The 55,576-nt window shown below is 62.0% G+C and carries 63 protein-coding genes, 2 tRNA genes and 1 pseudogene (2 of these 66 only partly in view); 38 read left to right on the forward strand and 28 right to left on the reverse strand.

The window, feature by feature from the left end; genetic code table 11:
* The 7 genes from ACOGXH_RS00330 to ACOGXH_RS00360 all read left to right on the forward strand — a co-directional run.
* Window positions 1-530, forward strand: partial view of a type II secretion system F family protein gene (locus tag ACOGXH_RS00330; RefSeq protein WP_419927129.1) — the 3' portion only. It extends 358 nt beyond the left edge of the window; only the last 530 of its 888 coding nucleotides appear in the window; its start codon lies off the left edge, out of view; it ends in the stop codon at window positions 528-530.
* A 269-nt stretch (window positions 531-799) separates the two neighbouring features.
* A complete protein-coding gene (locus ACOGXH_RS00335; RefSeq protein ID WP_419927130.1) occupies window positions 800-1,405 on the forward strand; it encodes a type II secretion system F family protein in 606 nt (201 codons plus the stop codon).
* An 81-nt stretch (window positions 1,406-1,486) separates the two neighbouring features.
* Window positions 1,487-1,687 (forward strand): hypothetical protein, encoded by a 201-nt coding sequence (locus ACOGXH_RS00340; protein ID WP_419927131.1) that lies wholly within the window; start codon window positions 1,487-1,489, stop codon window positions 1,685-1,687.
* A 26-nt stretch (window positions 1,688-1,713) separates the two neighbouring features.
* Entirely contained in the window at window positions 1,714-2,091 is a 378-nt protein-coding gene (locus ACOGXH_RS00345) for a TadE/TadG family type IV pilus assembly protein (RefSeq protein ID WP_419927132.1), read from the forward strand.
* Window positions 2,088-2,537, forward strand: a complete 450-nt coding sequence (locus tag ACOGXH_RS00350) for a TadE/TadG family type IV pilus assembly protein (protein WP_419927133.1) — start codon at window positions 2,088-2,090, stop codon at window positions 2,535-2,537. The genes ACOGXH_RS00345 and ACOGXH_RS00350 overlap by 4 nt, the downstream gene beginning before the upstream one ends.
* 71 nt (window positions 2,538-2,608) lie before the next feature.
* Window positions 2,609-3,001, forward strand: a complete 393-nt coding sequence (locus ACOGXH_RS00355) for a hypothetical protein (protein ID WP_419927134.1) — start codon at window positions 2,609-2,611, stop codon at window positions 2,999-3,001.
* Window positions 3,002-3,672: 671 nt separating this feature from the next.
* Window positions 3,673-5,988 carry a LysM peptidoglycan-binding domain-containing protein gene (locus ACOGXH_RS00360; protein WP_419927135.1) on the forward strand — a complete coding sequence of 772 codons (2,316 nt, stop codon included), beginning with the start codon at window positions 3,673-3,675 and terminating at the stop codon, window positions 5,986-5,988.
* Here the strand turns inward: ACOGXH_RS00360 and ACOGXH_RS00365 are convergent.
* On the reverse strand, window positions 5,981-6,427 hold the full coding sequence (locus ACOGXH_RS00365) for a hypothetical protein (RefSeq protein WP_419927136.1): 447 nt from the start codon (window positions 6,425-6,427) through the stop codon (window positions 5,981-5,983). The genes ACOGXH_RS00360 and ACOGXH_RS00365 overlap by 8 nt on opposite strands.
* Window positions 6,428-7,133: 706 nt before the next feature.
* On the opposite strand from ACOGXH_RS00365, the gene ACOGXH_RS00370 reads away from it, so the two are divergent.
* A complete protein-coding gene (locus ACOGXH_RS00370; RefSeq protein WP_419927137.1) occupies window positions 7,134-7,727 on the forward strand; it encodes a hypothetical protein in 594 nt (197 codons plus the stop codon).
* Window positions 7,718-8,116, forward strand: a complete 399-nt coding sequence (locus ACOGXH_RS00375) for a hypothetical protein (protein WP_419927138.1) — start codon at window positions 7,718-7,720, stop codon at window positions 8,114-8,116. Before ACOGXH_RS00370 ends, ACOGXH_RS00375 begins: the two co-directional genes overlap by 10 nt.
* Before the next feature lie 98 nt (window positions 8,117-8,214).
* On the opposite strand, the gene ACOGXH_RS00380 is transcribed toward ACOGXH_RS00375, so the two are convergent.
* A complete protein-coding gene (locus ACOGXH_RS00380; RefSeq protein ID WP_419927139.1) occupies window positions 8,215-9,624 on the reverse strand; it encodes a DUF4349 domain-containing protein in 1,410 nt (469 codons plus the stop codon).
* A 134-nt stretch (window positions 9,625-9,758) separates the two neighbouring features.
* Here ACOGXH_RS00380 and ACOGXH_RS00385 point away from each other — a divergent pair, with 134 nt between their 5' ends.
* From ACOGXH_RS00385 to ACOGXH_RS00410, 6 genes are all read left to right on the forward strand, one after another.
* On the forward strand, window positions 9,759-10,304 hold the full coding sequence (locus ACOGXH_RS00385; RefSeq protein WP_419927140.1) for an RNA polymerase sigma factor: 546 nt from the start codon (window positions 9,759-9,761) through the stop codon (window positions 10,302-10,304).
* Complete coding sequence (locus ACOGXH_RS00390; protein ID WP_419927141.1) at window positions 10,301-11,302, forward strand: anti-sigma factor family protein; 1,002 nt, start codon at window positions 10,301-10,303, stop codon at window positions 11,300-11,302. The genes ACOGXH_RS00385 and ACOGXH_RS00390 overlap by 4 nt, the downstream gene beginning before the upstream one ends.
* A gap of 59 nt (window positions 11,303-11,361) precedes the next feature.
* Complete coding sequence (locus ACOGXH_RS00395; protein ID WP_419927142.1) at window positions 11,362-11,691, forward strand: hypothetical protein; 330 nt, start codon at window positions 11,362-11,364, stop codon at window positions 11,689-11,691.
* Window positions 11,688-12,659, forward strand: coding sequence for a thioredoxin-disulfide reductase (trxB, locus tag ACOGXH_RS00400; RefSeq protein ID WP_419927143.1), 972 nt, complete (start codon window positions 11,688-11,690; stop codon window positions 12,657-12,659). The genes ACOGXH_RS00395 and trxB overlap by 4 nt, the downstream gene beginning before the upstream one ends.
* A gap of 62 nt (window positions 12,660-12,721) precedes the next feature.
* Window positions 12,722-13,051 (forward strand): thioredoxin, encoded by a 330-nt coding sequence (gene trxA / locus ACOGXH_RS00405; protein WP_419849513.1) that lies wholly within the window; start codon window positions 12,722-12,724, stop codon window positions 13,049-13,051.
* Between the two features lie 50 nt (window positions 13,052-13,101).
* Window positions 13,102-14,082, forward strand: a complete 981-nt coding sequence (locus tag ACOGXH_RS00410) for a peptidoglycan-binding protein (RefSeq protein WP_419927144.1) — start codon at window positions 13,102-13,104, stop codon at window positions 14,080-14,082.
* Window positions 14,083-14,288: 206 nt separating this feature from the next.
* Here ACOGXH_RS00410 and ACOGXH_RS00415 read toward each other — a convergent pair whose 3' ends face one another.
* The 9 genes and pseudogenes from ACOGXH_RS00415 to rpmH all read right to left on the reverse strand — a co-directional run bounded on the left by ACOGXH_RS00415 (window position 14,289) and on the right by rpmH (window position 19,527).
* Window positions 14,289-15,167, reverse strand: coding sequence for a ParB/RepB/Spo0J family partition protein (locus ACOGXH_RS00415; protein WP_419927145.1), 879 nt, complete (start codon window positions 15,165-15,167; stop codon window positions 14,289-14,291).
* Window positions 15,142-15,909, reverse strand: a complete 768-nt coding sequence (locus ACOGXH_RS00420) for a ParA family protein (RefSeq protein ID WP_419927146.1) — start codon at window positions 15,907-15,909, stop codon at window positions 15,142-15,144. Before ACOGXH_RS00420 ends, ACOGXH_RS00415 begins: the two co-directional genes overlap by 26 nt.
* 71 nt (window positions 15,910-15,980) lie before the next feature.
* Window positions 15,981-16,577, reverse strand: coding sequence for a 16S rRNA (guanine(527)-N(7))-methyltransferase RsmG (locus ACOGXH_RS00425; protein WP_419927147.1), 597 nt, complete (start codon window positions 16,575-16,577; stop codon window positions 15,981-15,983).
* A gap of 3 nt (window positions 16,578-16,580) precedes the next feature.
* Window positions 16,581-17,060, reverse strand: a complete 480-nt coding sequence (locus tag ACOGXH_RS00430) for a protein jag (RefSeq protein ID WP_419927300.1) — start codon at window positions 17,058-17,060, stop codon at window positions 16,581-16,583.
* Window positions 17,061-17,357: 297 nt separating this feature from the next.
* Window positions 17,358-17,510: pseudogene (locus tag ACOGXH_RS00435) on the reverse strand (Jag N-terminal domain-containing protein); the annotation flags it as partial.
* 2 nt (window positions 17,511-17,512) lie between these two features.
* A complete protein-coding gene (locus tag ACOGXH_RS00440; protein WP_419927148.1) occupies window positions 17,513-18,742 on the reverse strand; it encodes a YidC/Oxa1 family membrane protein insertase in 1,230 nt (409 codons plus the stop codon).
* A gap of 4 nt (window positions 18,743-18,746) precedes the next feature.
* Entirely contained in the window at window positions 18,747-19,055 is a 309-nt protein-coding gene (yidD, locus tag ACOGXH_RS00445) for a membrane protein insertion efficiency factor YidD (RefSeq protein ID WP_419927149.1), read from the reverse strand.
* Window positions 19,052-19,396: a ribonuclease P protein component gene (locus tag ACOGXH_RS00450; RefSeq protein WP_419927301.1), complete on the reverse strand. Its 345-nt coding sequence runs from the start codon at window positions 19,394-19,396 to the stop codon at window positions 19,052-19,054. Before ACOGXH_RS00450 ends, yidD begins: the two co-directional genes overlap by 4 nt.
* The gene (gene rpmH / locus ACOGXH_RS00455; RefSeq protein WP_419927302.1) at window positions 19,393-19,527 is read right to left on the reverse strand and encodes a 50S ribosomal protein L34; all 135 of its coding nucleotides are present in this window, start codon (window positions 19,525-19,527) and stop codon (window positions 19,393-19,395) included. Before rpmH ends, ACOGXH_RS00450 begins: the two co-directional genes overlap by 4 nt.
* Window positions 19,528-19,884: 357 nt before the next feature.
* Between rpmH and dnaA the strand changes: the two genes are divergently transcribed.
* The 11 genes from dnaA (at window position 19,885) to ACOGXH_RS00510 (ending at window position 30,921) form a co-directional block, all read left to right on the forward strand.
* Window positions 19,885-21,264: a chromosomal replication initiator protein DnaA gene (gene dnaA, locus ACOGXH_RS00460; RefSeq protein ID WP_419927303.1), complete on the forward strand. Its 1,380-nt coding sequence runs from the start codon at window positions 19,885-19,887 to the stop codon at window positions 21,262-21,264.
* A 244-nt stretch (window positions 21,265-21,508) separates the two neighbouring features.
* The gene (gene dnaN, locus ACOGXH_RS00465) at window positions 21,509-22,603 is read left to right on the forward strand and encodes a DNA polymerase III subunit beta (RefSeq protein WP_419927150.1); all 1,095 of its coding nucleotides are present in this window, start codon (window positions 21,509-21,511) and stop codon (window positions 22,601-22,603) included.
* Window positions 22,604-22,610: 7 nt separating this feature from the next.
* Window positions 22,611-23,696 carry a DNA replication/repair protein RecF gene (recF, locus tag ACOGXH_RS00470; protein WP_419927151.1) on the forward strand — a complete coding sequence of 362 codons (1,086 nt, stop codon included), beginning with the start codon at window positions 22,611-22,613 and terminating at the stop codon, window positions 23,694-23,696.
* Between the two features lie 42 nt (window positions 23,697-23,738).
* Entirely contained in the window at window positions 23,739-24,059 is a 321-nt protein-coding gene (locus ACOGXH_RS00475) for a DciA family protein (RefSeq protein ID WP_419927152.1), read from the forward strand.
* A 177-nt stretch (window positions 24,060-24,236) separates the two neighbouring features.
* Window positions 24,237-26,228 carry a DNA gyrase/topoisomerase IV subunit B gene (locus tag ACOGXH_RS00480; RefSeq protein ID WP_419927153.1) on the forward strand — a complete coding sequence of 664 codons (1,992 nt, stop codon included), beginning with the start codon at window positions 24,237-24,239 and terminating at the stop codon, window positions 26,226-26,228.
* Between the two features lie 15 nt (window positions 26,229-26,243).
* Window positions 26,244-28,712: a DNA gyrase subunit A gene (gyrA, locus tag ACOGXH_RS00485; RefSeq protein WP_419927154.1), complete on the forward strand. Its 2,469-nt coding sequence runs from the start codon at window positions 26,244-26,246 to the stop codon at window positions 28,710-28,712.
* Between the two features lie 49 nt (window positions 28,713-28,761).
* Entirely contained in the window at window positions 28,762-29,130 is a 369-nt protein-coding gene (locus ACOGXH_RS00490; protein WP_419927155.1) for a hypothetical protein, read from the forward strand.
* Complete coding sequence (locus ACOGXH_RS00495) at window positions 29,106-29,639, forward strand: DUF3566 domain-containing protein (RefSeq protein ID WP_419927156.1); 534 nt, start codon at window positions 29,106-29,108, stop codon at window positions 29,637-29,639. Before ACOGXH_RS00490 ends, ACOGXH_RS00495 begins: the two co-directional genes overlap by 25 nt.
* A 22-nt stretch (window positions 29,640-29,661) precedes the next feature.
* Window positions 29,662-29,735 (forward strand) — tRNA-Ile (locus ACOGXH_RS00500).
* 54 nt (window positions 29,736-29,789) lie between these two features.
* A complete protein-coding gene (locus ACOGXH_RS00505) occupies window positions 29,790-29,921 on the forward strand; it encodes a hypothetical protein (protein ID WP_419927157.1) in 132 nt (43 codons plus the stop codon).
* Between the two features lie 25 nt (window positions 29,922-29,946).
* Window positions 29,947-30,921 (forward strand): NAD(P)-binding domain-containing protein, encoded by a 975-nt coding sequence (locus ACOGXH_RS00510; protein WP_419927158.1) that lies wholly within the window; start codon window positions 29,947-29,949, stop codon window positions 30,919-30,921.
* 113 nt (window positions 30,922-31,034) lie between these two features.
* On the opposite strand, the gene ACOGXH_RS00515 is transcribed toward ACOGXH_RS00510, so the two are convergent.
* The 7 genes from ACOGXH_RS00515 to pheA all read right to left on the reverse strand — a co-directional run bounded on the left by ACOGXH_RS00515 (window position 31,035) and on the right by pheA (window position 37,167).
* Entirely contained in the window at window positions 31,035-31,820 is a 786-nt protein-coding gene (locus ACOGXH_RS00515; RefSeq protein WP_419927159.1) for an inositol monophosphatase family protein, read from the reverse strand.
* The gene (locus tag ACOGXH_RS00520; protein ID WP_419927160.1) at window positions 31,817-33,049 is read right to left on the reverse strand and encodes a CaiB/BaiF CoA transferase family protein; all 1,233 of its coding nucleotides are present in this window, start codon (window positions 33,047-33,049) and stop codon (window positions 31,817-31,819) included. The genes ACOGXH_RS00515 and ACOGXH_RS00520 overlap by 4 nt, the downstream gene beginning before the upstream one ends.
* Window positions 33,046-33,759: an SDR family NAD(P)-dependent oxidoreductase gene (locus ACOGXH_RS00525; protein WP_419927161.1), complete on the reverse strand. Its 714-nt coding sequence runs from the start codon at window positions 33,757-33,759 to the stop codon at window positions 33,046-33,048. The genes ACOGXH_RS00520 and ACOGXH_RS00525 overlap by 4 nt, the downstream gene beginning before the upstream one ends.
* A gap of 14 nt (window positions 33,760-33,773) precedes the next feature.
* The gene (locus ACOGXH_RS00530; protein WP_419927162.1) at window positions 33,774-34,259 is read right to left on the reverse strand and encodes a MaoC family dehydratase; all 486 of its coding nucleotides are present in this window, start codon (window positions 34,257-34,259) and stop codon (window positions 33,774-33,776) included.
* Between the two features lie 9 nt (window positions 34,260-34,268).
* Window positions 34,269-34,904 carry a TetR/AcrR family transcriptional regulator gene (locus ACOGXH_RS00535; protein WP_419927163.1) on the reverse strand — a complete coding sequence of 212 codons (636 nt, stop codon included), beginning with the start codon at window positions 34,902-34,904 and terminating at the stop codon, window positions 34,269-34,271.
* A gap of 27 nt (window positions 34,905-34,931) precedes the next feature.
* Window positions 34,932-36,152: an LLM class flavin-dependent oxidoreductase gene (locus ACOGXH_RS00540; RefSeq protein WP_419927164.1), complete on the reverse strand. Its 1,221-nt coding sequence runs from the start codon at window positions 36,150-36,152 to the stop codon at window positions 34,932-34,934.
* Window positions 36,153-36,222: 70 nt separating this feature from the next.
* Window positions 36,223-37,167, reverse strand: coding sequence for a prephenate dehydratase (gene pheA / locus ACOGXH_RS00545; protein ID WP_419927165.1), 945 nt, complete (start codon window positions 37,165-37,167; stop codon window positions 36,223-36,225).
* An 81-nt stretch (window positions 37,168-37,248) separates the two neighbouring features.
* Here pheA and larB point away from each other — a divergent pair, with 81 nt between their 5' ends.
* The 6 genes from larB to ACOGXH_RS00575 all read left to right on the forward strand — a co-directional run bounded on the left by larB (window position 37,249) and on the right by ACOGXH_RS00575 (window position 40,985).
* Window positions 37,249-38,034 (forward strand): nickel pincer cofactor biosynthesis protein LarB, encoded by a 786-nt coding sequence (gene larB, locus ACOGXH_RS00550; RefSeq protein ID WP_419927166.1) that lies wholly within the window; start codon window positions 37,249-37,251, stop codon window positions 38,032-38,034.
* Window positions 38,027-39,214 (forward strand): nickel pincer cofactor biosynthesis protein LarC, encoded by a 1,188-nt coding sequence (gene larC / locus ACOGXH_RS00555; protein ID WP_419927167.1) that lies wholly within the window; start codon window positions 38,027-38,029, stop codon window positions 39,212-39,214. Before larB ends, larC begins: the two co-directional genes overlap by 8 nt.
* A gap of 180 nt (window positions 39,215-39,394) precedes the next feature.
* Window positions 39,395-40,111: an MBL fold metallo-hydrolase gene (locus tag ACOGXH_RS00560; RefSeq protein WP_419927168.1), complete on the forward strand. Its 717-nt coding sequence runs from the start codon at window positions 39,395-39,397 to the stop codon at window positions 40,109-40,111.
* A 5-nt stretch (window positions 40,112-40,116) separates the two neighbouring features.
* Window positions 40,117-40,485: a hypothetical protein gene (locus ACOGXH_RS00565; RefSeq protein ID WP_419927169.1), complete on the forward strand. Its 369-nt coding sequence runs from the start codon at window positions 40,117-40,119 to the stop codon at window positions 40,483-40,485.
* A complete protein-coding gene (locus ACOGXH_RS00570; protein ID WP_419927170.1) occupies window positions 40,482-40,655 on the forward strand; it encodes a hypothetical protein in 174 nt (57 codons plus the stop codon). Before ACOGXH_RS00565 ends, ACOGXH_RS00570 begins: the two co-directional genes overlap by 4 nt.
* A 51-nt stretch (window positions 40,656-40,706) precedes the next feature.
* Window positions 40,707-40,985: a hypothetical protein gene (locus ACOGXH_RS00575; RefSeq protein ID WP_419927171.1), complete on the forward strand. Its 279-nt coding sequence runs from the start codon at window positions 40,707-40,709 to the stop codon at window positions 40,983-40,985.
* Window positions 40,986-40,993: 8 nt separating this feature from the next.
* Here ACOGXH_RS00575 and ACOGXH_RS00580 read toward each other — a convergent pair.
* Window positions 40,994-41,077 (reverse strand) — tRNA-Leu (locus tag ACOGXH_RS00580).
* 143 nt (window positions 41,078-41,220) lie between these two features.
* Here ACOGXH_RS00580 and ACOGXH_RS00585 point away from each other — a divergent pair.
* Together ACOGXH_RS00585 and pknB are read left to right on the forward strand one after the other, a co-directional pair.
* A complete protein-coding gene (locus ACOGXH_RS00585; RefSeq protein WP_419927172.1) occupies window positions 41,221-42,018 on the forward strand; it encodes a PP2C family protein-serine/threonine phosphatase in 798 nt (265 codons plus the stop codon).
* A 33-nt stretch (window positions 42,019-42,051) separates the two neighbouring features.
* Complete coding sequence (pknB, locus tag ACOGXH_RS00590) at window positions 42,052-44,421, forward strand: Stk1 family PASTA domain-containing Ser/Thr kinase (protein WP_419927173.1); 2,370 nt, start codon at window positions 42,052-42,054, stop codon at window positions 44,419-44,421.
* Here the strand turns inward: pknB and ACOGXH_RS00595 are convergent.
* Window positions 44,418-45,005, reverse strand: coding sequence for an anthranilate synthase component II (locus tag ACOGXH_RS00595; protein WP_419927174.1), 588 nt, complete (start codon window positions 45,003-45,005; stop codon window positions 44,418-44,420). The genes pknB and ACOGXH_RS00595 overlap by 4 nt on opposite strands.
* A 66-nt stretch (window positions 45,006-45,071) precedes the next feature.
* On the opposite strand from ACOGXH_RS00595, the gene ACOGXH_RS00600 reads away from it, so the two are divergent.
* On the forward strand, window positions 45,072-45,347 hold the full coding sequence (locus ACOGXH_RS00600; RefSeq protein WP_419927175.1) for a cell division protein CrgA: 276 nt from the start codon (window positions 45,072-45,074) through the stop codon (window positions 45,345-45,347).
* 90 nt (window positions 45,348-45,437) lie between these two features.
* Here ACOGXH_RS00600 and ACOGXH_RS00605 read toward each other — a convergent pair whose 3' ends face one another.
* Window positions 45,438-45,695: a hypothetical protein gene (locus ACOGXH_RS00605; protein WP_419927176.1), complete on the reverse strand. Its 258-nt coding sequence runs from the start codon at window positions 45,693-45,695 to the stop codon at window positions 45,438-45,440.
* Window positions 45,696-45,729: 34 nt separating this feature from the next.
* Between ACOGXH_RS00605 and ACOGXH_RS00610 the strand changes: the two genes are divergently transcribed.
* Window positions 45,730-46,242: a DoxX family protein gene (locus ACOGXH_RS00610; protein WP_419927177.1), complete on the forward strand. Its 513-nt coding sequence runs from the start codon at window positions 45,730-45,732 to the stop codon at window positions 46,240-46,242.
* A 3-nt stretch (window positions 46,243-46,245) separates the two neighbouring features.
* A complete protein-coding gene (locus ACOGXH_RS00615; RefSeq protein ID WP_419927178.1) occupies window positions 46,246-47,313 on the forward strand; it encodes an Ldh family oxidoreductase in 1,068 nt (355 codons plus the stop codon).
* Window positions 47,314-47,315: 2 nt separating this feature from the next.
* Here the strand turns inward: ACOGXH_RS00615 and ACOGXH_RS00620 are convergent, their stop codons facing one another.
* Entirely contained in the window at window positions 47,316-48,482 is a 1,167-nt protein-coding gene (locus ACOGXH_RS00620; RefSeq protein ID WP_419927179.1) for a zinc-dependent alcohol dehydrogenase, read from the reverse strand.
* Between the two features lie 75 nt (window positions 48,483-48,557).
* Window positions 48,558-49,898, reverse strand: a complete 1,341-nt coding sequence (locus ACOGXH_RS00625) for a peptidoglycan DD-metalloendopeptidase family protein (RefSeq protein WP_419927180.1) — start codon at window positions 49,896-49,898, stop codon at window positions 48,558-48,560.
* Window positions 49,899-50,073: 175 nt separating this feature from the next.
* On the opposite strand from ACOGXH_RS00625, the gene ACOGXH_RS00630 reads away from it, so the two are divergent.
* Window positions 50,074-50,487 carry a hypothetical protein gene (locus tag ACOGXH_RS00630; RefSeq protein WP_419927181.1) on the forward strand — a complete coding sequence of 138 codons (414 nt, stop codon included), beginning with the start codon at window positions 50,074-50,076 and terminating at the stop codon, window positions 50,485-50,487.
* A gap of 8 nt (window positions 50,488-50,495) precedes the next feature.
* Here the strand turns inward: ACOGXH_RS00630 and ACOGXH_RS00635 are convergent, their stop codons facing one another.
* The 5 genes from ACOGXH_RS00635 to ACOGXH_RS00655 form a co-directional block, all read right to left on the reverse strand.
* On the reverse strand, window positions 50,496-52,211 hold the full coding sequence (locus ACOGXH_RS00635; RefSeq protein WP_419927182.1) for an acyl-CoA dehydrogenase: 1,716 nt from the start codon (window positions 52,209-52,211) through the stop codon (window positions 50,496-50,498).
* 1 nt (window position 52,212) lies between these two features.
* On the reverse strand, window positions 52,213-53,172 hold the full coding sequence (gene meaB, locus ACOGXH_RS00640; protein ID WP_419927183.1) for a methylmalonyl Co-A mutase-associated GTPase MeaB: 960 nt from the start codon (window positions 53,170-53,172) through the stop codon (window positions 52,213-52,215).
* A gap of 45 nt (window positions 53,173-53,217) precedes the next feature.
* Entirely contained in the window at window positions 53,218-53,664 is a 447-nt protein-coding gene (locus tag ACOGXH_RS00645) for a cobalamin B12-binding domain-containing protein (protein ID WP_419927184.1), read from the reverse strand.
* Between the two features lie 4 nt (window positions 53,665-53,668).
* Complete coding sequence (locus ACOGXH_RS00650; protein WP_419927185.1) at window positions 53,669-55,234, reverse strand: acyl-CoA mutase large subunit family protein; 1,566 nt, start codon at window positions 55,232-55,234, stop codon at window positions 53,669-53,671.
* Between the two features lie 100 nt (window positions 55,235-55,334).
* On the reverse strand, window positions 55,335-55,576 hold the 3' end of the coding sequence (locus tag ACOGXH_RS00655) for an N-acyl-D-amino-acid deacylase family protein (RefSeq protein ID WP_419927186.1). It continues 1,447 nt past the right edge of the window; only the last 242 of its 1,689 coding nucleotides appear in the window; the start codon falls outside the window, past its right edge; it ends in the stop codon at window positions 55,335-55,337.

Below are 55,576 nucleotides of genomic sequence, written 5' to 3' on the forward strand. Positions count from 1 at the left end.
TGACCGAGACACTGAAGGCCACTGCGAACTCCGCGCCAACGATTTTGCGTTCCCCCGTGAGGCAACTAGCTGCCCGCGCTGAGCGGGAATCCCTTCCTGAAGCCCTGGCAAAATTTGCCGACGAGATCGACCACGCAGTTGCCGACACTGTTGCGGTATCTCTAGGACTGGCGGCAACCAATCAGGTGGGTTCCTTGCAGGAATCGCTAGCTGAGCTAGCCGAGAACACTCGTCGAGAAGTGTCAATGCGCTTGCGGATCGAGTCTTCCCGTGCTCGCCAATTCGCTTCGGCTCGCCTAATAGCCGGGGTAGTGGCCGTGTTCTCCATTGCCATGGTGGGCTTCAGCAGAACTTACCTGGCTCCCTTCGGCACCGCGTCGGGACAGGTAGCACTGGCCACGATTGGCGGGCTGTTTATCGGATCGGGGATTGCGCTTGAGAGAATGAGCCGGTTCAGCGGCCCGCCCCGGATCCTGGAGGTGCATCGGACCCCTCCTGCACCGAGCCCAGCCAGCGAGCTCTCCCGATGACTGTCGGTCTAGCGATAGGCGCAACGATCGGCCTTGGCCTCACGGCAGCATTGCGGGGGCTGTTTCCCCCCAGAGAACCATTGCAAGTCCGACTGGGCGAGCTAAGCCAACCAATTGACCGGACCAGTCAGTCGGAAACTCACCGGGATCGAATGGGCCGTGCCGCAGCGCAGTCGTTGGGTCGCTTGGCATTTCGAGGACAACGAGTTGAGCACGACCTCAGAGCTGCTGGACAGAGCCCGGAATCCCTCGCGCTGGCCAAACTCGGGATGCTGGTCCTCGGAGTGGGACTGCCTGTTGGTGTCTGGATCATTGCCTGGATAGCGCAGGCGTGGGTCTCCCCAACAGTCGTGGTCTTGGCGTCAATCTTGGCGGGAGGCCTCTTCTTCTTCATTCCAGATCTCTCGCTGCGAGAAAGGGCCCGCAAGCGGCGCCGAGAACTACGGAACCAGATCAGCACCTATCTGGACATAGTGGGTCTCCACTTGGCGGGAGGTTCGGGTATGGAAAGGGCATTGGATGAAGCGGCAGATCAAGGCTCTGCCTGGGGATTTTCCGAGATTCAAAGGGCTTTGCGGCAAGCTCAGCTGGCCAACGAACCGCCATGGACTGCTCTAGAGAGGCTTGGTCGGGACTTTGGATCGCCAGAACTAGAGGAATTGGCGGCATGGCTGATGCTCGCTGGCACTTCCGGATCAAGAGTGCGATCGTCCTTGCACATCAAGGCGCGTGGTTTGCGAGAGCGAGCGTTGAACGAAGCAGAAATGGAAGCCCAGCAGGCTACCGAGCACATGTCACTTCCGGTGGTCCTCATGTTCTCGGGCTTCTTGGGACTAATCGGCTATCCGGCAGTGGCGGCCATTCTCAACTCATGAGTGGCGATAGGAAATATGCCGGGAGACATGGACTTATCGGCGTATTGAATCGCCCCAAACGACATCCGGTAGGAGATGACGATGAGAGCGACCTCCAAGTTCTATGAACTGGTTGCCTTTGCGTTGACGTGCCTCGAGCAGCGCATTCGCCGGGCATGGAATTCCGAACGGGGGGATGTGACCTCAACAGTGATCATCATTGCGGTCTTGGTCGCCGCGGCGGTAGCTGCTGGAGTAGTAATCACAAACTTCATCACCGGCCAAACCAACAAGATCAGCTGATCGGCAACGGTGGGGCAGACCAGGGAATGGGATGCGAGCGCGGAGAAGTTACGACCACCGTCCTGGTCGTGCCCATAGCCATGCTCTCGATCCTTGTAGTCGTCCAGGCAGCCCTGGTCTTTCATGCCCAAGCCCTCGTTGATGCTGCTGCTCAAGATGGAGCTCAAGCCGGTCAAGGTGAATCGGCCGCAGAGGCGGCAATTCACGCAGCCGCGCGATCGGTCATTGGAACAAGCGCAGGAAATCTGCTGTCCAACGTGGACGTCTCCGTACAAGCGGACCTTGTGCGCCTATCGGTGACCGTGCAGGCCACGGTGAAGTCGTTGATCCCTGGGTTTAGTCCCACCGTCTCTTCAACTGCGGCGGGCCCCCGTGAGGTCTTCGTCCCTGTGCACCGAAGATGAAGACAACGTTCTGGCGACTTCGGCGGCGCAAAAGCGCCGCCGAACGAGGCAGCAGTGTGGTGGGTCTGGTGATTCTGGCACCGATGATGGCCACACTCCTTTGCTTTGTTGTGGCCGCCGGCCGGCTCGGAGTAATCGAGAGCAAACTGACTTCCGCAGCTCGCGGCGCGGCCCGCGCTGCCACGCAAACCCAGTCAGTCTCTGCTGCACAGGCCGTGGCGTCAACGACCGCAGCGGCCACCCTGGACCGCCTGAACACGGGTTGCCATGGCGGACCCAAGGTAAGCGTTTTGGAACTCGACCTTCGTCCAGGAGGGAAAGTGCACTTGCAGGTCTCGTGCGTCGTACGGCTGTCCGATCTGGCCGTTCCCGGCCTGCCCGGAAGTCGAGTGGTGTCCGCAGACGCCATTTCTGTAGTGGACCGCTTTCGAAGCGGGGGCTCGTAGCTGTGCGCTGGGGCCCCTCCAGAAGGATCCGAAGCCCTGACCGGGCACCCAGAAAACAGCAACGAGGGCAGGTGACGGTGGTTTTTGTCGTCATGGCTGCGGTGCTAGTCATGCTCGGAGGACTGGCCTATGACGGAGCCCAGATACTGAACGCCAAGAGAGCCGCCTCCTCATTGGCTTTGGAGGCAGCCAGAGCCGGCGCTCAGGCGATCTCAGCCGAATCCATTTACCGAGGGGAAGGAAATGTGACCGTTGATCCAATTCAGGCACGAATCGCGGTGTCCGAATTTCTCGGCGGGCACAGCGAGTGGTCGATCTCAGTCCGAGGCGACACGGTCTCCACCACCGTGTGGTTGACCCAGCCTCTTCAAGTGCTCTCAGTGCTCGGCATTGAGACACGTCGGGTGACTGGCTCCGCCAGTGCCCGTGCCATACAGGGAATAGACAGAGGAGATTACCGATGAACCTGAATGAAGATCCCCAAAGGGAGATCGCCCGCGGCTTGGCTTCGGCCGTGTTATTGACCGGATTGTTGATAGGAGTTCCGATACTCCTGATCTTCGGGGTGGGATGGCCGCTTCCCCAAGGGATTCCCTCGGGTGCGGACGTTGTTACCGCCATCAAGACAGGCGCCGTGCCCCCCTCTACGATCTGGAAGTCAATCTCGGTCGTGGTGTGGATTCTCTGGTTCCTGCTTCTTGCCGGAGTGGGGATAGAAGCGTGGGCTCATCTTCGAGGTCGAGTTGCCCCCCAAGTTGCTTTCTTGCCCTCGTTCATTCAGCGCTTTTCTGCCCAAATCATGGGCACGGCTCTTCTGATCGCCTTCTCACTCCAACATCCCGGGGTGGCAATGGCCGAAAACCAAGAGCTTCTTGTCCCCACAACTTTCGAGATGGATGCAGCGTCCAACGATGCAGTGCCCACAGATTCAGTGCCCACAGATTCAGGACCCAAAATTGCAGGACCGGTCATTCATACTGTGGAGCGACACGACAGCTTGCGACAGCTGGCTGATCGTTACCTAGGGGATCCAGACAGGTGGACTGAGGTTTTCGTCTTGAACGAGGGGCAACCCCAGACAGACGGAGGATTTCTGTCCGACCCAAGCCAGCTTCACGCGGGGTGGGAACTTGTCATGCCGGCTGATTCGCGAATTCCCGGTGCTGCCGAGTTCAGCGTTGTTGGGGATTTCGATGGCAATCAGCAGTCAGACGAACCTACTGCTGAGCTTGAGCACTCCTTGGTCACAGTTCAAAGTGGCGACACCTTATGGGGACTGGCGGCTGAACATCTCGATGACCCAGAGAGATGGGTTGACATATTCAACTCCAACCAAGACATCATCCAAGATCCAGATGTCATTTTGCCTGGATGGCGACTTGAGATCCCCGACTCTGATCCCAAGCAATCCGTCGCTGTGCCTCCGTTCCAATCCTTGCCGGAGACAGACGTCGACCTCAAAGTCCAAATCCTGCCGGAGAAGGCCGTCGACGTTGACCTCAGAGTCCAATCCTTGCCGGAGACAGACGTCGACGCTGACCGTGTGGCGGCCTACGCCACGGCTAGGCCAACAGTCGTGGTCAGCGTTCCCTCCGAGAGCACGGATCAACAGTCAGCCCTCAGCAAGGAGGCGATGTTCGCAGTCGGTGGTCTCGGGGTCTTCGCCAGCAGCCTTGGATGGGTGCTGGCCCGACTCCGAAGGACTCAGCGCCGTCGATTGCCAAATGGTCGAATGCCCGTGCCTCCCTCCGAGAGCGCCGTTCAATTGGACCAACAATTGCAAGCCGCTTCTGATCCCGATGCTGCTCTCTTTCTAGACGCGTCTTTGCGAATCATGTCTTCACAAGTTGACGACAATGCCCCGCCCAGCGTTGTCGGAGTAACGCTGGACCCAACCAGAGTGTCCATTCGCCTCAGCTCTCCCCTTGACCCTCCACCGGGATTTCAAACTCCCGACGAAGGCATGTCCTGGACCTTTCTGAAGGACGCAGGTTTGGAGCAGTTCTTGGCAGAAGCAGATGGAATTCCCGCGCCACTGCCCACTTTGGTTACCGTGGGCCAGGCAAGGGGCCAGGAGTTCTTGCTGAACCTTGAGCACATGGGCGCTCTAAACCTGGAAGGGAACCCCGAAGCGATCAACGACTTTTGCGCGGCGTTGGCAATGCAACTGGCCAGTAGCCACCTAGCCGATGACCTCACTGTCTTGTGCGTTGGGTTTGGACAGGAGCTCACCGTGCTAGAACGGGTTGAACACGCTTACAACGTGGCCTCCGCCATTGAGCGCATTGAACACCACCAGCGTCAAAATCGAGCTTTGCTGGGAAGTCATCCTCCCGTCGGCGGCAGAATTGGGGGCAGCGGAGACCATCCGCTCCCCATTGTGGCGCTGCTCCCCCATCAATTGAGCCGGGAGGATGCCTCACAGCTCATCGAAGCCTGCGACCCTTCGGTCAGTGTTGTAGCCCATGGACTGGTCGACGCGTCCTGGGTGGGCCAATTCAATGAACACGGTCTGCTGCTTCAACCCATCGGACTGCTGCTAGAAGACCACGGATTGCCCGAATCATCCATCACGGCATTTGCTGAATTGGCCTCTTCAGCCAAAGACACTGAGGGGGTTGCGCTCACTGTGAAGCCAGAACCACACCTGATCGAAGACGAGCACGACGCATCTGCCATCGACGCAACAGCTACTGACATTGAAGTGCGAGTACTGGGAACAATTGAGGTGCTGGGAGCTGCACAACCGTTTACCTCGCGCCGAGCGCTGGACCTGGTTGCCTATCTGGCCTTCAATCCTGAAGGAGCTGATCGAGACCAGCTGCGAACTCACATCTGGCCCACCGACGAGCCACCTTCTGAGTCCACTTTGGCCAACACGGTGAGCCGAGCCCGCAAGGCTCTTGGGACAAATGATGACGGCGATCTGTACCTGCCTAGAGTGAGCCCCAAGGGGATCTATCGGCTGCGGGCAGGTGTGGGGACTGACGTTGCCAGATTCGAATCACTCGTTTCCGCTGCCCGCAAAGACTCCAGCGAGCGCGGTCGAGAGCAGCTTCAATCTGCTCTTGACTTGGTGAGGGGAACACCATTTACCGGCGGCGCCGGAGATATGTTCCGGTGGGCTGACTTCGGGCTTCGCACCCATATCGACTGCCTAGTGGATACTGCGGCCCACGAATTGGCCGAGAGGTGCTTAGAGGTTGGTGATTCCGACAGTGCCAAAAGGGCAGTCCTGACCAGCATCCAGGTGGTAGGGGTCTGCGAGCAGTGCTACCGCCTGCGGCTTATGGCTGCGGCGGAGAACCCCACCGAGATTCGCCAGATTATGGCGGAGCTTGTGGCAGTGCTGAAGAGGGAGAACGACCAGCCCGAATCTGACGATCTCATCGGTCCCGAGCTGCTGGAGCTCTACGAGCAGTTGATGTCATCTGGTTCGTTGTTCAGATAGCCGGAGTGGGCGGCGACTCCGTCTTGCGGCGGCGGATCCACCAGATGAGGGCGGCGATGGCTGCGATTATGGGGAGGAAGGGCAGCAGTACGCCGACCACGATCAGGATCACGCTGAACACGGCCACCACGCCGCTGGCACCGTCGGAGACGGAGTCGCCGAACCCGGGCAGGGCATCGTCGGTGTCCACCTGCACCCACACAACCGACTCGCCCCACACCTCGTCGAGAGCGGTGCCATCGAAGTTGACCGGGGTGGCGGTCACTTCGAGCTCGATGGGCAGTCCCCTGGTGGCCACTCGGCCGGCCAGCCGACCGTCTTCGATGGGCAGCTCCAGCACCGCGGCCATGAGCTCGTTGGGCTCGATGCGGTTGAAGTTGCCCTGGACGGGTCGGAAGTTGTCCAGGTTGAGACGCAGGTTGCGGGTGGTCACCTCCACACATGGCCGAGCTGGTGGGCTTGTCCTGGCGAGAGAACGATTAGCCCGGAGCCAATGCTCCGCAGAACACCCTAGTTGCGTCTCCAAGCCCATTTCCGCCACTGCGCTCTTTACCATTGGCAAACCCACTACACGCATACACAGCCTCCATTGATCCCAAAGTCGTTGGAGGTGCAGCTGGTAGCGAGCGGTATCGTGCGTACGCCGAGAACGCTCGCAGCGGTAAACTGGAGGATTGAGCATGGCTCCCTCTGATTCGGCTGCGCTTGCGTTCTTGGCAGAAAGCAGACCTCCTTCTCAGAGGGAGCCACCCGCGTCACCGGACGATTTGCTGTCTGGGAGTCCGACTGGGCAAATGGTCAAAGCAGTGAACGACGGTTCCACATCGACGCTTCGCGTGTGAGCACCACCAGTGGCAACTGCCAGAAAGCTGCGGACACCGGTGGGGCTCACGGCTGCCAAGACTTCCTTAATGTATGTCAAATGTGTTGACTAAGTATGTTGAATATTTTGATGTTCCCAGCGGGGCGGGCTACTTTCTTGCTCGCCAAGAACGCTGCGCACACGCGCCGCCCCCAAGGAGGAAATAGATACTTGTTCACACCCCTAGGTGTCCACAGCGTGAACAGTCGGCGGTGGGCTGGCCACCGTCCCGACAAACGATTAATTCACATTTGAACCGTTTCCGCATCGCCTCTGTCATTTCGTGATAGCGGCCTTTATGTTCGGGGCCGGCACGGCGTCGGCCCAGACCGGCGACGGAACCGGGGGCGGGGGGTCCGAAGGGGCATTCGACCAGAACGACCCGCCTCCGCCGCCGGATGAAGTCCCCACCCCCGACTCCCCGCCGGACTACATCCCCGGCCCGCTGCCTGACCCCGAGCCGGCAGACCCGCCGTCCAACAGATTCAGGTACGGCAAGCAGATCAACCACTCCGGCTACAATTTCGACCACATAGCGGGAACCCTGTACGGGCGGACCACATGCACCAGCACGACTTGGCGCTATGTGCGAGTCGGCCATCCCTCGGCGGGGGCCTACTACCAGGGCACTAGGAGTTGCAGCCGTCTCGACCGGCACGTCGTCGTGTACTGGTACGAGCGGCCCTATGTGCAGGGCGATCAGATTGGGTTCAGGAAGCTGTACGGCAGCGTGACCGCCCCGAACTGCTATCCGCTGACCAACCCGGTTCTGAGCATCGTCAGCTACGACACTGACTACGATTCGGGCACGACGCGCCTGGGGGTGCCGTGGTATCTGACCTCCAATGTGACCATCCACACCGCCACTTGCGTCTGACCGGCGCGGTCCTCTCCGTCTCGCTGCTGATGCTCGCCGCCTGCTCAGGCGGCGGCACAGCGGCGATGTACGGGGACTTCGAACCCCGCTGCTTCCCCGGCAAATGCGAGACGGAAACGCAGGGGGCGGGCCGGATGAGGGTGGACGTGAATATCTACGGCGGCGGGAAATGCGCCATCTCTTCAGAAGTGGCGCGGAACGCGAACTGGGCGGGGCCTAGGAGGTTCGCGGTCACGATGGTCGGACCCGACACAGCCGTGTGGGCCGACGTGGTCGCAGAGCACGGCACGTTCGAGGCTGTTCAGGAGTTCGACAAGGGCTTCGGTTGGGTCGAAGTTGAAGTCGAAGCCGTGGGGCTGTGGAACATCAGGGCCAACTGCGACGGATGACACCGCAACACCACCTCCTGCGGGCTGTCCATTCGGTGGACAGGCGTGTTTGATGGTGGTGTTCCAACTCGGGCGGTGGTGCCAACTGAGTTGTTTGGTCAACACCCCCTAGTCGGCGGACCCTGCTCTCTCGTTCTCCGGTTGCGCCGGCGGCGGATCCACCAGATGAGGGCGGCGATGGCTGCGATTATGGGGAGGAAGGGCAGCAGTACGCCGACCACGATCAGGATCACGCTGAACACGGCCACCACGCCGCTGGCACCGTCGGAGACGGAGTCGCCGAACCCGGGCAGGGCATCGTCGGTGTCCACCTGCACCCACACAACCGACTCGCCCCACACCTCGTCGAGAGCGGTGCCATCGAAGTTGACCGGGGTGGCGGTCACTTCGAGCTCGATGGGCAGTCCCCTGGTGGCCACTCGGCCGGCCAGCCGACCGTCTTCGATGGGCAGCTCCAGCACCGCGGCCATGAGCTCGTTGGGCTCGATGCGGTTGAAGTTGCCCTGGACGGGTCGGAAGTTGTCCAGGTTGAGACGCAGGTTGCGGGTGGTCACCTCCACGTCGGTGAGCGCTGAGGTGCCGGAGTTCTCCACCTCCAAGCAGAGGTAGACGTCGGCCTCGGGCTCCACGGTTATGTTCTGCACGCCCAGGCACGGGTCGTCGGCGCTCTCGGACACCCAGGCGGTGACCAGGATGCCGGTGTCGGGCAGCACGGTGGGCGACTGGGTGATGGTGAGTGTGATGGTGGCCAGATCGACCTGGTTTTCCAGGGTGCGTAGCTGGCCTCTCAGCCGCTCCAGGGTGGTCTCCCGGTCGAGCAGCTCTCGCTCGAGCTCGGCAACGTCTTCGAGGTCGGTGGCCTGCTGGAGGAAGTTCCGTAGGCGGTCCACGCTGGCCTCGGCGGTGATGATGCGGCTTCTCAGATCAACGATGATCTCGGTCACGTCGTCGGAAGTGATGGACTGGTCGACCAGCTTTCCCACCCCCGACAGCCGTTCGAGGGCGGTGGAGAAGTCCTGGGGCAGCACCTTGAAGGTGATGTTGGTACGGGGGGCGGGTTCGGTTCGGGTGTTCTGGGAGAACACGATGCCGCCCAGCCTCTGCACGATGGCCACTGCCTCCCGGCTGGCCGCTTCCACGTCGTCGGCCTGCACGGAGATCTCGGCGGTGTAGATGATGTCTCGGCCCAGATCAGCGGGGGTGAGGGCAGTGGGAACAGCCAGGCCGCCGTCGTCGCTGAGCCGTGTCACCTCGACGACTTCGGCGTCGTCGCTGGCAGCCTCTTCCATAGGCGCATCATCCGACGCCGGCCTATCGAGCCCCTCAGATGTGCTTTCGACGGAAGCCGCGGGCATGTCGTAATCGGCCGGAGCGGCCGTGCCCGCGTCGTCATCGCCATTCGCACCGCAGGCGGCAAACAGCACGAAGAAAGCGCTGAGCACCGCCAGCAGAACGAAGATGAGCCGACGACGTCGTGATTCGGCTGGAGTGCGATTGGTGTCGGGCATGGTGTTTCTCCCCCGTGTGTGTCGTCAGATATGACGAAGGCCAAGCCCGCTGGGTTCCCCGAGCGATCAACTAGTGCTGTGTTACCGGTGGGTACCCTCAGAGCATCAGGGGCACAGCTGACGACACAGATCTGGTGAAGAAAGCCCAAAAGGGCGACCAGGCCGCGTTCGATGCCCTTTTGCGTCGGCACTACAACCAGATCTATGCCGTCTGCCGGCGGTTGGCCGGCAACGAGGCCGATGCCCTGGATGCCACCCAGGAGGCCCTCATTACCTTGGTACGGCGCATTGACCGCTTCGACGGGCGCTCAAAGTTCACTACCTGGATGCATCGGGTGGTGGTCAACGCTTGTCTGGACGAATTGCGGCGTCGGGGTCGGCGGCCAGTGCCGACCGCGGTGGAGGAACAGCCCTTGGCGGCTGCCGAGCGGCCGGTGGCCGAGGCGGTGGCCGATCGACTCGACATTGAATCAGCCCTGGCTCAGCTGCCCGGGACTTTCCGAGAGCCGCTGGTGCTGTGCGACCAGCTGGGCATGAGTTACGAGGAGATTGCCCAGGAGATGGACATTCCCCCGGGAACGGTGAGATCTCGCATCTCCCGGGGGCGTCGACGCTTGGCCGAGGTGCTGAGCGGGAACCCAGAGGGCCCCGGCCAACGTCACACTGGGGAGAAACCATGAGCGACGAACGCGGCGATCTGAACCCACAGGAAATGGACGAGCTGGCCTCCGCCTATCTGGACGGGGAGGCCACGCCAGAAGAGGTCGCCCTGGTGGAGAGCGATCCCCGCATGCAGGCTCTGGTGGAGGAGCTCCGGGCGGTGCGGGACCTGGTGGCTGCGCCGGTGGAGATGCCCTCCGACGAGGTGCGGGATCAGATGATCGCCCGGGCCCTGGATCACCGGGCCCCGGTGGTGTCTTTGGAGACGGCCCGGCGGCGGCTTCGGGCCATTCCCCCCCAGGCCAGGGTGATACTGGCGGCCGCTGCGGTGATTGCGGCCATTGCGGTGGTGGGTGTGACCGTCTTTGAACAGCAAGGTGACGAATTCGCCGGCAACGACGACTCGGCCTCAGCGCCAGCAATGGCCGACGCCCCGGCCGACGCTGAGCCTGAAGCACCGGCGCCCGTTGCTGCGGCCGAAGCCGAGAGCTTGGAAGTTCCCGAAGAGTCGGCACCCATGGATGATTCAGACGACTCGGGAGAAGCCTTCGCAGCCGAAACCCCCGCCGAGCAGGCGGGAGATGAAGAAATGGCCATTGAACTCAGCGAAGCCCCAATGGACGACGGCTACGCCGCCGACGCTTCGGCGGAAGACTCAGGCGAACCCGAACCAATGATGTCTGATGAGCCAGAAGCCGCACCGACCTCGGGCGACGCCCTCTTGGTATTCGAAACCGCGGCTGATCTTGCCGACTACGCGCTGCTACTCACCGAAGAGCTCATTTACGTTCGGGAAACCGAAAGACTTGACGACGCCACCGAAGTGGACCTCTTGGGCTGCCCGCTGTTCCCAGACGAGGGTCTCGAACTGCTGGCCCGATTTGATGCATTGGTGGACGAAGTCGACGTCCAGGTTTCCGTGTACCTCGCCGATATCGACTTGCAACTCATAGAGACAACTCCGCCCCCCGAATGCGCACCGCACAACGAGAGCGTCTTCCTCGGCTCGCTGGAATAGCCCCCGCGCCCCGTCCACAACATCGGAAATGACATGCCTCGGCGGTAGTCTGAGGATCTATGGCTAAAGCCTCTGAGCCTAAGGAAGACCCAACCACCGCTTCGATGCTGGGGCTGTCGGAGGACTGGCCAGAACAGGCAACCGATGCCGTTGTCAACACCGTGGACAAGGTCCGCGATGTGACCACCGGGCCGGTCGTCAACTTCACCCGCCTATTGGGTTATCTCGTCTTTGGGGTATTTCCCCTGATCATCGTGCTGGTGCTGGGCATTATCGCCGCGGTGCGAGGGCTTGAGGTAGCCACTGGGAGGGCTTGGGCCGCCCACGGAATCCTCGGTCTGGTGTTTGTGTCGCTCGGGGCCTTTGCCTGGTCGAGGCGGCCCGCATGACCGAGCAGGGCATCCGCAATGTGATCATCGTCGGCTCGGGTCCGGCTGGACTGACGGCGGCCATCTACTCGGCCCGCGCCAACCTTGCTCCCTTGGTCATCGAAGGCGAGCCGTCCTCCACCAGCGACCAGCCCGGCGGCCAATTGATGCTCACCACCGACGTGGAGAACTACCCCGGGTTTCCCGACGGGGTGATGGGCCCGGAGCTGATGATCAAGTTCCGAGAGCAAGCCCAGCGATTCGGCGCCGAGATGCTTACCGACAAGGTCACCCGGGTCGATTTTTCAGGCCCACCCCACGGCGTGTGGGTCGGCGACCCGACTGCCCCCGAACCCACTTATCGGGCCTGGGCGGTGATCGTGTCCACCGGAGCCCAGTCGCTCATGCTCGGCCTCGAGGCCGAGGAGAGGCTGATCGGCCACGGCTTGTCCACCTGCGCCACTTGCGACGGCTTCTTTTTTCGGGACCAGCACATCGCCGTGGTGGGCGGGGGCGATTCCGCCATGGAGGAAGCCACCTTTTTGACACGGTTTGCATCGAAAGTAACGGTCATACACCGACGAGACGAGTTACGAGCCTCGAAGATCATGCAAGACCGGGCGTTCGCCAACGACCGCATCGAATTTCTGTGGAACAATGTGGTAACCGACATTCGCGGCGACGAAAAGCTGGCCGGCATCGAGGTGCAGAACACAGTCACCGGAGAGGCTGCCGTGCTCGACGTGACCGGACTGTTCATCGCCATCGGCCACCGCCCCAATACCGACTTGTTCGAAGGGCAACTAAAACGCAAAGAGAACGGGTATTTGGTTACCGAGCCCGACTCCAGCTGTACCGAGATCGAGGGGGTATTCGCCTGCGGCGATGTGCAGGATGACTACTACCGCCAGGCGGTTACCGCAGCGGGGTCGGGCTGCATGGCGGCAATCGACGCCGAGCGCTGGCTGGAGTCCGCCGGACACGGCTAATCCCAAGAACCGCTGATAGGCTGACCGTTCCCCGACCGAATCGAACGAAGGGACGCCCAAAGATGGCAGAGAGCATCACCACGCTCACCAACGAAACATTCGACGAGGTCATCGGCAGCGCTGAACTGCCGGTCGTGGTCGATTTCTGGGCTGAGTGGTGCGGCCCTTGCAAGATGATCGCCCCGATCCTCGATGAGATCGCGGTGGAGAAGGCTGGCGTGATCAGCGTGGCCAAGCTCAACGTGGACGACGCCCAAGACGTTGCGCTGCGTTATCAAGTTATGAGCATTCCCACGTTGATCGTGTTCAAAGACGGAGAACCGGCCAAGCGGATCGTCGGTGCCAAGGGCAAGCAGCAGCTGCTCCAGGAGATCGGCGAAGTCGCCTTTTGATTGTCCACCCACGCTCGTAATCTGCGGGGGGCGCAGCAGGAGCGCACAAATTGGCCGATTACCACCCCCCTACCCTCAAGCGAGGAGACGAGAGCGACGACGTCGTCGCCTTGCAGCAGAAGCTAGCGACTGCTGGTTTTGCCCTGGCCCTTTCGGCAAACGGGGTCTTCGACGCCTCTACCGCAGCCGCCGTCGCCGATTTCCAGGCCAGCCGCGGTCTCAGCGTCGACGGGATCTGCGGACCGCATACCTGGACCGCCCTGCAAGAAGCCAGCTGGGCACTAGGCGACCGCAACCTCTTTTCGAGCCAGCCCATGTTGAGGGGTGACGACGTGGCCGAGTTGCAGCTTCGGCTCGGTTCCATGGGATTCGATGCCGGCCGGGTGGACGGGATCTTCGGTCCCGATACCGGCGAAGCGGTTGAGGAATTCCAGCTCAACAGCGGATTGGTGGCCGATGCAGTGTGCGGACCGGAGACCACCGCGGCGTTGCTGCGCATGTCAGCCAGAGTCACCCCGGCCACGGTGGCGACGGTTCGTGAACGGGCCAAACTCCAGCGGGCCCCCCGGCGGCTGACCGAACAGCACATCATGATCGCGTCGACGAGCACCATGGCCGCGGTGGCCGGAGAATTGGCCACCGGTCTGCGGCGGTCGGGGGCGAACGTCAGCGAGGCTTGCGACTGGCCCGAGTCCCAGCGAGTGGACGAGGCCAATCGGCTTGAAGTGGACGTGTTCCTCGGCTTGCTCCCATCAGATGAAGCAGCATGTCGAGTGGCCTATTTTGCCACCGAGGGATTCGTCTCCCCCGGTGGCCAGCGCCTGGCCAGCATTCTGGGCCAACGGCTGCCAGCGGCATTGGGCATCGAGAAAGCCGATGTGAGAGGGATGCGGTTGCCCGTGCTGCGCCATACCCGGATGACCGCAGTCCAATGCCTCATCGGCCCCCCTGGTCTGGTCCAAGCCCGCCTCTCCCCTCTCGCCCGCTCTATCGAAGGCTGCTTAGCCTTTTGGGCAACCCGCCCGGCCTAACCTCCCTCCTCCAGCAGCGAGGCAGGGTTCCAACGGTAGGCAGGCTGGGGGGTGACCGGGCTATTCCAAAATAGCGGGGTAGCGCCGTAACACAGGCGGACCGGGGGGTGGCGCCAGAGGCGGACTTGGCGCACGCGAAGCACGCCAAGCCGCCGTAGAGCGACAGGACCCGCCGGTGCGCCGGAGGATTGTCAACTTAAGGACTGCTACGCCTGAAGCATCACCCTATAAATGCGCTCCAAATCATCTAGATCAGCAAACTGAATCACCAGTTTTCCCTGACCCTTGCCGAGCGTCACATCCACCTTGGTATCAAGATGATCGCTCAACAGGCTCTCCAACTCCAGCACCGCCGCTCCCCTGTCGGCGCCGCTCGACTGCGGAGTCTGATGCGAGGCCTTCTTGGCAGCCGGAGCGACACCTCGAGCCGCCTCTTCCACCATGCGCACGGTCAGCCCGTCTGACACCGCTTTCTTGGCCAGCTTGATCAGGCGCTTTTCGTTAGCCACGCCGAGCAGGGCCCGCGCATGGCCGGCCGACAGCGATCCGCCTATCACCATGGCCTTGACTTCGTCGGGAAGCTGCAATAGCCGCACCGAGTTGGCCACCGCCGATCGGCTCCTGCCCAACCTCTTGGCCACGGTCTCCTGGGTGAACCCGAATTCGTCCATCAACTGCTGACAGGCAGCTGCCTCTTCTATGGCGTTGAGATCCTCCCGGTGCAAGTTCTCCAACAGGGCCTGTTCCAGTGTGTCGGCGTCTTCCGCCGTGCGAACCACCGCAGGAATCCGGTCCAGCCCCGCCTGTCGGGCAGCGCGGCACCGCCGTTCGCCGGCAATCAGCTCATATCTTCCGTCGATACTGGGGCGAACCAGCACGGGCTGAAGAACGCCGACTTCGCGAATCGACTCGGTGAGCACATTCAGTGAGGCCTGGTCGAACTTGTCTCGAGGCTGATAAGGATTCACCGCTATCGCATCGAGGGGGAGCTCCAAATAAGACGACGACCGCACGCCTTCGGATTGGGACGTGGAATCGGATATCAGGGCGCTGAGTCCCCTACCCAACCCCGGCGAGCGCGCCATCGGCAACCTCCTTGGCTAGTTCTCGGTAGGCCAGCGCTCCCCTCGACCGGGGATGAGTGACGGTTACCGGAGCCCCGTACGACGGGGCCTCCGCCAGACGGATATTCCGGGGAATTATCTGATGGCAGACCTTGTCACCGAAATAGCTGCGGATCTCCGAGGCCACCTGGGCCGAAAGCTTGGTGCGGCCGTCGTACATGACCAACACGATGAGGGATATCTCCAGATCGCTGTTCAGGCTGCTGCGAACTAAATCGATGTTCCGCATGAGCTGCCCAAGGCCCTCTAGCGCGTAGTACTCGCACTGGATTGGAACCATCACCTCACGGGCAGCGGCCATGGCGTTGACGGTGAGCAGGCCGAGCGACGGGGGACAGTCGACAAAGACGAAATCAAATTCCCCGGACACCGAGGAGATAGCGTTGTCGAGCCTTCGCTCGCGGTTGAAAGCTGGTACTAGCTCTATCTCGGCGCCAGCCAGATCCAGCGTGGACGGCGATACCCAGAGATTCTTGATCTGGGTGGCGACAATGCTGTCCCTCATGCTCCCGTTTTGCAGCAAGACGTCGTAGGTGGAGACACCGCCGGAAAACGGATCGATGCCCAATCCGGTCGTGGCATTGGCCTGCGGGTCCAAGTCGACCACCAGCACCCGATGGCCGTTCTCGGCGAGGCAGGCCGAGAGGTTGACGGCGGTGGTGGTCTTGCCAACCCCGCCCTTTTGGTTGGCCACCGCTATCACGCGGCATGGACCAGACTGAGTTGATTCCTGTAGGGACATCCAGGCAATTGTCCCTCACCCTCAACCTCGTATCAAGCACCCCCGCTCAATGTTCCACGTGAAACATCGCTGGTTCGGGTGGTTCGGTGGAATTTGGGGGATGTGAGGGTGAGGTTGTCAGGGGATAGGCCGTGGTCAGAGAGAAGGTCAGAGGGCCAGGGGGTAGCGTTGGGGGCGGCGCTTACGATGAGTTCGCCGCCGAGGCGAAGCAGGGGAGCGGCTGCTTCGATCACTGACGGTGGCGGTCCAAAGCTGCGAGCTGTTACAAGGTCGGCCTGGGCTAGATGCAGTTTGCCTTGACCGAGGCTTTCGGCACTGGCATGGACTACGGCAACACGCTCAGACCATCCCAATCGGGCGCAGTGCAGCTCCAAGAAGGCAGCCCTGGGTAGCGAGGATTCCACCAGTGTCCAATTGGACTGGGGCCAGGCCGCGGCGAGAACTAGGGCTGGCAGGCCACCGCCGCTACCCAAGTCCACCGCCTTGGTAGGGATCGCAGCAGCCGCGACAGCAAAAGCCAACGAGTGGTCGATCTGCCGGTTGATTGCCTGTGGGCCAACCCACCCCCGTTCCTGGGCTTGGTCGAGAACCGCGATGAGTCTCGTCCGGTCGGCACCATCCAAGGGCACGGATCAATCGGGAATTATCACAACCCAGCGGCGTGGCTCTTGACCTTCCGACACGGTGCTGACTCCATCGATCTCAGCGACGACGTCGTGAACCACCTTGCGGTCCGCTGCGTTCATGGGCTCAAGGGGCCGCTCCGCACCGTTGTCCCGCACTTCAAGGGCAATCTTCTCGCAGAATGCCTCTAGTGCAGCCCGGCGGCGCTCGCGATACCCGCCAATGTCAACTCGGATGCGGCCCTCGCAGTTCCCATCCGACTTGCGTTGCACCAGCATCCGAGAAAGGTCCTCCACCGCCCGGAGCGTGTTGCCCTTGGGTCCAATGAGCAAGCCCACCCCCTGAACGTTCTCCACTCGCATTTCCATGGTTTCGTCGTCAACGCGCTCGGCATAGACGTCGGCGTCGAGATCAAAGGCATCCAACAGCCCATCAAGAAACTCAACTACCAGTGTGCTCTGCTCCTGCAAGCTCATCGGATCTTCCATTGGTTTACTCTCCCTGGTTTTGTTCCCCTCTGGGGTCTTTTGTGAACGGTTCTTGCCAGTTCCGCGGTTGCTAGTTCCGGCATTCTCAGACTTCTTCTGCTGTTCGCGCGAAGCCCTCTCTCCACCCTTTGGCTTCGAATTGCGATTCTGGCCTTTGTTGGCCTGGTTGGACCGATTCCTATCTTGCCTCACATTGCCCCGATCAGGCTTGCGGTTTCGGTTCCGGTCTCTGCTGTTGGAACCGCGTCGGTTCCGATCGCGCTTTTCCCGGGGCATGACCGGTCGCACTCGAGCCCTAATGCGAGCTTCGGTTTTACGAAGGCCCAGCAGGGCCGACTTGGGCTCGTCCACAACGGAGAACTCGGCTTCGCTGCGGTCTACTCCAAGCCGATCCAGTGCTGCCTCTTCGGCTTGGGCAATTGTCTTGCCGGTGACTTCTAGCCACTCCATGGCTACCTTCTCCTCTTCTTCCGCCGGCGCCGACGATCCGTGGGATGTGATTGATGTCCCTTTTGGGTGGTCCGGCTCGACTGGCGCTGTGCCGGCGGTTCTTTTGTCGATTTCGTGCCGCCCGAATTCGAACCCGCAGCTTTCGTGTCTTTGGCTCGCGGGTCTTTTGCCCGGGCGTCCCTTGCCGCTGTCTCATTGGTCGTACGAGACGACGATCGCTGTCCGGAAGATCCACCCGTGGTGCGTCGACTGTCCGTTCTCCGCTTCGGTGGGGTTCGCGACGTAGGCCGACGCGTTCCGTGATCGGTAGTTGGGGCCCGTGATCGGGCTAGTGGACGAGGTTCTTCCTCGTCTGGTTCGGGAGGCTCTTCCTCCTCCTCGTCTTCCATGGTGCTCTCAATCAAGGCCTGCCGTTCCCGGTGCGGGTTGTAGATCCGATGGGTGATCACCGCTTGCTGGCCCACTCGCACAATGTTCGAGCTCACGAAGTACAAGTTCAGACCAGCGGGAAATCCAATGGAGATGATCGGCAAGAACCAGGGCATGACCTTCATGATCATCTGTTGCTGGGGGTTGATCGGAGTATCGGGGTCGCGGCGCCCTGCTATCTGGCGCTGCTGGACGTAGCTGGATACTCCGATCAGGACGATCAGCAATAGGAAGGGGAGCGCGGTGGAAAACGAGTCTCGAAATGCATCAGTGAGGCTGGCCGACAAATCCATCCCCAGAAAGTTCATCTCTGTGTCGTTTTCGAGCGCCATCCGCAGTTCAGAATCAGCCGCCAAATACTGGGGATTGAAAGTCCTCTCAGCAAAGTCAGGCGAAGAGGCAACCCCGCGATTGCGGGGCAGCACGCCCCATCCTGCGTATGTCCCTAAGTCACTGACTCGCCGTGTCAAGCCTTGGATTAGGCGGAAAAGGACGAAAAATACGGGAAGCTGAGCGAGAATGGGGAGGCAGCTCCCCAGAGGATTCACGTTGTTGGCCTGATACAGGCGCATCATCTCCTCGTTCATCCGCTGGCGGTCGCCTTGGTATTTCGCTTGGATTTTCTTCACCTGGGGCTGAAGAGTCTGCATTCGCAGCATGGAGCGCGTTGTATAAAACGTAAGAGGGGTGAGAACCAGCATCACCGTGAGTGTGAAAAGCATGATGGCGTTGCCGTAGCTGTGGCCCAGCGTGTAGTAGACGCCCAACAGCCAAGCAAGACCGTCGAACAACCCGTCGAACACAGAGTCAAACACCGGACACCGCCTCGCTCGCCGTCGGGTCAGGCGCCAGGCGGCCGTTGGCGTCAGGCACCGGGTCCCAACCAGACGGGCCCCCGGGTCGGCACCGCAACAGTCGGCGAATGCTCAGCCAAACACCCTTGGCCGCGCCGTGCACCTCCACTGCCTCGGCTGCGTAGTAGGAGCAGCTCGGTACATATCGACAGGGACTCGGGCGATGGTCGGTAGCCCGCTGGTAGACGGTAACCAGACCCCTCACGGCTCGGGCCGGCGTACTCATCGTCGGCATGTCGCCCTGGTGATTCACCGGGTTCATCTCGCTTTCCGATCCAGCTCAGAAAGACAAGCCGCTAGTGAAAATCGCAGGTCAGCGTAACTGGGCCGTCCAATACCCCGACGAGTGCCGATGAGGTAGAAGCCAGCCGGAAGTCCGCTGGGGGTCTCTCGATCCAATGCCCTCACCGCTTCGCGCATACGCCGGCGGATCTTGTTGCGGATCACTGCAGAACCCAATTGCCGAGGCAGCGCGTAGGCCACTTGGGCTGCGCCCACCGTGGAGTCAGGCAAGTGCCGGACCCAGAGCAATCCATCTTCCGCGCGAATTCCATCGGCACTCAGCCGAGCGAACGTGGAGCGTCCCCGAAGCCGCTCGATCAGGCCGACAGCCTTTTGCGGCCGCGGCGCCGACGAGCATTGATAATCGCTCGCCCGCTTCTCGTCGCCATCCGATGTCGAAATCCGTGCCGCCGAGCCCGGCGTAACACATTCGGCTGATACGTGCGCTTCACAACTTCCTCCAAGGCCGGGGTCGCATCCTTTGGGGCCGCCCTACAAGCGCCTCCCGTCTCCCGGCGTCCCCTCTACGCTACGGCCTCACCCAGCACCACGACAACCAGTTGTCAACGGAGCCCGCCCCCAGCTCACAATTGCCACCTGAACGACACTGGCAACATCACCAACACAAGCCTCTGACCTGCGAATATCGGGCAACTTGCCCGTGCACGACCACAGAAGAGGTGCTACAGTGCTGAATTCCAGTCGAGGCGGTGCCAACTTGGTTGGGCGAAGAAAATAGATCGCGGGTTATCCACAAGTTATGCACATATGTGGATACCACACATTATTATTGTGGAGTTACCACCAAAATGGTGTCAGCAACTGTTCTCTGGTCCTCATGCGCCAACAGCATACGAACTCAAGTCCCCGACGCCGTTTGGCAGTCGACTTTCAATCCAGCAAAACCGACGTCTCTCGAGGAAGATGTTCTGGAGCTTACTGTCCCGAACACAATCATCAAAGACCGCCTCGAAGGCGAGTACTTTGAAGTCTTGAGAAACGCTCTTGCTAGCTCAAACGCCACACATATCACCCTAAAGATCTCCACTGAACAAGACACCACCAGTGAAGATCTTCACGTTGCCGTCTCTTCTCCACCGGTAGCGCTTCCAGAAGTCGATAGTCCTACGCCAGCTAGCCGAACCAACAACGCTCTTCACCCCAACTATGTCTTTGGCAAGTTTGTGACAGGCCCGTCCAACCGGTTTGCCCAAGCAGCTGCCCTATCTGTGGCTGAAACCCCTGGTAAATCGTACAATCCCCTGTTCATCCACGGCCACGCCGGTCTCGGCAAGACCCACCTCCTCCAAGCCATTGGGCACTACGTCAAGAGCCACTACGTTGATGATCAACGGCACCCAATAAAGCGCATTGTGTATGTGTCTACAGAGACCTTCCTCAACCAATTCGTTGATGCGATTCGTACGAACACTCGTAGTGATTTCAAAAAGATCTATAGGGAAGTTGATGTTCTCCTTGTTGACGACATCCAATTTCTTGAAGGAAAAGAGGGATTGCAGGAGGAGTTCTTTCACACCTTTAACTCACTGCATGAAGTAAACAAGCAGATCGTTCTTACAAGTGATCGTCCACCTGATGCTATTCCTACACTTGAAGATCGCATGACGAGCCGATTCAAAATGGGACTCTTAACCGATATCCAACCTCCAGATCTTGAGACTCGGCTAGCTATTCTGCGAAAAAAGGCCGAACAATCGAATTTTGTGATCAATGACGAAGTACTGACATTCATCGCAAGCAACATCAAAGACAACATCCGCGAATTGGAAGGAGCTTTGACCCGGGTTACCGCTTATGCCAGCTTCAACGACAGATATTTGGATCTAGAACTGGCCCAATACGTCCTCCGGGATATAACGGCTCGTCGAGAGCCGCAACCGGTTACCGCCGATGTCATCTTGAACGCCACGGCCGAGCTGTTCGGGTTCCACGTTGAAGACATCGTGGGGCCGCGACGGCAGCGGCCTCTGGTGAAGGCCCGCCAAGTTTCCATGTACGTCTTTCGGGAGCTGACCGAATTGAGCTATCCGGACATTGCTCGGGCATTTGGCGGCCGCGACCACACCACCGCAATACACGCCGTCCAGAAGATCACCAAGCAGATGGCCGAGCAACCCGAGACCTTCAATCAAATAACCGAACTGATCCAGAGGATCAAGAATGCTTGAGTCGCCGTCGGTGGGGACGTCTGGGGGATTCCCCTGGGGACAGACGCCGCGGGGTTGGGGGCAACTGGGCTTCCATCCACAGGAAATCGAAAATCGCCGCGTACAATCCACTTGCCTGGGGAAAGTGCAGGAACAACAAATCGCAGGCTAACCAGGGGAAATGATGTGTTTCCACATTTCCACCGCCCTACTGCTGCTAGCAGTAATTTAAATTAACTACTACAGGTAAGAAAGCGAGAACCCTGTGAAATTCCGATGCGAGAGAGACGCCCTGCTGGATGCTTTGTCGGCAACAGGCAGAGCTGCGGGAACTCGCGGGGGATTCCAGCTGGTGCTCTCCGGGGTGCATATGTCGCTCAGCGGCGACGAGTTGACGCTGACGGCAACAGATCGTGAGTTGACGATCACGGTACAACTGACAGTTGCCGGGGGTGGTGACGGCGAGGCGGTGGTGACTGCTCGGCTGGCCGGCGAAGTTGTTCGTTCACTTGACGCCGGTGCTGTGAACGTGGAATTCGATGATGAGGGCATGCACATCGATTCGGCTCGGTCCAAATTCTCCCTGCAAACCATGGGTGTGGAGGATTTTCCCCAGATTGCCTCATTGGAGGGAGACCCCGTAGTGCTGGAGGCCGAGGCCTTGTTGACCGCACTGCGCCAGGTGGTGAAGGCGGCGTCGGCTGACGAGTCACGGCCGGTGTTGACGGGAGTGCTGCTATCGGCCGAGCAAGAGGGCCTTCGCCTGGTTACCACGGATTCTTATCGCTTGGCGCTATGTGATCTGCCCGGTTTGGAAGTACTGGGATCGGAGCAGAGCGTGTTGGTGCCTTCCCGGGCACTGCAAGAAGTGATTCGGTTGCTCGGGGACATCGAACAAGTGAGCGTCCGCTTCAGTGAGCGTGAGGCATCCTTCTCACTGGGGGCGGTGACGGTAACAACTCGACTGATAGAAGGGGAATTCCCCAGCTATCAGGGATTGATTCCGACCCACCAACCCAATCGGCTTACCGTGGGAACCGAGGCATTCATCAATGCGGTGAGAAGGGTTCGTCTCATGGCTCAGGATTCGACCCCGATTCGGTTGGACATGACGAGTACCGGACTTGAGCTATCAGCTACGACGCAAGACGTCGGCGAGGCCAGGGAGCAGCTGGACGCGACGTTTGAGGGTGAGGATCTAACCGTCGCATTCAATCCCGAGTACCTGCTAGACGGAGCAGAGGCAGCACCCGGTGATGAGATTGTGCTGAACACAGTTGACGCACTGAAGCCGGCGGTTATCCGGACACCCGAGTCCGAGGGGTTCCTGTATTTGTTGATGCCTGTGCGTATCAACTGAGCAGGGTGTGCGGCTTCAACACATCTGGCTGGCGGACTTTCGCAACTACTCTCAACTCGATTTGGAGTTTCCCGCTGGCACAAGCCTGATTGTGGGCTCCAACGGAGAGGGTAAGACCAACTTGCTGGAAGCGGTCTTCTACCTGGCCACTATGACATCGTTTCGCGTCACCCCCACCGAGGCATTGATCCGCACCGGCGCTGAGAGCTCCGGTGCGGTGGTAAGGGGCGAGATGAAGGTGGACCAAAGAGATGTTCTCTTTGAAGCCGCACTCAGGTCTTCGGGGCGGTCCCAATTCCAGGTGAACCGCCAGAGAGTCCGCCGGCGAGACCTGCTGGGCTTAGCCCCGGTGTCTATCTTCATGCCAGACGACCTAGTCCTGCTGAAGGGGGGGCCTGGCGAGCGACGCCGCTTTCTCGACAACGCACTGAGCCAGATCGACCCCCGTCTCGACGTGGCGCGGTCGGACACCGAGAGCATTCTCCGCCAGCGGAATGCCTTGCTTCGCCAGACCGGTGGTCACCTCAACGCCGATGCAGAGATGACTCTGGATGTATGGGACGACAAACTCGCCGATGTCGGCGAGCGCTTGGCCGCGGCCCGAAGGAGTCTGGTGGCCGAACTAAGCGTCGATGTGGCCGCGGCCTACGGTGAGATTGCCGGCCAGGCAACCCCGGTGGATTTGGCCTACGAATCAACCTGGACGGCAGGCGAGCTGAAGGAGACGCTGAGCCGAGTCCGCAGCGAGGATTTGCGTCGGGGGGCGACGACAGTGGGTCCTCATCGCGATGACATGTCGGTGATATTGGAGGGGAGGCTGGCCCGCACCCATGCGTCGCAGGGAGAGCAGCGATCGCTGGCCTTGGCATTGCGCCTAGCCGTACACCGGGAGCTGGGGAGGGCTACCGGCCAGTCTCCGCTGCTGTTGCTGGACGACGTGTTCTCCGAACTTGACCCTGAGCGGTCGCGCGGTGTGCTGGGGGCCTTGCAATCCGAGCAGACCCTGCTGACGACGGCGGGGGCATTGCCCGGTGACATCGACTACAGCGCCAGATTCAAGGTGACAGCCGGACGAGTCGAGCGCGAAGAGTGACTCTCGGTTTTCCTACCCGCACGGTGGAGGCAAACTAGGACGATGGGATGGGAGCCGCTGAACAAGTCATCGGGACCCAAGCGGCTGAAGGAAGCGCTCGACCGGTTGGCGTCGGGGCTGAAGGCACCGCGGGCCCAAGTCTTGAGCATGGTCTTCGACTCTTGGGAAGGGCTGGTCGGCTCCGTTATGGCCGCCCATTCGTCGCCGGTGCGACTGGTTGGAGGCGAACTGGTAGTGGCGGTGGACGACCCTGCATGGGCCACTGAGATGAGGTTTTTCAGCGCCGAGCTGATCAGCCGGATCAACGCCGCCGCCGAAGAGGAAGCTGTCACTTCTTTGATAGTGAAGGTCCGCCCCCGGTGATGGTTGCCGAGGGCCGGTAAACGCCTCTCCGGTGAGTCAATCAGGCCCGAAAAACTGGTAGAATTTCACCATCGGAGGCAGCGCATTTGGCCGACTTGCCCGCGAGGCGAATTGTTCGGCGGGAGCGACTGCCCAACCCCCAACAAGGCCCGTCTATCAGGGCAGAAAAGCCAGGTCGTGACTAACACGTCTGAGTCTTACAGAGCCGAAGACATAACCGTTTTGGAAGGCCTCGACGCCGTCCGAACGCGTCCGGGCATGTACATCGGGTCAACCTCGGTGACCGGGCTGCATCACTTGGTATATGAAGTGGTGGACAACGCCGTGGACGAGGCCATGGCCGGCTTCTGCACGACCATCGAGGTGACCCTGCTGGCCGACGGCGGCTGCGAGGTTCGCGACAACGGGCGAGGCATCCCCGTCGACCCCCATCCCCAGCATCCCGACATGAGTGCAGTGGCGGTGGTGCTCACCCTCCTGCACGCGGGCGGCAAGTTCGGCGGCAACGGCTACAAGGTGTCGGGCGGCTTGCACGGCGTGGGCGTATCGGTGGTGAACGCTCTGTCCACCCGTCTGGAGGTGGAGATCGATCGGGGCGGCCGTCTCCACACGATGTCGTTTGCCAATGGCGGGGAAATAACAGACGACCTGCGGGTCACCGGTGACAGTCCTGAGGATTGCACCGGGACGACGGTTCGCTTTTGGCCTGACGAGAGCATTTTCGACGACGTCCGGTTCAGGGCCCAGGGCTTGTTGGAGCGGCTTCAGATGATGGCGTTTTTGAACCGCAACCTGGAGATCAAGTTCCGCGATCTGCGTCCCGACGGCACGGGCGGAGCCGACTGGACGGTGTACTGCTACCAAGACGGCATCAGCGACTTCGTCCGGGAGGTGAACAGCTCCAAGGACGCGCTGTTCGGTGAGGTCGGCTTCTTCTCGCAGCAAGAAGACGGCGACGAAGTGGAGGTGGCCTTTCAGTGGAACACCGGCTACAACTCCGACGGACTGCACTCCTTCGCCAACGGAATCAACACCGTTGAGGGCGGCATGCACGAGGAGGGCTTCCGCAAGGGGCTCACTCGAGTGGTCAACGACTACTGCCGGGCCAAGGGGCATCTGAAGGAGAAGGACGACAACCTGGCCGGCGAGGACATCCGCGAGGGGCTCACGGCCATCGTGAGCGTGAGGCTTAGAGAGCCGCAGTTCGAAGGCCAGACCAAGGCAAAGCTGGGGAATGCATCCATGCGCTCTCTGGTGGAGCGGGCTACCAACGAGAAATTGGCCGAGTGGCTGGAAGAGAATCCCTCCGACGCCCGAAAGATCGTGACCAAGTGCCTTCAGGCCCAGAAGGCCCGACTAGCGGCGCGCCAGGCCCGCGACGCCACCAGGCGCAAGTCGGCTCTCGACGGAGCGGGACTGCCCGGCAAACTTGTCGACTGCACCTCCACAAACCGGGATGAATGCGAACTGTTCATTGTGGAGGGGAACTCGGCGGGCGGGTCGGCCAAGGATGCCCGAGACCCGAAAACCATGGCCATCCTCCCCATCCGGGGGAAGATCCTCAACGTGGAGCGGGTTCAGGTTGACCGGATGCTCCGCAACACGGAAATCCAGGCACTGGTGGCGGCGATCGGCGCGGGTTTTGGCGAGGAATTCGACGGAGGCAGCGAAAACGGAAACGGCAACGGAGAGGACAGCGAAGGAACTTCTCCGGCTGAGTCTCGGATCCGCTATGGGAAGGTGATCCTGCTGGCTGATGCCGACGTGGACGGCAGCCACATTCGCACGCTGCTGCTTACGTTCTTTTATCGGCAGATGCACAAGCTGGTGGAGGATGGACTGGTCTATATCGCCCAGCCGCCGCTGTATTCCACTGAAGTGGGCCGTTCGAAGATTTATCTCAAAGACGACCATGCCAAGGAGGCCTTCTTGGCCGAGAATTCCAAGCACAGTGCGGAATTCCAGCGTCTGAAGGGCCTCGGTGAGATGGATGCCGAGGAGCTGTGGGCGACCACCATGGACCCGGAGCGACGCACCCTGCTGCGGGTCTCGGTGGAGCAGGCTGCGATTGCCGACGGGGTGTTCTCCAGGCTGATGGGAGAGGATGTGCAGGCACGCAAACAGTTCATCCAAACCAACGCCAAAGACGTCCGTTTCCTGGACATATGAACGCAGAGGGATCCTGTGTCCGACGAGCCTGACATCTTGCCTGAGCCAGAGGAGGCGCCAGGCGGCGCGATCCAGGACATTGACATCCAGACTGAGATGGAGCAGTCATTCTTGGACTACGCCATGTCGGTTATCACCGCTCGGGCACTTCCCGATGTGCGAGATGGTCTCAAGCCAGTCCACCGTCGCATCCTCTGGGGAATGTACGACCAGGGGACCCGGCCCAACCGTCCCTATGTGAAATGCGCTCGGGTGGTGGGAGATGTGATGGGCAAGTACCACCCCCACGGCGACCAGGCGATCTACGACGCCCTGGTGCGCCTCGGCCAGGGTTTCTCACTGCGGCACCCGCTCATCGACCCCCATGGCAATTTTGGGTCTCCCAACGATCCGCCCGCGGCCATGAGATACACCGAGTGCCGTCTCGACGAATTGGCCATGAGGCTATTGGACGGTATCGACGAGCAGACCGTCGATTTCACCGACAATTTCGACTCCACTGAGCAGGAGCCGGAGGTGCTGCCATCGCGGTTCCCAAACCTGTTGGTGAACGGCAGTCAGGGCATTGCGGTGGGTATGGCCACCAACATCCCGCCCCACAATCTGGGCGAGGTGATCGACGCAGTCAACCATCTGCTGGAAAACCCCGAGGCCACCGACGAGAGTCTGATGGAATTTGTCAAGGGTCCGGACTTTCCCACCCGTGGCTGCATCATGGGCCTCCAGGGCATCCGCGACGCCTATACCAGCGGTCAAGGGGCCATAAAGGTGCGGGCCTCAGCGGAGATTGTGGAGGGCGACTCCAAGACCAGGATCGTGGTTACCGAGATTCCCTACCAGACCAGTGCCGAGATCATTGAGGAGAAAGTAGCCGACTTGGTAAATCGCCAGGTGGTCGACGGCATCCGCCAGATACACAACGAGTCGGCCAAGGGCCAGACCAGGCTGGTATTCGAGTTGAAGAAGGACGCTTCGGCGCTGGTAGTGCTCAATAACCTCTACAAGCACTCCCCGTTGCAAACCACATTCACGGTGAACATGGTGGCGCTGGCCGACGGAGTGCCCCGGACGATGACGCTGCGCGACTGCCTGGCCGCCTACGCCCGCCACCAGCAGGAAGTGGTGAGCCGCCGGACGCAGTTCCGCTTGGACGAGGCCCAGCGACGGGAACACATCCTCGAGGGCCTGGTGCGGGCGGTGGACATGATCGACGAGATCATTGCTGCCATACGGGCATCAGAGAACCGGGCTGCCGCCCGGGCCACGCTGATGGGCGAGCACTTCGAGTTCAGCGAGATTCAGGCCAACCACATTCTGGACCTTCCGTTGGGCCGGCTCACCCAGCTCGGCCGCCAGGAGCTGAACAACGAGCTGGCCGAGAAGCGGGCGCTCATTGTGGAGTTAGAGGCCATTCTGGCTGACGACGCCAAGCTGCGGGCCGTAATCCGAGAAGAACTGTTGGAGGTGCGGGAGGCCTACGCCACCGACCGGCGTACGCTGATAACGGCCGACGACGGCGAGATCGACATCGAGGCCCTCATCGACGATGAGGACTTGATGTTCAGCTTGAGCGCGGCCGGGTACGTCAAGACGGTGACTCCCGACGAGTTCAAGACTCAGGGTAGAGGCGGCAAAGGTGTTATTGGCGCCAATCTGAAGGACGGCGACTACATCGCCTCACTCATCCATACCACCGCCCACGCCTACCTGATGTTCTTCACCAACATGGGTCGGGTGTATCGCATCAAAGTCCACGAGGTTCCCCGAACCAGCCGAACCGCCCGGGGCATGGCCATCGTGAACTTGTTGCATCTGGCTCCCGACGAGACCGTCTCCGCAGTGATCGACACCCGGGACTACGAGACGATGCGATACCTGCTGTTCGTGACCCGCCGGGGAGTTGTGAAACGCACCCGGTTCTTGGAATATGACAAGACCCGTACCAAGGGGCTGATCGCCATCAACCTGAGAGAGGGCGATGAGCTGGTTCGGGTGCTCCCGACCAGGGGAAACGACGACATCTGTTTGGTGAGCGCATCTGGCCAGCTCATGCGGTTTTCGGAGGACGAGGTCCGGGCAATGGGACGGCAAGCAGCCGGTGTGTGGGGAATGAGGTTGCGAGGCGAGGACGTAGTGGTGGCCGCCAGTGCGGTGCAACCCGGCGACGAGATGCTGCTGGTTACCGACCAGGGATTCGGAAAGCGGATGCCGCTCGACGAGTTTCGGGCTAAGCACCGCGGTGGCATGGGTATGCGGGCCATGAGGATGATGGACGGCCGAGGCACGATGGTGGCCGCACGGGTAGTGGCCCCAGACGACGAGGTATTCGTGGTGGCGTCCAACGGGGTGACCATCCGAATTCCGGTTTCATCGGTCTCGGTGAAGGGGCGGCAGGCCTCAGGAGTGCGGGTGATGAGCTTGTCCGAAGATCAATTGGTGGCTGCGGTGGCACCGGTCTTGTCCAGCTCGGAAGACGAGGACTAGTTTCCCACTCGCCGAAACTTCCCCCCAGACATGACAGCGGAGAGACGCGATGGACGAGCGGGGATCGATCTCGGTGTTGGGCGTAGGTATTTTGGCGGTGATCGGAATGGCAATCCTGCTGCTGGGACAGCTTGGTGCTGACGCGGTCCGCCGGGCCCGGGCAACCGCGGTCGCCGATGCAGTGGCGATGGCCGCGGCAGCCGACCCACAGGCTGCTACAACGACGGCGACGGCCAACCGGGCCACGCTGGTTTCGATGGTGCAAGAGGGCTTCGAGACCGAGGTGGTAGTGCGCCGCGACGGCGCGCTGGCGACAGCCAGAGCGGAGCTACTCCCAGTGGGATGGTGGCGGTGCCAGTCATTTGCGACCAGCGATCCCTTACACTTCGGGGCGTGTCCATCGACCCCGGTCGGGTGAGCGACCCATCTGCCGCGCCGTTGCCCAGCCAGGCAGTGGCGCGCCAGCCGGTCAAGGTGACCCCGAGGGAGTACCGGCGGGCAGTGCGATTGCAGGCGCGCAAGGTGCGCCGGGTGATCCGCCACATAGAGCCGTGGTCCGTGCTGAAGATCTCGTTGATCTTCTACCTGTGCCTTTGGGTGATCGTGATGTTGGCCGGCGTGATGCTGTGGAGCATTGCGGTGGGATCGGGCACCGTGGACGACACCGAGTCGTTCATTGAGGAGCTGTTCGCACTGCAAGAGTTCAAATTCAACGCCAGCCAGATATTCCGCGGGTTTGCCATAGGCGGGTTGGTGTTGGTGGTGGCGGGCACGTTCTTCAATGTTCTGCTGTGTGTGCTGTTCAACCTCATCAGTGATCTGACCGGTGGAATGAGGGTCACGGTCATTGAAGAGGAGACAGCCCGGCAGCGGCCCCGGACCCGGCCTCGCCGATTTCGTTGGCCTGCCTGGAATCCCCGAAAGTAAGCTCTCCCCTCGGTTTGGCCTTGGGGCTATAGCTCAGTCGGTTAGAGCGCACCCCTGATAAGGGTGAGGTCGCTGGTTCGAATCCAGCTAGCCCCACGTTGCAGGTATTCCCTGGTTGCACCGTTGAGGGAGTTCGTTAGGATGGGTGTCGTGAAGATTCTGCGAAGAGCGCTGGTTGCTCTGGCAGGGGCGGCCGCCATTGCCGCCATCTTGCGTGCTCGGGGAACTGGGGGCGTACCGCCTCAGTCGGGCGGCTGGCGCCAGATCAGCGGCAGCAACTGATTCCGAACTGCTCCATCTGAGCCGCATGGACATACTGGTTGTCGGCGCGGGCGTGGTCGGCGCCGGAGTGGTGAAGCAGTTGGCCAATTCGCCATCCAGCTCCGTCAGCCGGGTTGCAGTGATTGACCAAAATCCAGATCGAGCCTGGCACTTGGCCGAGAAATATGGGCCTCCGGTGACTGAGGGGAGCTTGGAGGATCCCGCCGATGTGGTGATCTTGGCCACCGCTTCAGGCAGTCAGGCCAGACTGGCTCGTCGGCTCCTCGGCCATGGGCGGGTGGTGTTGGCCACATCTGACTCGGTTGCCGATGTGAGACGGATGCTGGGTATGAACGGCGCGGTTCGACAACAGAATTCGCTGGTAATTGCCGGGGTGGGCATGGCACCCGGATTGAGCGATGTGCTTGCGGTGAGAGCAGCCGCGGAATTCGACCGAGTTACCGAGGTGCACGTCGCCAAATTCGGCACTGGGGGGCCGGCGTGCGCCCGCCAGCATCACCGGGCCCTGAGTTCTTTGGCTTTGGAATGGCGAGGTGGCTGGAAGCAACGGCCGGGTGGTTCGGGGCGAGAGCTTTGCTGGTTCCCAAGTCCGGTGGACGCCGCAGATTGCTATCGGGCGGCTCTGCCCGACCCGATGCTGCTGGTTCGGAAGTTCAGCAGGGCAGATCGCATTACAGCCCGTATGGCGGCCACTCGTAGGGATCGGTTTTCCTCCTGGCTGCCGATGCTGCGGCCGCCGCATCCGGAGGGGAAGCTGGGTGCGGTCCGAGTAGAGGTTCGGGGGCAGCGTGATGATGCTTGGGCCGGGCGGATTCTGGGGGCTTCAGGGGCGCCAGGATTTGTAGCGGCAGCTGTTGTGGTGAGCGCTCTTGAGTTGATTGGGGCGGGGAAGGTGTCCGGGTCTGGAGTTGTGGGGCTTTCTGAGGTTGTTGATGCGGTTGAGTTCTTGGATCTGGTAGCTGGGCATGGGGTGGTGTCGGAGGAGTTTTTGGGGGCTTAACACAAAGCAAAGTTGGCGTGGTGGCGGGTCCTGTCACCTCCGGCGGCCTGGCCGGCGGAGCGGCCAGGTCCACCTGCGGCGCCACCCCCCACCACGCCTACCCCATATCACCCTCACTCATTGTTTTGCAGGAGGGTTCTTAGTTCTTCGTGGAAGTTTCCGTTGGTGGCCAGCCAGTCGCCGGCGGATGCGGTGTCGGTGCCGTTCCATTGGCTGACTCGGCCTCCGGCTTCGGGAACAATCACCAGCATGGGAGCTATGTCCCAGACGTTGAGACCCGGGTCGATCATGGCCTCAGTCCGGCCGGTGGCGACCAGCACGTAGCCGTAGCCGTCTCCCCAAGTGCGCATGCGGGCACCGGTCTGGCGTACTCGGTCGAATGCACCGTCGGGCCACCACTCGAAGCCGGAGGCACACAGATAAGACCGGCTCAAGTCAGCTTGCGAGCTCACCTGGCAGCGTCGGCCGTTGTGGTAGCAGCCCAGGCCTCGGCCGGCCCACACCGCCTCGTCGAGGCCGGGGACGGCCGCGACGCCGATGGCGGGGCCTTCCTGGTCGATCATGGCCAACAACGTGGTGAAGAGGGGTACACCGCGGACAAAGCTCCGGGTGCCGTCGATGGGATCAATGATCCAAGTCCTCCCCGACGTACCCTGCTCTTCAGGGAACTCTTCGCCGATCACCGCGTCGTCGGGGAATCTCTTAGCCAGGTTCTCCCGAAGAAACGCCTCCGCGGCCTTGTCGGCTTCGGTCACCGGCGAGCCGTCGTCCTTGCGGTGCACCGAGAGTTCATGATCGTTGAACCAGCGCAGCGTTAGGTGACCGGCTTCGCGGGTCAGCTCGACGGCTTCATTCAGCAGCTCGGTGGCCACTGAGTCGGCCGAGCTGGATTCGGTCATCCGAATATGCCCTGCTCCCGCAGCGCCGACAACCGGTCATCGCCCAAGCCCAGAACCTCGCTCAACACTTCTTCGGTGTGCTGGCCGACGGTGGGGGCGTGGGTGGGCACGGGGAGTTCCTCGTCGAAGAACTTGACCGGGAGAGGGAGCTGTTCGCAGCCCACCTGCTCGGTGGTGAACAGCGGCAGACGGTCTTGGAACTGCGGGTCGTCGACCACATTCTTGGCGTTGTTCACCGGGGCGATAGGGGTGTTCACCCGATCGCCGAACTCCAGCCACTCAGCGCTGGTCTTGGTGCGGAAGATGTCCCGCAATTCCCGCTGCATTTCCAGATTGCCCCGGGCGTGGTCGGCGTACTTTGATCCCGGCCAGCGGTCAAAGAGGTCCATGCGATCGAGGGCCTCGCAGAAGTTGCGCCAGAAAGCCTGCTCGGAGGCCATGAACAGCACATGGCCGTCGGAGGACTCGTACATCTGGTAGCGGACACCCTCCCACATGCCGGCCAGACCGGGGGCCCGACGCTCGTAGTCGTCGGAAGGGTTGCCGGTGACCTCGTCTTCTGGCCGCTCGTAGGCCTTCCACGTCTCAATGCGGTACCAGTCCATGTAAGCGGCGCCGTCAGATTGGGCCAGTTCGAGTTGGCAACCTTCGCCAGTCTCCCGGGCCCGTATGATGCCGGCCAATAGGGCGAAGGCACCGATGAGTGGGGCGATGTTGATGCCGATGTTGGGCATTTCCGGAATGCGACAGAAGCCTTCATCGTCGTAAGCGGGAGGGATGAGCCCAGCCCAAGTGTCGTAGGCGATGCCGTGGCTGGGCATGTCCTTGTAGGGGCCGGTCATGCCGTAGCCGCTGATGGTGGCGAACACGATCCGGGGATTCACCTCTTTGAGCTGCTCGTAGCCCAAGCCCCGTCGCTCCAGGGCGCCGGGCCGCATGGCCTCCACCACGGCGTCGGCGTTGCGGGCGAGCTCCAGGTACAGCTCCACACCCTCGGGCTCGCGCAGATTGAGCACGACGCTCTTCTTGCCCCGGTGGGTGTGCAGATGAAGCAGCGACACCCCGTTGACAATGGGCCAAGTCATTTGACGGATGTAGTCGCCCTGGGGAGGCTCCACCTTGATGACATCGGCGCCGAGGTCGGACAAGAACGTGGTCAAAAACCCTGGTCCGAGCAACGAGCTCTCAATAATTCGAAGGCCGCCGAGGGGCGGTGTTGCGTGGCTCATGTCATTGTCCCTCCGTCAACTCTGAGGACGATCCCATTGCAGTAACTGGCGTCGTCGCTGGCCAAGAAGGCGAATGCAGCGGCCAGTTCCGAAGCCTGGCCTGGGCGATCGAAGGGCATGATGCGGGCCATGAGGGTGAGATCTACATCCTCCGGAGGGGTGAATTGGACCCCGATTGCTGTCTCCACCCCGCCCGGAGCGATGCAGTTGACCCGTACGCCCGATCGCCCGTTGGTGATTGCCATGGTTTGGGTGAGGGCGATGACACCGCCTTTGGAGGCGGAGTAAGCGGAGCTCCACGGCTGGGCGTGAGTGCCGGCAGTTGAGGCGGTGTTCACAATGCAGCCCTGCGATTCGAGCAAGTGGGGCAAACAGGCTTGGGACATGAAGTAAGTGCCGGTGAGGTTCACCCCGATAACCCGATTCCATGCTTCGAGAGTCTCGCCTTCGTCGCTGGCGAAATGACCAATCCCGGCGATGTTGCACAGCACGTCGATTCGGCCATAGGCGTCCACCACTTGGCTGACTGCGGGGGCAATGGCTTCCAGATCAAGCAGGTCAAGCTTTATGGCCATGTCCACGTCGTCGACCGGGTCTCGGTCGATGCCCACCACGGTTGCGCCCTCGGCCCGCAGCCGGGCCGCAGTGGCTTGTCCGATGCCAGACGCCGCCCCAGTGACAATGACGACTTTGTTCTCAAGTCGGTTCATGCCCAAAGCATGGCCTATTGCGGCGGTTGACAATGCATCAAGCCAGTGCGAACGGCCCGGCAAACCAGGGTTTCTGAGCCCACGGTGTAGGCCCGGTGCTCGAAAGTGACAATTCCCTGGGTGGGGCGGGATGCAGACGGGCGGGCGTCCAGCACCTCGGTCTCCACTCGGATGGTGTCGCCGGCGAACACGGGGGCCCCGAACGAGACCTCCTTGAAGCCCAGATTGGCCACGGTGGTGCCCATGGTTGTCTCGTGAACGCTGATGCCCACAGTCAACCCCAGAGTGAGCAGGGAGTTGACCAGCGGTTTGCCGAATTCTGTGCTCGAGGCGAAGTCGGCGTCGAGGTGGATAGGCGCTGGATTCATGGTCATGGTGGTGAAGGCCACGTTGTCGGCCTCGGTGATGGTGCGGCGGATGGCGTGGTGGATGACCAATCCCGGGGTGAGTTCTTCAAACCACAGGCCGGTGAGGGGTCGCTCGCTCAAATTGTCGGGCACAGAAGAAAGCTACCGGACTGGTGTCGCAACGAGAGCGGCGCGAGCCGGTGCCTCGATGATCCCAGTCAGCATGTCCACCAGGTTGGCGGCGTACACGTCTTCATCGGTGTCCAGGGGATCGCCCGCCTCGATGCGGCGAGCCCGCTCAGCCAGCGAGGCGGTCATCAGCTGGATCATGGCCAGTACCCGCTCGTCTCGTTGGGCCTTGTCGCCAGCCAGAGCCCGACCACGCAGCAGGCGCAAGATGGCGTTGAGGTTGGCCGGGACGTGGGTGGGGTCGAGATCCCAGCGGGCGAACTCGGCGCTGAGCTGAGCCACGATCCTCAGATAACACCGCCCGCTCGAAGTGGACAAACGACGGGTGAGAGGTCGGATCAGAGCTTCGATGAGCGCCGGTGTCCCGTCGTCGCCTTCCTCGGCCCACACCTGACCCCGCTCCTGGTCGATGGGTTCGCCGTGATCTCGCAGAATGGCGTCGAGCACGCCTTGGCGAGAGCCGAAATGATAGGAGAGCGCCGAACTGTTCCGCTGACCAGCCGCGGCCACGATGTCCTGCACCCGTACCCGCCAGATGCCCTGGTCGGCGAATAGCCGCTCGGCTTCGGCGATCAGTCGGCTTCGGGTTTCGGTGGCGTCGCGCGGCATGGCCGCTCGCTCCTCGGTCTAAGTGGCCTAGTTGCCGTGTCCCAGGGGCAACAGCGCGGTCTCGGGAATGAGCTCCACGTCGATGCCTTCAGGCAGCGGGAACTGGAAGTCGGAGTAGCGGCGCTGGGCGGTAGCCCGGTAGCGGTCGGTGGAATGAACCGGATCGGGGTCGTACTCGGGGATGACCTTGGTGCCAAATACCTCGAGCATCTCGTCGATCTCGTCGTGTTCCATGCCCTCGCCAGGGAGGCCGAATACCACCTGATCGCAGCCCACCGTCTGATAGCGGGCCACCTGCTCGCACACCTCTTCAGGGTTGCCGCACAGCATGTAGCCGCCGGCAATGGCGCCGTCGAGCATCTCGTCGGTCCATTCGATCTGCGTGGGCGCCGACGGCCAAGTGATGGCGTCGGGTGACTTGGGCATGGTGTCGTGGTAGAGGTTCACCATGGTGACCAGGTAGCCTCGGCCCTTGGACTTGGCGATTTCCCGGGCCCGCTCTCGGTCCTCGAGGCAGATGACCGCGTTGGTCATCATCACGTTGTCGTTCTTGAACTGGCCGATCTGCTCCACCGGGCTGTCGATGGCCTCCTTGTAGGCGTCGATGCGACCCTTGAGGTTGAAGATGGGCTCGAAGTTGAAGGCAATGGCGCCGATGCCCAGCGAGCCGGCCTTGGCGAACGTGGGTGGGTTGCCGCACGCCACCCAAATGGGGGGGTGGCCGTTGCCGTAGGGCTTGGGCAGCACGTTGTGGGGCTTGGGCACCGAGAAGTGCTCGCCCTCGAAGCAGTAGTCGCGCTGCTCCCACATGCGGGGTATCTCGCGAATGACCTCATCCCACATCGACTTGGTCTCCGGCGGCGTGAGCCCTCCAAAAGTGGCCACTTCGTGGCTACCCGCTCCTCGCCCGGTCCCGAACTCGAAGCGGTTCTCAGTGATGTGGTCGAGCATGGCGGCCCGTTCGGCAATGCGAACCGGGTGCTCTTTGGCGGTGGGCAGGCTGGTGATGCCGGTTGAGAGATGAATGCGGTCGGTCTTGGCCGCGACATAGCCCATGACCGGGGCCGGCGCCGACATGTGGCTGTATTCGGTAAGGCAGTGGTGCTCGCCGAACCAGACGTACTTCCAGTTGTACTTGTCGGCGGTGATGGCGTAGTGGGCCTCTCGCATCAAAGCGGTGTGTTCTGCCTCGGTGTCGTGGGCTGCTGGCCCGGGGATGTAGCCGTTGACGAAAATGCCGAATTCCATGATCTCCTGCGCGTCCTTGGGGGAAAGTGGTCGGCAACAGTTCTAATGGAAGCTATTAGAACCTGTCAAATCAATCGGAATCCACCTGGCCGCGCAATTCTTCAATCCAGTCTTGGGCTTCGGTCCACGCAGTAGAAGCATTGCTGTTCTGCTCTTCGCTGCCCCTGGTGGTGGGGTAGGAGCCGAGAAACTTCACCTCGCCGTGCTTGGCCACGATGCTGGTGAGGCAGTCGGCTACCAGCTGGTCGGCGACGTGACCTTCGAGATCGATCAGGAAGCAGTAGTCGCCCAGGGCCTTCTTGGTAGGCCGAGACTCCAGTTTGGTGAGGTTGATGGAACGGGCCGCGAATTCAGCGAGGATGCCCATCAGAGACCCCGACCGGTCGGCGCGCTGGAAGACCACGATGGAGGTCTTATCGTTGCCGGAGGGGGCGGGCACGCCGGATTTCGACACGGCGACGAAGCGAGTCTGGTTTTCGGGATGGTCCTCGATGTCGGTGGCAATCAACTCGAGTCCGTAGATTTCTTGGGACAAAGCGGTGCCGATGGCCGCGGTGGCGACGTCTTGAGAGATAGCCAGATCGCGGGCCGCCGCCGCGGTGGAGTTGGCCGCTATTTCTTCGGCGTGGGGCAGGTTGTCAATTAGGTACCGCCGGCACTGAGCGGTGGCCACGGGAAAGCTGATAACCCGCTGGATTTTGTCCATGGAGGCGCCAGAAATTCCCAGGAGGTGAAGGCGGACATCTATGACCACCTCTCGCTGTATCAGCAGATCGTGCTCGAAGATCAGCGCATCGAGGGCGACATTTACGGTGCCCTCTATGGAGTTCTCGATGGCGGTGAACCCCAATTCGACGCGGCCGGCTGCGGCCGCTTCGAGCACTTCGGGGATTGATCGGCAGAGCAAGTGTTCGACTTCAGCCAGGTCGGGTTGGGTGAGGAGTGCCTCTTCGGTAAATGTGCCCGGTGGCCCCAGATAGGCCACATTGCACTCAGAACGGGCAGAGGAAGTCACAAAGGGGCAGGATAGCGGTCTGCTTCAATGCGGTCGTTGTGAGAAAATTCGGGGGCCAGTTGAAGATGATGGGATATCGAGGTGGATGAAGCCTTTCTTCGCCAATTGATGGCCGACGTAAACGACGGAGTGATTTCAGCTGACGACGCGGTTCGGCAGTTGCGGCGATTGCCGTTTGCTGATTTGGGATTTGCCCGAGTGGACCATCATCGCAGCCTTCGCCAGGGGCTGGCCGAGGTTGTATATGGACCGGGGAAAACGCCCGACCAGTGCGCGGCCATCGTGAAGGAGTTGCTCGACCAACCGGGTGGCCCGGTGCTGTTGACCCGGGCGTCAGCTGAGCAGGCGGCGACCTCGCTGCGCATCAATCCTCACGGGGAACGCTACGACGCCACGGTGGTTTGGAGACCAGCTCCCCCCAGATCCGAGCGGGTGGTGCTGGCAGCCGCGGGCACAGCCGATCTCCCAGTGGCCGACGAATGCGGGGTGGTGCTGGCGGCTCACGGCCTGGCCCCGCAACGGTTGAACGACGTCGGGGTGGCTGGCCTTCATCGGATTCTCAAAGAGGTCGACTCGCTGGCGGAAGCCGACGCCGTGGTGGTAGTCGCTGGCATGGAAGGCGCTTTGGCCTCGGTTGTGGGCGGGCTCACAATGGCGCCAGTGGTGGCGGTGCCCACCAGCGCTGGCTACGGCTCCTCGCTCGAAGGAATTACGCCGTTATTGGCCATGCTGTCTTCGTGTGCTGCCGGGGTGACCGTGGTGGGAGTGGACAATGGATTTGGAGCAGCCTGCGGGGTGCTGCGTTTGCTCAAATCAAGAGAGCGGGCAGCAACAGAGGCTGAATTGAGCGGGGCTAGCGATGGCTGAGCCGGCGCAGGTCGCTTGGTTTCACTGCTTCAGCGGAATTGCTGGCGACATGGCGCTGGGGGCGCTCATCGATGCTGGGGCCGATGTTGCTGAAGTGCGGGAGATGTGCGAATTACTGCCCCTGGGCGGGTGGGATCTGCAAGCCCATCCCGCTCAGCGAGGGGGCATTGCGGCCACCGATGTGCGGGTGATCACCCAGGAGACGTCGGTGGTGCGTACGGCCAGCCACATCAACGCACTCATTGGGGAGGCACGGTTGCCCGACCGGGTGGCCGACCGGGCACTAGCGATATTCGACGCCCTGGCCCGGGCCGAGGGCAAGCTGCATCGTCGACCACCAGAGCAGGTCCATTTTCACGAGGTGGGTGGGTTGGACGCCATCATCGACGTGGTGGGCACCTGCGCCGCGTTGGAGGTATTGGGGATCGACGAGGTTTACTCCAGTGCAGTGGCCTGTGGACGGGGAATGATCCGCAGCGCCCACGGGCGGCTGCCCAATCCGCCCCCTGCGGTGGTGGAATTGCTAGTGGGATGCCCGACGTTTGGCTTGGATGTGGGTTTGGAGCTGACCACACCCACCGGGGCGGCGATTCTTTCGGCGCTGGCGGAAGGCTGGGGGTCCATGCCCCCGATGACGATATCGGCCAGCGGGTTCGGCGCGGGTGACAACCAACTGGAGGACCGTCCCAACCTGACCCAGGTGGTGGTGGGGACGATGGCGGCGTCTCGCCCCGCGGGCCAGCCGGTGATGCTGTTTGAGACCAACGTGGATGACGCCACCGGGGAGACGCTGGCTCACACGGTGGCGTCGCTGTTGGAAGCTGGGGCGCATGATGCTTGGATCACGCCGATAGTGATGAAGAAGGGGCGGCCGGCTTACACAGTGAGTGCGTTAGCCGATCCCGCAGTGGGCGATCAGGTGGCAGCCACGCTGGCGGAGGAGACGGGCACACTGGGGGTGCGGGGGCAGTTGATCGAACGTTGGCCTCGGGAACGTCTTGAGCATGAAGTAAATGTGGATGGGCGACGGGTTCGGGTCAAGGTGAGTGCGGGGCGCGTGAAGGTAGAGCACGATGAGGCGGTGAGGGCTTCGAAGCTGCTGGGATTGCCGGCTCGGGAGGTTGTGTCGTTGGCTGAGCAGGCATGGCGGCGGCAGGGAGATGATGAGCCGGTGGCTTGAGGCATACCACCCTCCGGTGGTCGGCGGGTCCTGTCGCACTACGGCGGCTTGGCGTGCTTCGCGTGCGCCAAGTCCGCCTCCGGCGCCACCCCCCGACCACCTAGGTTGAGAGTCTCCCCCTGATTTGTTTTGGGGAATGGGCGGCGGGTCCAAGACCCGCCGCAACCTATGCTTCAGAAGGTGAGTGACGACCGGTTGTACTTTCGGCAGTTGTTGTCGGGGCGGGATTTGGCTGTGGGCGACATGATGGCCCGGCAGATGGTGAACTTTGTCTATCTGATCGGGGATCGCGAAACCGGGGAAGCGGTGGTGGTGGATCCGGCTTACGATCCGAAGGGAATTGTGGATCTGGTCGAGGCTGATGGCATGCAGCTGACGGGGGTGTTGGCCACGCATTATCACCCCGATCACGTAGGTGGGTCGATGATGCAGTTTTCTATCTCGGGGGTGGCCGAGCTGTTGGATCTAGTGTCGGTTCCGGTGCATGTGCAGGCTGACGAGGCCCGCTATGTCACCATGACCACCGGGATCGGAGAAGACGATCTGTGTCGGCACGAAAGCGGTGATGTGTTGTCGGTGGGGGAGGTGGACATCGAGATGATCCACACCCCGGGCCACACTCCCGGGAGTCAGTGCTTCTTGACCAACGGGCGTCTGGTGGCTGGCGACACGCTGTTCTTGGAAGGGTGCGGGAGGACTGACCTGCCAGGAAGCGATCCGGCAGCAATGTATGAGAGCCTCACCCAGCGCCTGGCTCGGGTTCCCGACAGCGCCACGCTGTATCCGGGCCACCTGTACTCGCCCCTGCCGTCGGCTTCGATGGGTGAGACCCGGCGCACCAACTATGTGTTCATGCCCCGCTCGGCCGAGCAGTGGCTGGCCATGTTCGGGGGCTAATCGAGATGGGCTCTTCGTCGACCGACAATCCCCTGGCCGCGTTGGACCCCCTTGTGGCCGACCCGCTGGATGAGTTGGTGCAAGCCCTTGATGATGTGGGGCTGGATCAAGGACTGCGGGAGCTTTGTGCTGCCCGCGTTGAGCAGATGGTCGGGGGTGGGGAGTCAGCTGCGTCTCCCCAAGACGACCGAGAGAGGGTCGTGTTGGCGTTCACCGAGCAATACGTGCTGGATGCCCACGGGGTGACCGATGAACTGTGCGCCGAGTTGAACCTGCATCTGTCGGCCCCCGAATTGGCTGCGCTCACCACGGCTATTGCCACCTTCGAGGCCCTGGCTCGCAGCCGGGCCGTGCTGAAAGGAGTAATGAAATGACTAGGATCGCCATTCCCGAGGGCGGAATGTCGCTTTTCGATCATCAGCCCGAGCTGTTCGCGGTGTTCAACCGCTTCTACGGCACGCTGTGGAGTGAAGGGCAACTTGACCAGGCCACCAAAGAGGTGGGCCGGCTTCGCAATGCCCGGGTCAACGACTGCAACATTTGAAAGAACCTCCGCTTCGCAGGTGCGAAGCAGCAGGGGCTCACCGAAGAACTGGTGGAGCAGATAAGAGATGACTACGCCGACAGCAACCTGCCGTATCGATTGAAGCTGGCCTTGCGGATGGCCGACGCAGTGATCTCCGACCCAACGGGGCTGAGCGAGGCAGATCAGAAAGCGTTGAGCGAAGAATTCACCCCAGCCGAGTTGGCTGAGTTGGCCCTGACAGTGGCCATGGCTGCCGGATTTTCCAAAGCGGCCATTGCCTGGGGCCCGCCTCCGGTCATCCCGGTGACCGAAGTCCCCACCCCCACCCCCGATGGGACGGTGGGCTGAGCCCAGGGTGCGCGAGGGGGGACTTGAACCCCCACGTCCTTGCGGACACAGGAACCTGAATCCTGCGCGTCTGCCAATTCCGCCACTCGCGCTGGTTGTCGGGGTGGTCAGCGTACAAGACCAGCAATCAGATCGATAACCAAGATTGACCCGAAGTACGTAGCCGAATGCCAATTTTGACGGATGCTGGTTATAGTCCTGCGCAAAGTGGGGGCACCACGGTCATGGAACTCTGATGATCCGGCTAAAGGCGGGACAAGCCACCGATAGAGGCCGACGTCGAGAGAAAAACGAAGACTCGATGCTGGTTGAAGGAGAGCTCTTCGCGGTCGCTGACGGGTTGGGGGGTCACCAAGGCGGAGAAGTGGCTTCGGCCTTGGCGATAGAAGTGCTGGCTGCCCACATAGAGACCGAAGTCAAGGCTCGGACCGGAGATCGCCGCCGCCACTTGTTCACCCGTCGAACGAGCGAGTCGCCGGCCCCCACGCTCGATGAGCTGGTGGATGCGGTGGATCGGGCAAACGAAGAGATCTTGGCCAAATCCACGTCGAGCCCCGAACTGGAGGGGATGGGTACGACATTGTGCGCGTTGGCAGTGGTTGAGCACGAGCACAGCCAGGCGTTGGCGGTGATCAACGTCGGCGACTCTCGGGTGTACCGCTGCGACGACAGCGGGTTCCACCAACTCACTGAGGACCATACTGTGGTGCAGGAGATGGTCAAGGCCGGGATCCTCACCCGCCAGGAAGCGGAAGTCCACACCTACCGGCATCATCTGAGCCGAGCCCTAGGCATTGAGCCAAAGGTGGTGGTGGACGACTGGATTCTGGAGCCGGTCAGCGGCCATCGCTATCTGCTTTGCTCTGACGGTCTGACCAACGAAGTAGCCGATCGGGACATCCATGCAATCCTGCTGCAATTCGAGTCGCCGGCAGAGGCAGCCGATGCATTGGTGAGCCAGGCCTTGCAGCATGGTGGAAGCGACAACGTAACGGTGGTGATCGTGGACGTGGTCGACGTCGGCCTACCATAAAACGAGCAGGTCAAGAAGTACGCTGTTGTCGCCATGGCAGACAACGGTCAGGAGCTTTTGGGCGGTCGATACCAGCTGCGAAGCCAAATTGCTCGCGGCGGCATGACCGACGTCTTTTTGGGGCATGACACTCTTTTGTCGCGGCCCGTGGCCATCAAGCGTTTGTTCCCCGAATTCGCTGCTGATCCGAGCTTCGTAGAGCGGTTCCGGCGGGAGGCGACTGCGGCCGCCAACCTCAACCACTCCAACATTGTGGCGGTATATGACTGGGGCTCGGCCGAAGGCACGTATTACATCGTTATGGAGTACATCGAGGGCCATAGCTTGGCCGAGCTATTGCGCTCGGATGGTCCCTTGCCGCCTGAACATGCCGCAGAAATCGCCTTGTCGGTGGCTGCGGCATTGGGATTTGCCCATAACAACGGGGTCATCCACCGTGATGTGAAACCGGGAAACGTGTTGCTGTCGCCTGACGGCAAGGTGAAGGTCACCGACTTCGGGATTGCCATTGCCGCATTCGGAGGAGCGGAGTCGAACCTCACCCAGACCGGCTCAGTGATGGGAACGGCCACCTACTTCTCCCCGGAACAAGCTCAGGGGCAATCCCTGGATCACCGAAGCGATCTGTATTCGCTGGGGGTCGTGCTATACGAGATGCTCTGCGGTCGGCCCCCCTTTACCGGCGACAGCTCGGTGGCGGTGGCCTACAAGCACGTCCAGCAGGCAGTGCCCGCTCCCTCATCGTTGGGAGTCGTGCTGCCGGAGTCGCTCGAGGCCATCACCATGAAGTTGCTGGCCAAGAACCCGGGGCAGCGGTATCCGACTGCCCGAGACCTCCAGCGGGACTTGCGGCGATATCGAGAGGGCCGTCATCAACTCTCAGCCCGCAATCAGCCGGATGAAGCCCCGCCCGCAGCCCCATCCCCTTCGGCCAAGCCAGTAGAGCAGTCCGCGGGTGCCCAGCAAGCTTCCCCATCGCCCGCCTCCGGCGGGCCGCCTCAGCCCCCAGCCGACCAGCCTCCGGCCCCCCAGCCGCCATCCCCGCAGCCTGCGGCACCGGTAACGGTGTTGGAGCCCTCGTCGCGTGCCGGTTTGTACACCGCGGCCGCGGTGATATTCATCGCAGTGGCCGTGCTGGTGTTCTTTGTGTTGTCGAACGTCCTGGACAACGGCGATGACGTTGCCCCACCGGCAGTGACCGTTACCCCCGTCCCCCTAATTTCGGTGCCCGAGGTGGTGGGGCTGTCCAGCCAAGCGGCCATCCGTGAGCTTCGGGCTGCCGGATTCGTGGTCAGCCAAGTCTTCGAGGCCAGCGAGACGGTGGCAGCCAACGAAGTGATCTCTCAGGCCCCGGCGGCGCTGGCTGAGATGGAACAGGGCGGCGAAATCGAAATCACGGTGAGCTCAGGAGCGGTTCCGGTGGCGGTACCCGGCATTGTGGGCCAGAACGCCAACGACGCCGCCCGCTTCTTGCAAGACCGAGGTTTTGCAACGGAATTGCGAGTGGAGACCGGATCTACCGCACCGGCTGGACAAGTGCTGCGCCAAGAACCTGCCCCGGGAAGCGAAGTGGCACCAGGCAGCACAGTGGTGCTTCATGTGGCGGAGGGGATTCAGCCCGTGCAAGTCCCCGATGTGAAGGGAATGACCTTGCTGCAAGCCACCCAGGTCCTGGCCCAGGCCGGGCTGGCGGTTACCGACGAACCCACCATGGAGCCTTCTCAGGAAGTGGAGGAAGGCCTGGTTATCGGCACTGAGCCCGGGCCGCCCGTATTGCTGCTGCCCGACACCCCGATCACTATTGTGGTTTCCACTGGTCCGGAGTACGTGGTGGTGCCCAGTCTGATAGGGCTGAACCCGGAAACAGCCGCGCAGCGGTTGACCGACCTGGAATTGGTACTGATCCAACCGGTTCCCGAGTGCGATTTCCCCAATGATGCCGAGCAGTTGGTTGGTCGAATCATGGGTCAGGTCCCGACCGCCGATGAAGAGCACCCACTGGGGACAGAGGTGAACGCGTGTCTGGGACAGCAGATATCGGCAATACAGCCCCCGGCGACCATCGGGCCGGGGCCCACAAGCGGCCCAGTCGAAGTGCACACTCCCCGCCAAACTGAGGCCAGAAACGCGGCTTCGGAGGTGAATGTGAGGTCCATTGCCGCGGCAAGCCAACCAGGTGCATTGGGCAGTATCGCCAACTGGAACGCTTTGTCTAGCAGGTTCCAATCAGAGTGCGGAGCGTTGGCTGCGACCTACTCCGATATCCCGGGATTCTACGCGGAATGGAACCTGGAACCCCCGTATCCCATGCCGGCTGTGGCGGCGAATGCCGCCAACTGGGCCGAAGGGATTGATGGCGACACGCCCGGCGTGGACGATGGCTGCGCGGTATCCTGGAACTAGCGAATGACAGCAGTCTGGTTCAGAAAGTTGGACAGCATGTCGTGGCCAGAAGCGGTCAGGATCGACTCGGGGTGGAATTGCACCCCCTCAACCGGATGATCGCGGTGGCGTAGCCCCATCACTAGCCCGTCGTCGGTCTCCGCGGTGATGGCCAAGACATCGGGCACCGAGGACCGCTCCACAATCAGTGAGTGATAGCGGGTGGCCTCGATGGGATTGGGAAGCCCGGCAAAAACTCCCTCCCCGGTGTGGTGGATGACCGACGTCTTGCCGTGCATGACTTGGGGGGCTCGAATCACCTGCCCGCCAAAGGCTTCGCCGAGGCACTGCAATCCGAGGCATACGCCAAGCACTGGTCGCACGCCGCAGAACTCCCGGATGAGGGCATTGCTCAGCCCGGCATCGGAGGGGCGTCCCGGCCCAGGGCTGATGAGGACGCCGTCGGGGTCCAAATCGAGGGCTTCCTCCAGGGAGAGGGCATCGTGGCGAAAGACGATCGGTTCAGCCCCTAATTCACCCAGGTACTGAACCAAGTTGTAGACGAAAGAGTCGTAGTTGTCGATCACCAGAATTCTGGAACTCACGGATGTCAACGATATCTGGGACCGCTGACCACGAGTGCCGGATAATTCGGCGTCTATCCTTGGTCCATGGCCAAGCCGACTAAGCGCAGAGTGCAGGGCGGGCGGGTAACGCCCCGGGGTACCCGGCCCGAGAATGAGGCCGCGCCCCGGGTGCCGGTCTCCGCGGAGAAGATCAGCCCAATCTGGGTGCCGGTGTTGATGGTCACCTTGTTGGCGCTGGGCGCCATCGTGATCGTGCTCAACTACGTGGCGCTTCTGCCCGGCGACACCAACAACTGGTACTTGCTGACCGGTCTCGGACTACTGCTAGCGGGAATGCTGGTCGCCACCCAGTGGCATTAACAACCTGGCTGCCTTCTAGTTACCAGCTTGTAGTTTGTGCCCAGATTTGTTCACAGCCTGTGGATAACTAATGGTGCGCTTGAAAGGCGGCTATTCGTCGATGGGGGCGAGCAAATCCATGTCGTCACCGCAGTGGCGAGGGGGCTCGGGGTCTTCTTCAGTGGCGACGGTCATGCGTACTTCGGCGTAGCAGATTGAGCACCGGTAGGTGATTTTGACCCTGCGCAGTTCACCGGGAGGCGGCGGAGGGGGAAGGGGCTGGCGAATCATCAACAGCACGCCAATGCCCACCCGGATGAGGATCATCCCGGCAAGGGTGGCAATGAGCACGCTTAGCCACAGGGGCACCTATTCAGAGTAGACGTGCCAGTACTGTGGGCCCATGGACGAGATGAATTTGGCAATGCTGCTGTTGCGGGTAGGCATCGGGCTCACCTTCGCCGCCCACGGGTACGGCAAGATCTTTCAGGGCGGACGAATCCCCGGTACCGCTGGCTGGTTCGACAGCATGGGGATGAAACCGGGCAAACTGCATGCCTGGTTGGCAGCGCTCACCGAGATCAGCACTGGGTTGTTGCTGGCATTGGGATTCCTCACCCCGCTGGCGGCCGCCGGAATGGTCGGGGTCATGGTGGTGGCCGCCTGGACTGTGCACCGCCACAACGGATTCATGATCGTGCGGGAAGGATGGGAGTACACCTTCGTGCTGGCTCTAGTTGCCGTGACGGTGGCCACCTTGGGCCCCATGGAGTGGTCGGTGGACAACGCCCTGGGAATCGATGACGACTGGGACGGTTACGTTGGCCTGGCCATCGCCGCGGGAGGCGGCGTGCTGGCGGGGTTGACTCAGCTCGCCATGTTCTACCGCCCTCCAAAGCCTGAGCAAGCCAGCTGAACGGTGAGCGATACCAGTGTGGTCCTGTTGGACCACAGCGATTTGCGTCGATACGAGATGCACATTCTGGAGGGACTGGGGGTTCCCTCCGATCAGGCAGAGATCGTCGTAGACAACCTGGTGGAAGCCGACTTGCGGGGCGTGGACTCCCATGGCGCCCACCTGATTGAGCTGTACGTGGATCGGCTGCGATCGGGCCATCTGCGCCCGGTCACCGAAGTGGAGGTTGTGCGTGACGACGGTGCCACGGTGATGATGGATGGCGGTATCGGATTCGGGCAGGTGTCAGGGATGGCGGCCATGGAACTCGCCGTCGAGCGGGCCAAAGCCCATGGGGTAGCGGCCGTTTCTGTTCGGGAGGGCACCCATTTGGGGGCGTTGGCCTACTACACACTTCCCGCCGCCGAGGCTGGCTGTTTCGCCATGGCAGTGCAAAACGGCCCGGCCATCGTCCCTCCCTATGGAGGTCGGACGGGCATCTTCTCCACCAATCCATTCTCCTGGGCGGTTCCCGCGGGGGAAGAGCTGCCGGTGGTCTACGACATCGCCACAACCGCGGTGGCCGGGAACAAGATCCTGCTGGCCAAGAAGCGAGGCGACCCAACCATTCCCGAGGGATGGGCCAACGACGAGTTGGGTCGCCCCACCACGGACACCGCCACCGCGTCGGCTCAGAATTTGTGCTGGTTTGGGGGCTACAAGGGATTTGGCATAGCCCTGATGGTGGAGGTGCTCTCGGGCATTGTCGCCGGAAGCAGCTTCGGCCACACAGAGCAGACCGAGAGCGAGCTGGTTGGCAATCGCCGGTTGGCCAAAGGCTGGATGTTCTTGACCCTGGACTTGGAGCGATTTTGCGGATTGGACCGATTTCGGGAGCAGATGGACCAGCTCATTAGGGATGTTCACAACACCGAACGAGCCGATGGGGTGGACCGGATCTATGTGCCTGGCGAAATCGAGCACGAGAACCGGGCCGAACGCCTGGTTTCAGGGATCCCGCTGCCGGTGGCGCTGGTGGAGGAGATCAGCGCCATAGGGGCAGACTTCGGCCTGCCCCCATTGGGTTCTTGAATTCAGCTGTCTTGCTCGAAGACAACCTTGATGGCGCCTCGAGAGCCGGCCTCCGCGGCGTGGGCGATGGCTTCCCGATAACGGTGCAGGGGATAGCGGGCGGAGACCAACTGTTCCAGATTGGCTGAGGCCACCAAGTCGAAGGCCATCTCGAAGCTGGTCGCCGTCCTTCCGCCGTGGAGGAATTCCGTTCCGTAGGTGTAGGCGCCCACCATTTCGGTCTCGCGATGCCACAGCCCCGTCAGGTCGATGCGGGCCGATTCCGGCATCCCCAACAGCACCACTCGCCCTCGAGGCCGGGTGATGGCAATGGCATCGGCTACTGATCCGGGATTGCCCACGGCGTCAATCGTGATGTCCACGCCACCCGACAGGTAGTCGCCAAGCATCCGACAGCCGCAGAATCTCCGCGCAGCCCGGCGCACTTCACGGGGGTCGACCACGATATCGGCGCCTAGGGCAGCGGCCAGATCCCGCTGGTGGGGGTATTTGGCGGTGGTGATAACCGTTCCGGCTTCCGTCAGCGACCGCAGGGCGGCCAGCGAGCACAATCCCATCGTTCCCGCTCCCAGCACCGCCACCGAGTCCCCCGGTTGGACTTGGGCCTTGAGGGCAGCGTGAACACCGCCGGCTGCGGGTTCCAGCATTACTGCTGCTTCATCGGTGAAGTTGTCGGGGACCCGATGAAGCTGGCTCTGATGGGCGACCAGCGCTTCTCCCCAACCGCCGCCTGTGCTGGAGCAGAAGCCGATCTGGATGCCGTCCTTGATGGCGCCCCCGAGCAGATAGCCGTAGTCCTCCCCGTCGCCGGGGGCAGCACCGGGGAAGGGGAGAGGCTCGTCTCGAGCCGCCGGTCCCAGAACCGGTTCGAGTGCCAGTCGGCGGCCGTCATCGTCGACTCCTACCACCTCATGGCCGGGCACGAACGGGAACGACACCAGCGGCTCGAAGTACCGGGAGGACCGGCCCTCCACCGTGGCTAAGTCTGAGCCGCAAATGCCAGTCAGCCGGGGTCGAATCGTATGCCAATCCGGTCCGGGCAGTTCCGGCGGGTCGATATCGCGCAATCGCAAGGGTCCAACGCCGCCCCCCGCGCCGGGCACTACTCGCGAAGCGGCCGCGGCGGCCACATAGCGGACGGGCTTTCGCTCGAAGACCAGAGCCTCCATTCGATCAGTCTTGCCGTGAGTTCAAGGCCAGGACAACCAAGCGGGCCATTGTCGGCAAACCTGACTGCGGCAATCTCAGAGGTCTACGTATTTGGCCGGGTCGCGGGGCGATCCGCGGTAGCGCACTTCAAAATGGAGATGAGGACCGGTGGACCATCCGGTGCTACCGACAAATCCAATGGTCTGGCCGATCTCAACCTGCTGGTTGAGGGACACGTTGTACTGCGAGAGGTGGGCGTACAGCGTGGTCCATCCACCCCCGTGATCGACGATGATGGTGTTCCCGTAGCCCTCCCGGGATTTGACTTGGATGACCGTCCCGGAGGCGGCCGCAAAGATGGGGTCGCCCATGTGGTTGGCGAAGTCGACCCCGGCGTGGAAGCGAACGTAGCCGAAGATGGGGTGGACCCGGTTGCCGTACCCTGAAACGACCTCCCCTTCCACTGGTCTGAAGAACTCAGGGGGAGCGGGGATCTGGATGTCGTCGAACTGGCCGGCGCGTTCCTGCTCGGCCAGCCGGGCCAAGTCCTCCTGGCGCTGGCGCTCCAGTTCAGCCAGGCGGGCCAGCTCGGCCTCGCGCTTGCGCCGCTCTTCTTCCTGGCGGATCCGCTCTCTCTCGCGCTCGATCTCATCTTCAATTTCTTCGATGTTCTGCTGGAGTCCAGATATCTCGCCCTCTATGTCGGCCTGTTCTTGGGCTTCGAGAGCGATTCTCGCCTGGAGGAGCTCCCGTTTTCGGTTCCACTCCTCTTGGAGCCTCTGCTGGGCCTCCAAAAGATCGGCCAGCTCCGTCAGCGCATCGTTTATCTCGGTTTGAGCCTGTCCAATCTCTGATTGAGCTTGCTCAGCCTGCTGCACCGAAGCCTGCTGGTCGTCAAAGGCGCGGCGCAGCCGGTCGATGAGAACTTGGGCGTCGGCCCCCAGTTCTTCAACATAGAACTGGCGGCGAGCATTGCGGTTGGGGTCGCCGTCTTCCAGGAGGAAGTTGGGTTCGTACACCAAGTCGAGATAGATCGCCACCACTTGGTCTTGCAGCTGGAACCGGATTTCTGCGATCTCCGACTCCAAATCGCCAGCCCGCTCCTGGGCATCGGCCACGCGCTTCTCTGCCGCCGTTCGGGAGAGCTCCAGGGCCCTTAGCCGGGTTTCTGCGGCAGCAATCCAGGAATTGACTTGGTTGAGGTGCTGGTCGACCTCTTCGATCTGCGCATTGGTTACGTCCAGTTCCCGAATGGCGAACAGCGATTCCCGCTGGAGCGCGAGCTGCTCTTGCCGCTTCTCTTCAATCTCCCGCTTCTTGTCTTCGATCTGCTGTTGGCGCTCTTCGAAGAAATCGTCTTGGGCCGCACCGGGTGCGCTGAATACCAGCGGCACCAGGACCGCTAGCAGGACAACGATCCGGACGACTTTCAACATAAGGGGCTATCGCATCTCGCGGCGGCGGGGACGGGTACAAACGTAACCAAATTGCAACATTATTCCAAGCACCCCCCGACGAATTCAGTGTGACTGATGTTGTGGTTGTGGTCAATGAATTAGGGGGTATTGGCGCGGTTTCTCCGGTGGTTCATGCGGTGGATACCCTGAGGGCATGGCTGGCGGATCCGACCTCCTTGATCGTCGAGAACGGGTTGTCCTCGCCGAAGACCTGGCCGGAGTGGCTGAGGGAACCTCGGGCGAGGTAATGCTGCACACCGGCATGCGCTGGCTGCGTTATTGGGTGCGGTTCGACAGCGGAGCTGAACGAGGCTCCATCCACCGCGACAAGCTGGTCAGGGAAGCCGAATGGGAGGACTTCCTGATCAAGCGGGCCGAAGCTGAAGCGGCCGCGGAGGCGGCTGCTGCTGCCGGAGAGCTCGTTGGCGAGTCGAGCAGCAATGGGGCCGATGAAGAGTCAGAGGCTGGCGGGGACGACGCCGGAGGAGATGTGGTGGTAAACGGGGCGACGCTGCCCGCTCATTTGCTGGCTCGCAGCGCATCGGCTCGCGAGCGCCTTGGCGGATAGTTGAGCCGTTAGCCCAGTGAGGCCGCTCCAGAGGTGACGGCGGAGAGCAGGGCGGGGGCCGTCGGGAGGATCTGATCCAGGTAGAAGCGGCTGGAAGTCTGCTTTGCACCCCAGAATTCAGCCCGCTGCGGTTCGGCCGATGCGAGTCGTTGGGCCGTGTCCCAAGTTTGCGCCATGACCCATCCGCCGACGGTGAGGCCGAGCATCTGGAGAAACGGGGTGGCTCCGGCCAAAGCGTCGTCGCCGGGGTGATCACCCAGCCAACGGGCAGAATCGGCCACGGCTGCCACCGCCTGGTCCAAGTTCTTGTCCAAACCGGTCATTTCTTCCAGCAGGGTGGCCAGCGGAGCGCCATCGGCCATGGGGAGCTTGCGTCCGACCAAGTCGATGGCCTGAATGCCGTTGGTGCCCTCATAGATGGGAGCGATGCGGCTGTCGCGCCAATGCTGGGCGGCACCGGTTTCCTCGATGTATCCCATGCCGCCATGCACCTGGATGCCCAGCGACGCCACTTCGACGCCCTGGTCGGTACACCAGGCCTTCGACACAGGGGTGAGCAATTCGGCCCGCAGTTGGGCTCGGAGGCATTGGTCTGGGTCGGAATGGCCGGCGGCGCGGTCGGCCGCGGCGGCGGTGAGAAGCAGCAAGCCCCTCATGGCCTCCGTGCGGGCCCGCATGTCCAGCAGCATGCGGCGCACGTCGGGGTGCTGGACTATCGGTGCCTGGATTCCGGGCTCGGTGTCGGCTCGTCGCCCTTGGCGCCGTTCAGCGGCGAAGGTCGCCGCTTGCTGGTAGGCCCGGTCGGCCACCGCCAGGCCTTCGAGTCCGACCAACAGGCGGGCCTTGTTCATCATGGTGAACATCAGGCGCATGCCCTCGCCCTCTTCCCCCACCAACTCCCCGACTGCTCCGTCGAGCTCCATCACGCAAGTGGGGCTGGCGTGGATGCCCACCTTGTGCTCAAGCCCGATGCACCGAATGGCATTTCGCTCGGCCAGCGTGCCGTCATCTTCCACCAGGAATTTGGGCACGATGAACAGGGAGATTCCCCGGGTGCCCATCGGCGCGTCAGGGGTGCGAGCCAGCACAATGTGAACGATGTTGTCGGCCATGTCGTGGTCGCCCCACGTGATGAAGATCTTCTGACCCCACAGGCGATAGCTCCCGTCGCTCTGGGGTTCGGCTCGAGTGGTGAGAGCGCCGACATCGGAGCCGGCTTGGGGCTCGGTCAAGAGCATGGTTCCGGTCCAGGCGCCGCTGGTGAGGGGGGGCAGCCAGCGGTTCTTTTGCTCGGAACTGCCGTGGACGCTGAGGGCGCCGATGGCGCTCTGGCTCAGCATCGGGCACAACGAGAACGCCATGTTGGCCGACGTGAACATCTCTTGGATGGCCACATCGACAACCAGAGGAAAGCCGGCACCGCCGTGCTCGGGCTGGGCCGACACCGCAGTCCAGCCGCCTTGAACGTACTGCTGGTAGGCCTGCCGGAATCCCTCGGGGGTAGTGACGTTCCCGTTGGTGTCGAGCACGCTGCCGACCTCGTCGCCCATTCGATTTATGGGGGCCATGACCTCGGCCGCCAGCCGTCCGGCCTCGGCCAGGAGATCTTCGGTGTGGTCGAGGCCGACATCGGCCCAGGCGGGCATCTGGGCCAGTTCGTCGATACCGGCGATGTGGCGTAGGGAGAAGGTGATGTCGTCCAATGGCGGGGAATAGGCGTTCATGTCAGTCTTCAGAGGGGTTGTCGGGGATCAGCGACGCCAGCAATTGCTCAGCAGCCGCCCCAGGAGAAAGCTCAAAGCGCTCGACGCGGCCCAGTGGCGACTCACTCGACTGGGCCTCGATGATGCGGAGGGCCCGGTTGCGCAATCCGAGCTCGATCCTGTCGACCACTTCGCTGCGACGGCGTCGACAGCGGCGGCGAACCAGCTCACCGGATTGGTGCAGATATGAGGTGTGGTGCTCGATTTCCATCCATAAGTCGTCGATGCCTTCTCCTTCGGTGGCAGTGGTTAACACGATGGGAGCCCGCCAGTCGTCCCGGTGTCCGAGATCGAGCATCAGTTCCAAGTCCCGGCGGGCCCCGCGGGCGTCAGGGCGGTCGGCCTTGTTCACGACGAAGATGTCTGCTACTTCCAACAGCCCGGCCTTGTTGGCCTGCACTGCGTCGCCCCAGCCGGGTGTCACCACCACCACGGTGGTATCGGCGGCGGCGGCGATGGTCACCTCCACCTGGCCAACTCCGACGGTCTCCACGATGATCGGGTCGCAGCCGGCGGCGTCGAGTACCCGGACGGCGTCGGGCACAGCCACCGCCAGCCCACCGGCGTGTCCCCGCGTGGCCATCGACCGGATGAAGGTATTGCTGCTGACGTTGCTGTCCATGCGAATCCGGTCGCCCAGGATGGCCCCTCCGGTCAGAGGAGAACTGGGGTCGATGGCCAGAATGGCCGGCCTGTCCGCACCGGATACAGACGCCAGCCAACCGGTGATGGTGGACTTGCCGCTGCCGGGAGCACCCGTGATCCCGATCACCCGGGCCTGTCCGGCATCGCAGTGGGCCCGTTCGGACACCATCGCGGCATTGTCGTCTTGGCGCTCCACCATGGTGAGCAGCCGGCCCAATTCCCGCCGGTTGCCGGCACGGGCCGATTCGAACAACTCGTCCAGTGAGTTGGGGCTCATCATGCGAACAGATCGCAGTCCAGGTTGGGGCTCATGGCCAACAGGTCACCGGCCGGCGGACGGGCGGGTCACGGCAGCCTCTACTGCGGCCACCACTTCCTCGGCTGATGCGCCAGGTCCGAGCACTGCGGCCACGCCGGCCTCGATCAGAACGTTGACGTCTTCGGCGGGCACAATGCCGCCGATAACCACTGGCACGGCCAACCCGGCTTCATCAACGGCCTGCACCATGCGAGGGGCCAGGGTGAGGTGGCCGGCGTTGTGCATTGACAGCCCAATCGCGTCGGCGTCCTCCTGCTCACAAGCAGCGATAATGCTGTCGGTGGTCTGGCGCAGGCCCAGGTAGATCACTTCCATGCCTGCATCTCGCAGAGTACGGGCCACCACCTTCAGGCCGCGGTCATGGCCATCGAAGCCCAGCTTGGCCAGCACAACCCGCAATGGCTCTGGGTTGTCTGGGGACCGCGGTGAATGGTCGGACGCCTCGCTCATCGGGTTATACCACCGCGGTTTCGACGTAGGTGCCGAACACCGACTCCAAAGCGGCGACGATCTCGCCCTCGGTGGCGTAGGTTCGCACCGCGTCGATGATGGAGGGCATGAGGTTGACGTCGGGCTGATCGGCGACTTCGATCAGCGCGGCCAGAGAAGCGCGGACGGCATCGTCATCGCGATCGCCGCGGACTTGCTCAAGGCGTTTGATCTGCATCTCCTCGGTGGCGTGCCCGATGGACAACAGATTGGCTTCGTCGTCGTCGTTCTCGGTGAACTCATTGACCCCGACGATGATGCGCCGTACAGCGTTTACCTCGCGTTCGAAGCGATAGGCGGCGTCGGCGATCTCCCCTACGAAGTAGCCGTCGTCGATGCCGGCGTACACCCCTTCCAGCATGGAGCCTCGCCCCAGTTGATCGATGTGGTCGAAAATCTCGTTGGCCTGACGCTCCATCTCGTCGGTCATCCACTCCACAAAGTGGGAGCCGCCCAGCGGGTCGACCACCGAAGCGGCGCCGGTCTCGTGGGCCACGATCTGCTGAGTGCGAAGGGCGATGCGAGCGGCTTTCTCGGTAGGCAGGGCCAAGGCTTCGTCATAGGAGTCGGTGTGCAGGCTCTGGGTGCCACCGAGCACTGCGGACAGGGCCTGGACGGCCACCCGAGCGATGTTGTTCTCAGGCTGCTGGGCAGTGAGGGAGACGCCCGCGGTCTGGGTGTGGAATCGGCACATTTGCGACCGGGGATTGGTGGCGCCGTAGCGGTCCTTCATCCAGGTGGCCCATATCCGTCGGGCGGCTCGATACTTGCCGATCTCTTCAAAAAAGTCGCTGTGGGCATTGAAGAAAAACGAAAGTCGGGGGGCGAAGTCGTCCACATTGAGACCGGCGGCGACGGCGGCCTCGACATAGGCGAATCCGTTGGCCAGCGTGAAGGCCAGTTCTTGGGCCGCGGTCGAACCGGCCTCGCGGATGTGGTAGCCGGAAATGGAGACCGGGTGCCAGCGGGGCATCTCCGCGGTGGTGAAGCGGATCAGATCGGTAACCAGTCGAACCGACGGCCGGGGTGGAAAGATGTACTCCTTCTGTGCTTGGTACTCCTTCAAGATGTCGTTCTGGATTGTCCCTCCGAGATCAACTCGGCCGACGCCGTTCTTCTCGGCCACTGCGACGTACATGGCCATGAGGATGGCGGCTGGCCCGTTGATGGTCATCGAGGTGGTCACTTTGTCCAGTTCGATGCCCGAGAACAGGTCCTCCATGTCAGACAGAGTGTCGACGGCAACTCCGGCCCGGCCTACCTCGCCCACCGACCACTCGTGGTCGGAGTCGCGGCCCATGAGGGTGGGCATGTCGAAGGCGGTGGACAGCCCGGTACCCCCGGCCCGGAGCAATGCATGGAATCGGGCGTTGGTATCGGTGGCGGTTCCGAACCCGGCAAACATCCGCATGGTCCACAACTTGCTGCGGTAGCCGGTGGGGTACAGCCCGCGGGTGTAGGGGTAGTCGCCAGGTTGCAACCCGTCGCCGTAGGAGGGGTCGAGGGGGATTCCCGACATTGTCTCGACCATTGGGAAATTCTATCGTGGAAGTCCGATAATTGGAAGTGCAACTATCGGTAATCTGTCGCTAACCGGTGGATTCAGGCGTCTCCCGGGGCCTAGGAGCGGATCAGCTCCTCACCAGCTTTCCGGGGCGGGCGCCAGTGAGTTCACCGTCGGCGAGCACCACTTGGCCGGCTACGAGGGTGGCAACGAATCCATCGGCCCTTTGGACCAATCGCCGCCCTCCCGCTGGCAAGTCAAAAACCATCTCGGGAGCCTGGAGGCTGAGCCGGTCGAAGTCGATGAGGTTTATGTCGGCGCGATGGCCGGCCGCGAGCACTCCCCGGTCGTTGAAGCCCACCAAGGCCG

This window comes from Candidatus Poriferisocius sp. (assembly GCF_965208355.1).
Lineage (GTDB): Bacteria > Actinomycetota > Acidimicrobiia > Acidimicrobiales > Bin134 > Poriferisocius.

Bases quoted from the DNA above. Each gene is read 5' to 3' on its own strand.
- ACOGXH_RS00335 (WP_419927130.1), top strand. From the start codon at position 800: ATGCTGGTCCTCGGAGTGGGACTGCCTGTTGGTGTCTGGATCATTGCC.
- ACOGXH_RS00340 (WP_419927131.1), top strand. From the start codon at position 1,487: ATGAGAGCGACCTCCAAGTTCTATGAACTGGTTGCCTTTGCGTTGACG.
- ACOGXH_RS00345 (WP_419927132.1), top strand. From the start codon at position 1,714: ATGGGATGCGAGCGCGGAGAAGTTACGACCACCGTCCTGGTCGTGCCC.
- ACOGXH_RS00350 (WP_419927133.1), top strand. From the start codon at position 2,088: ATGAAGACAACGTTCTGGCGACTTCGGCGGCGCAAAAGCGCCGCCGAA.
- ACOGXH_RS00360 (WP_419927135.1), top strand. From the start codon at position 3,673: ATGCCGGCTGATTCGCGAATTCCCGGTGCTGCCGAGTTCAGCGTTGTT.
- ACOGXH_RS00380 (WP_419927139.1), bottom strand. From the start codon at position 9,624: ATGCCCGACACCAATCGCACTCCAGCCGAATCACGACGTCGTCGGCTC.
- ACOGXH_RS00390 (WP_419927141.1), top strand. From the start codon at position 10,301: ATGAGCGACGAACGCGGCGATCTGAACCCACAGGAAATGGACGAGCTG.
- ACOGXH_RS00395 (WP_419927142.1), top strand. From the start codon at position 11,362: ATGGCTAAAGCCTCTGAGCCTAAGGAAGACCCAACCACCGCTTCGATG.
- trxB (WP_419927143.1), top strand. From the start codon at position 11,688: ATGACCGAGCAGGGCATCCGCAATGTGATCATCGTCGGCTCGGGTCCG.
- trxA (WP_419849513.1), top strand. From the start codon at position 12,722: ATGGCAGAGAGCATCACCACGCTCACCAACGAAACATTCGACGAGGTC.
- ACOGXH_RS00415 (WP_419927145.1), bottom strand. From the start codon at position 15,167: ATGGCGCGCTCGCCGGGGTTGGGTAGGGGACTCAGCGCCCTGATATCC.
- ACOGXH_RS00430 (WP_419927300.1), bottom strand. From the start codon at position 17,060: ATGGAAGATCCGATGAGCTTGCAGGAGCAGAGCACACTGGTAGTTGAG.
- yidD (WP_419927149.1), bottom strand. From the start codon at position 19,055: ATGAACCCGGTGAATCACCAGGGCGACATGCCGACGATGAGTACGCCG.
- dnaA (WP_419927303.1), top strand. From the start codon at position 19,885: ATGGTGTCAGCAACTGTTCTCTGGTCCTCATGCGCCAACAGCATACGA.
- ACOGXH_RS00475 (WP_419927152.1), top strand. From the start codon at position 23,739: ATGGGATGGGAGCCGCTGAACAAGTCATCGGGACCCAAGCGGCTGAAG.
- ACOGXH_RS00490 (WP_419927155.1), top strand. From the start codon at position 28,762: ATGGACGAGCGGGGATCGATCTCGGTGTTGGGCGTAGGTATTTTGGCG.
- ACOGXH_RS00510 (WP_419927158.1), top strand. From the start codon at position 29,947: ATGGACATACTGGTTGTCGGCGCGGGCGTGGTCGGCGCCGGAGTGGTG.
- ACOGXH_RS00515 (WP_419927159.1), bottom strand. From the start codon at position 31,820: ATGACCGAATCCAGCTCGGCCGACTCAGTGGCCACCGAGCTGCTGAAT.
- ACOGXH_RS00520 (WP_419927160.1), bottom strand. From the start codon at position 33,049: ATGAGCCACGCAACACCGCCCCTCGGCGGCCTTCGAATTATTGAGAGC.
- ACOGXH_RS00525 (WP_419927161.1), bottom strand. From the start codon at position 33,759: ATGAACCGACTTGAGAACAAAGTCGTCATTGTCACTGGGGCGGCGTCT.
- ACOGXH_RS00535 (WP_419927163.1), bottom strand. From the start codon at position 34,904: ATGCCGCGCGACGCCACCGAAACCCGAAGCCGACTGATCGCCGAAGCC.
- ACOGXH_RS00540 (WP_419927164.1), bottom strand. From the start codon at position 36,152: ATGGAATTCGGCATTTTCGTCAACGGCTACATCCCCGGGCCAGCAGCC.
- larC (WP_419927167.1), top strand. From the start codon at position 38,027: ATGGCTGAGCCGGCGCAGGTCGCTTGGTTTCACTGCTTCAGCGGAATT.
- ACOGXH_RS00565 (WP_419927169.1), top strand. From the start codon at position 40,117: ATGGGCTCTTCGTCGACCGACAATCCCCTGGCCGCGTTGGACCCCCTT.
- ACOGXH_RS00570 (WP_419927170.1), top strand. From the start codon at position 40,482: ATGACTAGGATCGCCATTCCCGAGGGCGGAATGTCGCTTTTCGATCAT.
- ACOGXH_RS00585 (WP_419927172.1), top strand. From the start codon at position 41,221: ATGATCCGGCTAAAGGCGGGACAAGCCACCGATAGAGGCCGACGTCGA.
- pknB (WP_419927173.1), top strand. From the start codon at position 42,052: ATGGCAGACAACGGTCAGGAGCTTTTGGGCGGTCGATACCAGCTGCGA.
- ACOGXH_RS00600 (WP_419927175.1), top strand. From the start codon at position 45,072: ATGGCCAAGCCGACTAAGCGCAGAGTGCAGGGCGGGCGGGTAACGCCC.
- ACOGXH_RS00610 (WP_419927177.1), top strand. From the start codon at position 45,730: ATGGACGAGATGAATTTGGCAATGCTGCTGTTGCGGGTAGGCATCGGG.
- ACOGXH_RS00620 (WP_419927179.1), bottom strand. From the start codon at position 48,482: ATGGAGGCTCTGGTCTTCGAGCGAAAGCCCGTCCGCTATGTGGCCGCC.
- ACOGXH_RS00625 (WP_419927180.1), bottom strand. From the start codon at position 49,898: ATGTTGAAAGTCGTCCGGATCGTTGTCCTGCTAGCGGTCCTGGTGCCG.
- ACOGXH_RS00630 (WP_419927181.1), top strand. From the start codon at position 50,074: ATGGCTGGCGGATCCGACCTCCTTGATCGTCGAGAACGGGTTGTCCTC.
- ACOGXH_RS00635 (WP_419927182.1), bottom strand. From the start codon at position 52,211: ATGAACGCCTATTCCCCGCCATTGGACGACATCACCTTCTCCCTACGC.
- meaB (WP_419927183.1), bottom strand. From the start codon at position 53,172: ATGAGCCCCAACTCACTGGACGAGTTGTTCGAATCGGCCCGTGCCGGC.
- ACOGXH_RS00645 (WP_419927184.1), bottom strand. From the start codon at position 53,664: ATGAGCGAGGCGTCCGACCATTCACCGCGGTCCCCAGACAACCCAGAG.
- ACOGXH_RS00650 (WP_419927185.1), bottom strand. From the start codon at position 55,234: ATGGTCGAGACAATGTCGGGAATCCCCCTCGACCCCTCCTACGGCGAC.